The sequence below is a fragment of the Erwinia sp. INIA01 genome (assembly GCF_025947915.1).
GTDB classification, from domain to species: Bacteria; Pseudomonadota; Gammaproteobacteria; order Enterobacterales; family Enterobacteriaceae; genus Erwinia; species Erwinia coffeiphila.
In genome coordinates, this window is record NZ_JAPDNC010000021.1 from 2960 (window position 1) to 58413 (window position 55454).

Here is a 55454-nt window from a genome sequence, read left to right on the forward strand (position 1 = left end):
GGCGCTGCTGGCGCTGCTGGCGCTGCTGGCGCTGCTGGCGCTGCTGGCGCTGCTGGCGCTGCTGGCGCTGCTGGCGCTGCTGGCGCAGACATTTGCTTGTAGGAATAACCGATGCGGGCGCTGGCGGTTACGATGTTGTCCGGATCTAACTCGATGCCGATGAAAGAAAATCCCTCTTCAATCGCCGCGCGGCCGGTACTGCCGCTGCCTGTAAATGGGTCGAGAACAATTCCGCCTGGTGGAGTGATAAGGCGGCAGAGGTATTTCATCAGCGCAATCGGCTTCACGGTCGGGTGCGGGTTCTTCGCACCGTTGTTGCGTCCGGCACCGGCGCGAGGATCGTTAAGGCCCGCGCTACCCTCTTTGCGGCCACCAGTCATTTCCGATGCGGAGAAAGCGATAAAGCGTTCCATGCCTTCGTCGCGCTCTGCTGGCGTCATCTTCGCGCAGTAGAAGAAGCGCGCGGCGCTACCGCTGTCACCATGATGATGTGTCGCGACACGCTTTCTCATACCGAGAATGTTTCCTGTCCCGGCGGCTGATGGCTCAGTACCTCTTACCGGTGATGCTGCGCCAGCGTTTGCCGGGAATATGGCGATCGCTTCATCGCTGCCGTCGTGGATCAGGTTTGCTGGCCAGCGCCCCTCAGGTGTCTGCTGGTAGTTGCTGGCGGGTTCAGTGCTGTCCCGCTGATGCGATAGTAGTGCGCCTTTACCGCCAGTCAGCTCGTCATCGGTTAAAATACGGCAGGCGGTGATGTTCAGCGCTCCGGTACGATACTGCTCCATGTTATTAGCCACCGTCGTCTTGAACGGCTTACGGGCCATAACGATTGGCTCATGGGCGGGCTTAAGGCCCGTTCCCCAGCCGTCAAACTCTCCATCGAGATTGTGAGATTTCGGGAAGCCGGTGCCGTATAACCACTCGATCATGTCACGGATTTCAAAGCCTGCGTCTTCGACGTTTACGACCAAGCGGTGATAGGTTCGGGAACCACCAGACGCCAACAGATGCCCGCCTGGCTTAAGCACGCGTAGACATTCTGCCCATTGCTCAACCGTCGGTACCTGATAATCCCATTTGTGCCCCATAAAGCTCAGGCCGTAGGGTGGATCGGTGACAATCGCATCCACTGAGTTATCCGGCATCGTCTTCAGAACGGCTTCGCAACGACCAACATGTAATTGATAGGAGTTCACTTTAGAAATAGCTCCGCAGTTAACGCCGCGATAAGCAGCAGGATCAGCACAGCCGCCGGGCGGATGCTGGCATAGAAAATATGGTGGCGCGCGAGGTGGCGCCGGATTGTGTTTTTCATGGTAACAGGGCGTAAAAAAACCGCCGGGTGGCGGTTATTGTCTCGATATCTTAAAGGGAGTGGCTATAAACTATTTAAGACAGAGAGTGGGATAATATATTGGTTAATCGGTGTCTATTAAACAATTTAATTAACATGGTATTCATATGGTGGCATCGTTGTCCGGGATTCTGCGAACCAGCAACTTATTGCCATCAATGATCCGAGACCTGTATCTGTGCTCTCCTAGATACGTGAAATTATGAATATACGCCTGCGCTTTTTTTAAAGGTATACCAAGCAAGGCTTTTTCAAAAATAATATACTCATTAACTTTTAGAATTAAAACCCAGTAGCCCATTGTCCTATATGTGAATTTTTTCTTATCATTGATGTAATCGACTTTCACGATCACCTCCTAGCCATCAATTCATAAAAAAAACTGTACATTCATTGCTTTCTCAATAAAAGATTTAAAGCTTAGTATTATCAAAACCTCAAAGTGAATTTTGGTGCAATAGCGAAAAGAAAAATTAGGAAAAAGCTTAGTGTTTTACGTCGGTATTTTTTGAATCTGGTCTGGTATTAACCAGATGTCAGAAAGATAAACTTTTGCTGTGCAATTATTGCTCTTTGAAGGGTTTTAATGTGGTTAATAATTAGTCCGAAAAAATTTCATAAAAACTCATGAAGTTAAAGGATTATGATGTCTTTTTGCGAAACCCTGCAGTTGAGTCACGAAAGTTCAACTAAGAACATACAATGTTCGAAATTCCCAGCCTTTACTTTCGACGTCGGCATAAAATTCTTCAGCGCTGACCTCCGACCATTGTTCCCACTCAGGGCTCCCGTTGTTCTGTCGGATTTGGTAAATCACCCCTGATGGTTCATTAACCATGAGAGCTAACCTAGCTAATGCTACTCTTTCCTCCAGAGATAATTTGCAAATAGTATTTTCGTCGGCCATTTGCATTAGTCTCTCGCGAGTGAACATCTCAATTAGTTTCTTCACTGTTTGACCTCTTTACAGTGAGCGCCGTCTGGCACGGCGGGGAAATCGTCGGCCCAGCCGCCATGAGTACGAACATCAGTCAGCACCTGCTCGCAGACGGCCATGGATGGCATCGGCGTGATGCTCCAGGCGCTGCCGTCGCGCACCGGGGATGCGAGAATCAGGAACACGAAGGTGAGGGTGGTCATGCAATGTTCTCCACAATGAATTTCCCGTTCTTGATTACGGCAACGAGCCTCTGCGCCGCAGCCTTTTGTGCGGAAACGCTAGCAATGACTGTTGGTCTTTCCTTTCCTGTGCTTGCGCACACACCTCCCCAGGAAGAAATCAGGAAAAAGTTCTCTAGGTCCATGATTGTGGATTTTGTGGCGACCTCTTCGATCATCAGCACAACATCACGAACGGAATGGTGCTTTAAAAGATCGTGTACGGCGAAGCCGAAGGCGTTAATCATCACTGCGTGGAACTGGATGTAATCTCGCTTATACTCAGATGGAACGACCCCGTTACGGATATCCTCAGCTGCGGTTAGACTCAGCCAAGCCTCCCAGATGTCATAAACATCTCCCTCTGAAAGAGCTTTACCCCCGGTACCCACGAATTTAGCTGTGGCGTCGCTTAGTGCCTTGAAACTGACCCACAGGCTGCTTTTTGCGGGCACTACGTTGTGCTCAAAATCTGTTATTTCACTGAAAACATTATGCTGAGTGAGAAAGCTAACCATGCCCTGCGCAGTACTATTGCGACCGTCATAAGCCATGTTGATCGCTGCTGATGGCTTGGATACGTTATTATTAATATCTGAGAAGAACTGTTGTCGTGTTTTAAGTGGAAGCTGATGAGTCAGCATCAGCGGAATATGAATAGGCTCGCTAATCGTGCGGCAGAACTCAGCAATACCAGCAGCTCGATGCTGCCCATCGAACAACTTAATTTCCGCATCCATCGGAAATCTCACTACGCCGACGTTTGTATTGCCAAACTCCTCGAACTCAATATCCGAGTTACAGTTTCCAACCAGTGGAGGGATAATAAATGGCTCTTTTTTCTCGTATGCCGCCACCAGATATTCGTAAAACTTTTTCGCGCGAGCGGGGTTTAGTTCACGCTGTGAGCGCTCAAGCGTACTTCCATGGTTATCTGATGCCAGCACTCGTGATAAAGAACGAGCTGGGATGGTCATCATCAGCACAAGCGTACTGCCCTGAAGCCCTCGAGATGCCGGGAATTCGAAGAAATAATCTCCCACTTTGCTCATTGCTGCACCTCCCCGGCGCGGATGCTGGCGGCTTTCTGACGAATTACGTATGCAATTGCACCGGTACTGCCCACGGTGTCCAGAGCCACTAATTCAGCGGCGATGACATCCAGTTCATCAGCGCGAACTTCACGCAGGATGGTATCAGTAACTGAGTCGTCCAGGGCTTTCTGTGCGTCAAAGAAAAGCGCCTCGGCGGGATTCAATGAGTCTTTCACGGCCGTATAACCAGACATGCTCAGCATTCCGATCAGCCGAAAAACAACTCCCTGATAGGTTTTCCCCTCCGCCGCCAGCGCCCGCATTTGCTCATTCAACCGCGCAACCTCTGCGGCGTGTTCACGACAGATCGCATTCAGCACACCACTCACCCTGGTAGCCGTGCTGTAGTCTTCAGAGCCAAAATATTTGGCACCACTATCCGAATCGACGACATCCCACGAATCAACTCTTTCATCATCGTCTTCGCATGAATAGCCGCTTCCGTCTGGACCAGTGCGAACACCTTCTGTAATAAATACTCTTCCCATATCTCTCTCCCGCCGACCGCAGTCAGCCAAAAAATTGCCATAGCCAGCAGCGTGTAAATGCAGCCCATGAGCATGCCAAAAAGGTAAATTCCCAGTGAATTCATCATTGTTGTGGCCTTAGATCCGCAGCTGGTGGCCGCACGCAGGCGCACCGCACCGAATGCGGCGGCGTTGGCTGGCGGTCAGGAGGCGGAAAGGGTGGTTAAATGGTTTTCTTCAGCTCGTTATAACGTTGAAGAAACTGGACGCGAGCCTGTCGTGGCGTAAGCGGGTAGATCATGAAGTCGGCGCACTCGATGCCCTCAAGCACCAGCCACGGCGTTCCGTCATCCATATCGAAATCGCGGCGCTCGGTAGCCAGCATAATCAGGTCCGCACGCTTAACCTGCGCAGACATTGCAGCTGGCAGATTGAACTTGTCCCGGATGAACTGATCGACACGGTGCTCAATCACCTGATAGTCAGGTAGAAACGCTTTAAGTGGCGAACTGACATCACCGCAGTAAGCTTCTGCTGCGTCGTGCAACAGCGCCTCTAACGCCATTTCTGGCGGCACCAGGCGGCTGACGTACACCGAATGCTGCGCCACGCTGTAGAAATCCTGCAAGTGGCCGGTAAAGCGGCAAAGATTCGACAGAGCACCGGCAATATCCTCGATGCTAATCGTTGCCGGGTCGGTTTCGGAGAAACTGAAGTGCTTGCCGGAGAGGGTGTTAATCCAGGTCATTGCTGCTGATCCTTAATTGCTGCGCGGCGGGCCATGCCAGCGCAGAACTCTGCGCGCAGCTGGTACCAGGTGATATTGTTGCCAGTTGCATGGCGTGAGGCTTGCAACCAGTGATGAGCGGCATCAGCGAAAAGACCGTCGCGCTCTTTCTGCGCTGCTTGCTGTGCTGAGCTATTTGGCAGTGGCATAGATACTCCAGAAAGCCCCGGGCGGGGCTGATTGGGTGGCGTCAAAAGGGAATGTCGTCGTCGAACTCAGTCTCCGGTGACGGTTGCTGACCAACGTTTCGCGAGCCTGCGTTTTGCTGCAGGCGTGATTGCTGCTGATTGCCTGTCGCCTGGTTCGCATAACGATTTGAAGTCGGACCGCCACGCGCGCCCGGCGCTGCACCGTTAGGCGCAACTGGTTGACGCTTGTCCACGTCTTTTAACGACAGCAATAACTTATCAATCGCCTCTGCCGGCACTTTGTCAGCCAGCTCGGCATATGTCAGGCGTGTTTTAACCTGGAAAACATGGCGTATGTTCATCTGGTAGGTATCCGATCCGTCGGTACTCTTCGTGCGCAGCTCCTTCTGCAGTACCAATCCAACAGATTTACCTTCGATGGCAGGCAGTGCCCACACCATGCCATCTGGGGTTTGCCGCTGCTGAGGTTGTGCATCACGAACTCCGGCCGCCCACAGCAGCGCGGATACTGTATCCATGCCGAAAGTCTGTTCACCTTCGCGGTTGATAAAGTTGATGCGCAGGTAATTTGCCTTGAGGCCATTCGATTCGAAACCCAGCTCCAGCGTTTGCGACTGGCTGTCGGTCCCGAAGTTGTAGTGAGCGTGCAGGATCACACCCTCATAAGCCCCGGTTTCGTTGAGCATGGCTGAGGTTCCGGCTTTTTTCGCTGATTCCGGGTTGAAAACAAAGCCCATTGGCTGTTGTGGTTGCTGCATCAGATGTCTCCTTCAGACATGAAGTTACAGATGGCCTGGTCTACAGCGAACAGGTCATTGTCCATTTCGGTTTGATCGGGAAATAGGTCGGGTGGCGCTTTGGCGGTGTCGTTGTCATCGCCTTTGATCAGAAATACGTGCTTACCGTCTTTTTTGATGGCGCGCAGCACGATGGAGAAATAGCCCTCCGGCGTCAGCTTTTCGTTGAGCATTTTGCCAGCGGTCTTCATGCGCACTTTGCCTTCTGATTCTTCTGTGTGCGCCAGGAAGTAAACGCGAACGTCATCAGGCAGGTGTGTGGCCGCGGTAATGATGCGCCAAACATGATCCGCCATTTCGGTAAATTTGGTGTAACCGGTCTGGTAAGCACGGATCATGTTTTCGTGCTGCATGACAACCTGAAAATCATCGATAATCAGGATTTTTCGTGTTTTGGACATCACCATCCGCTGGATCTTATCTTCAACATCGGCCCAGTCATCAGTGCGGAACACGTTACCGCGCTGCGGCTCTCCGTTCGCGTCAGGTTTACCGTGAACTTTCCATGTGCCTTTATGGCGAAACGGCAGCAGCTTGGGGATGCACTGAATTAGCAGGCAGTCGTCGGGGTTGAAGTTGCGCAGGCTGTAAGATTTTCCCGCGCCAGAGTCACCGAGGATTAACACGGGAGTACCCATATCAACCTCCCTGCAGGTAATGCTGCATCGTGAATTTCTGGTCCTCGTCGAGGTCCATGTTTGCCAGGCACCATTTCAGATAACCGCGGTCAGTCGCGCCAATTTTCTCGAACGTCGTGCCCTTGTGCTTACCGAAACGCATGGTGTGAAGCAGGGAAGGCAGGGAGGTGATTTCGCGCATCTGCGCGATGGTGAAGCGGGCGTGACGGTTAATTTCGATCAGCACCGCTGCCGTCACGTAGCAGTCATACAGGGCGCGGTGGGCGTGCAGGCCCTCCGGCACGTTGGCGTTAACGCCGAGGTGGTAGCGCATGAACTGGTTGCCGTGGCTCTCCAGCTCCGGCCAGAGCTTGCGGGACAGCTTCATTGTGCAGATCCACGGCGCGGTGATCTGCGGCAGCTTGCTGCGGTCGAATTTGGCGTTGTGCGCAACGTAAACGTCAGCGCCGAGATAGCGATCAATTACAGCATCAATCGGCGGTGAGTCAGCCACGTCCGCTTCGGTTATATGGTGAAGCGCCATCGCAGCAATGCTGATTGGCTCCGGCGGCTTCACGTAGTCGCTCATCGGGTTGCAGATAACGCCATCGACAATGTCGACGCTGGCGATTTCACACACACCACCCTCGAGGCTGGTGGTCTCCGTATCAATTACACGCAAAATGGTCATCAGGTTGTTCCGTAAGGGCATCAGCAGCGGCTTCGCGCTGCGCCAGCTTGTGGGCGATTTGAATCAGGTCAGCCGGGCCGAACTGATTCTGTTGGCAGAGCTGCAGGATTGCGTCGACAGTGGCCTGGCGCATCCATTCGTTTATTGCCAGCGGCGTGGGGATCGGCGTTACATCCATCCGATATACATCCCCGCAGCAATCAGCGCAGCGCCGATAACCGGCAATAACCAGCTGCGGCGCCGCGGGTGGAAGTCGGCACCGGTCAGGCGGTGCAGGAACTGAGATTTGTAGAGCTGGCTCATCAGCGATTACCTCGAATGCGCAATCCTGCAGCGCGTTTATGTGACGGCACCCGGATGCTTTGCTGGTAACGCAGGGCGCACTCCCTGTCAGCGCAGAAGTCATCCCGCTCGCTACGATCCCAGTGTTTAACGGTGCTCTTCACCACATCTTCAGGATGGCGGAACCGGCCGCAGTAGCGGCATCGCACTGATTCCAGGTGCTCGGTACCGGCATCCAGCACCGTGTACTCGAAATGCGAACCGGGAGTGCCGTCTGGCAGCGTGTAATCAACGAACGTTTGCTCTTCGCCCTTAAAGTTCGGGCGTATGCTGCAGCCGTTGAATGTGACCAGCTGAGCGCCGATGCGGATCGGCGTTCCCGGCGGCAACTCGGCCAGGCGCTGGGCGGTTAATTTGGGGATTGGGTGCATGCTTACCTCCGTTTTGAGGGCGAAAAAAAGCCCCCGGAGAAGGGGGCAAACGACTACACACAGCGATGATGGGGTTGTGGCGGCCGGTGCTCCTCGCAGTTCACATGCGCTGGTTTGGCTACCGTTCTCGCTGTAACTGGCGTAAGGGCTAAAAAACAACAAAAAGTAGGTAATAAACTGCGACGGCAATTACTGACGCCAACATGATGGCAGTAAAGACACGCACAACGATCCCCATGATTTGTGACCATGGCAGACGATGCTTATCAAATAAATTGATGCCTGCTGCTACCGCAAGCATCGTCACGAAAATTAGAAAAGCAGACTTAACTGCATAAATGGCCAAATCCACGCTCACTCCTTACTTCGTTGCCCCTGATTTTCTTTGATGCTGCGCAAGCTACGATATCAGCCTAAGTCCCGGTCAACCGGACCGGCTATGACTGCCTCGCTGGAGCTGGCGCAGCTCGAAGAAAACTTCGCCACACTCTCGCAGTGGCCAGCGCCGGTTTCCCGGTCATCATTTGAAGCTGCTTAGTGCGTTAAACCGGGCGCCAACCGTAAACTCAGTGATGCTTTCGCCTCCTCTCCCTCACTACGTCGCCGTGGGAGCCAGACCGTACACGCCGTCTTCGCGATGCCTTTAATGCTTCATTGGCTTATCTCCTGTTGTTAATGGGGCCGACATATGTCGCTGGCCCATGCACCGATCCGTCGCTCGCATTGCTCCTCTTTGGCTCAGCCCAGGTCAGTTAGGGGTGGCCGCTATTTCAGTTTGCCAGGGATGCGATTGAGTACCCGGTGCGCGACTGCCAGATTGTTAAAGAGCGGGTCAGCGCTTGGCGGTGGGCTGCGTTGTGCTGATGAGAGAAAATCACAACAAAGTTTGTAATGGGTAAACAATAAATATTGTAATTTCATTGGTTTTTTACTCATTTATTTGTTTTTTAAAGTAATTTATTTTCTTGAATTGATCGTTTAAACAAAGCGCTCAGGCCTTTTGAGCGAAGTTTGAGTTTTGCCGGAATCGAGGTGTGGATAGTGAACAGCAATCATGGCTGAAGTGATTGGCAACATGGTTTTCGAACATAAATTAAACGACGAGAGTCAAAAGTATCTTGGTTGAAGGTTTATCAAATTAGTTGTGAACGGGAAGGGCACTTTAAGGGAGGCAATTCTGATTAGATAAGAGGGATTGACTGTCCACAAAAAGCCCGCGTTAAGCGGGCTCTTGTTGTTTTTCAAAAAAAAGGGTGAAGAGCAAGAGGTAGATTTCTTTGACCTCTAACCGTGCATTAACCGCCAGGCATCCAAGCACCACTCGCGATAAACCAAACCAGAAGCACTACGCCTGCTATGCCGCAGGCAGCTGGGAACAGATAGCCGATCTTCATTTTTACCGCCTGAGTTTTTATTATGAGGGCATCCCTGCCTGTCTTCTCCAGCCCTAACCAGCCCTGATGCTGATCTGTGTTTAAAAATTGCAATACGTAACAGCGCCGTTTTATTTGTTATCGCGCCTGTAAAGAGTCCACTCTTCAATCCGTTCGCCGCCTGGGAGGGTGCAGTAGCCTACCTCTCCAGCGGGTTCCTTAACGATGTCTAGCTTGCCGCCGATTTTCTGGCAGTACACCGAGGCCGGGTTAGCCATGCCAATCATCTTCGGCTGCTCGTTGTGCGCTGCACACGAGGCGATAAGCACTGGTAGTGCGGTAATCAGTATTTTTTTCATGGTTATCCCTTTTAACTGAAGGCCTCTTCCGACCACTAACCCAGAGTCAGACCTAGCAATAAGTTAACGAAGCCAGCCAAAAGCAATGCCAGTCCCGGTATCAGGAAGTTTTTGTCGCGCTTCTTGCGAGCCAGGTAGAACATGGCGAACGCTACGCAAAACATAGGTACTGCTATCTTTATGTAAACTGACATCTACTTCCTTAGATAAACGTCTCTTCCGTCTGAGGGGGATTATACCAGCCGAAGCTTAGTTTCAATCGCTACACCGATAATCCGGCAGTTACCGTTGATCGGCACCATTGGCCACTGAGGGTTAAGCCCTTTCAGGTACTTTTGGCTACCGTCGATCACCAGCTTTTTGAACGTGGCTTCGTTATCGTCGATCAGCTTTGCAACTACCAGGCTGCCATTCACCGCCTCACGCCCAGTATCGAAAAGCACGAAAGTACCTTCTGGAATACTCAGGCCCATCGGCGCTGTCATCGAATCTCCGTCCACTTCCAACCAGAATGACTCACCCTGCACATGTGCGTCTGACTCTAGCCAGAGATCGATATCCTTTACCGTATAGGCCTCAATGGCCTCTCCCCAGGCACCTGCCTGGACCTTGCTCAGGACAGGATATTTTCGGCCAGGAGAGTATGGGCGAAAACCAGAAACATTATCGCCCGTCACAACGTCTTTACCATCAAGGAGCCATTCGATCTCGCAGCCGAGAGCTTTCGCCAGCTCAGGGAGGTAGCGGGGACGTTTAGTTTTACCACTCTCCAACTGAACAATCGCTTGTTGAGTTGTGCCGGCTCTTTCTGCCAGTTCTGTTTGCGTTAATCCAAGCTCATTTCTTTTCGCAAGGACACGCGCCGCGATCGTCATTAAGTCACCTCTCAATCCAATCAAGAGATGTTTACAAGAAAAGCTGTAATTGACAAACAAGCTATATTGTAATTAATATACAAGAAAGTTTGTCAAAGGAGGCTTTATGCAAACTATCTCGGACCGCCTCAAACAAAAACGGGCGGAGCTCAACCTGACGCAGGCTGAATTAGCCAGTAAGGCTGGAGTTAAACAGCAGTCCATCCAACAGATCGAAGCTGGTTTGACGAAGCGCCCGCGGTTTTTGATTGAGATTGCCCATGCACTGCAGTGTGACCCAGCCTGGCTCCAACATGGAGTCAAGCAAGGTAATGCTGCCTAAACACTATTTTGAAAACGGAAATTATCAATGGAATCAGTAGCAACAACCAGCAATTCAGTAAATATCACCTGCAAAGCAGAAGCGCTGGAGAGTTATTTTCACAGGGAAGCTATCGCTCGCGGTAACAAACCTCTGGCGCTGGATATGGGTATTCATCCTTCGGGACTAAGCCGCAAAAAGGTCGGGCTGGTTGGCCTGGCCTGCAAGCTGATTTTGCAGCTGGGACTGCCTGCTGGCTGCATCGCGGCGCCAGGGTGTGAGCAGAACGTGGTGCTGACCGGTGAAGAGGCGCGGAAGTTGCTTTCGCTGCTGGAGCACATACGGCAACCGGCAGGGGGAACTGGTGGATGACGAGCGTTTCGTTGATACCGATCAGCAATACCACGATCGACGCGGCGTTGTCGTGCGGGTTACCCGGTATGACCGGCAGGAGCGAAGAATCATTTTTATGCGGCCAGATTACCCGCATCCATGCTGCGTGCCGAAATGGTATTTCGAGAAGTATTTCAGGAAGTTTGAAGGGTAAAGCGAAGGCTGAACAGCTGCACCTGAACAGCCGGGTACTGCATTGCTTTGGTCAAGCGAGGTCAATTATGCGACAGAAACGCCGGAAGATGCAACCAAAAAACACTGTACATAAAGACATGTCCCGGGAGCAGTTAGCCCGGGAGTTTACCCCTGACGCGGCGCACAAGTTGCGCCAGCTACTCGAGCAGAATAAGCGTGTGAGGGAAGGGGATGAGTAACACCGCCGAGATCATCAATTTCCGCGCTCGTACAGAGCGTGAGGAGCAGCGCGTGGCCGATACCGATGATGGGTATACCCGGCTGGCTAACATGCTGCTGGAGGAATATGCAGGCGCGGATCTGACGAAGCGCCAATTCAAGGTGCTGCTTGCCGTGTTGCGGCTCACTTACGGCTGGAACAAAACTATGGACCGAATCAGTGATTCACAGATTTCGGAGATCGCTCGACTGCCGGTGAAGCGCTGCAATGAGGCGAAGTTGCAACTGGTTGAAATGAATATTCTTATCCAGCAGGGACGTCAGTTTGGCCCCAATAAAAATGTCTCAGAATGGCGTATCCCTCAAAACGAGGGATTATCCCTCAAATCAGGGGAGAAATTATCCCTCAAATTAGGGGATGGCTATCCCTCAAAACAGGGGGACACCAAAGACATTATTCCAAAGACAATAAAAACAGATCCCCCTAAAGCCCCCAAGGGGGAATTTTCGGAGGAGGTAATTTCACAGGCAAAACAGGTTCTGGAGTATTACAACGAACTCACAGGGACCACCTGCCGCTCTGCAGAAGCCTTTGCCGTTCTGCTTACGCCACGTTCGGCCCGTGCCGCCTACACCGTGGACGACCTGCAGCTGGTGGTGCGCTGGGTGGTGCTGACCTGGAAGCGCCGCAATGGCACGGTTGCTAAGCCGGCGAACATCTGCCGGGTGAGCCGTTTCGACGGTTACCTTGCTGACGCTGCGGTCTGGGCTTCCAGCTACGTTGAGATCGACTGCGCAGCTGTTGTTGAGGCTTACAACGAGATTGCCGGTGAACGCATGCCTGCGGCAGAACTGGACGAAGAGAGAGCCGCTGCAATCCGTGATCTGGTTTCGCACCTGAACCACAAGGATATCAATGCGCTTCGGGCATATTTCAAGGCGTTTGTGACTGAAGCAAGGCCGCATTACTTCGGCGAGAATCCGTCTGGCTGGCGTGCCAACTTCGATTTCCTGATGAAGCCCGACACGCTTCGCAAAGTGCGGGAGCGTGCGCTATGAGCGACCTGTATCTCGAAGCCAGCGTGCTGGGCGCGCTGCTGAACGCCGGTCTGACACCTGACGCCAGCGACGTGCTGAACACGCTGGACCCTGCAGCGTTCACCAACCCGTTTTACTTCAAGCTCTACGGAGAGATTAAGCGTCAGGCCATTCAGCGCAAGATGATCGACGCGCTGTTGGTTGCGGATGCGATGGGTGATGGTCCCGGCGTATTCGCCGACGTGATGGAAACGGCGAAGGTCGTGCCGAGTTCAGCCAACCTGAAGGGCTACGCCAAGAGTCTGGGCGAGAAGTTCATGATCAGCAGTTTCGTGAAGCTCATGGAAGCCAACTACGACAGCATAACCCTGGCGAACAACCACGATCAGGCACTGGAGAACATTCGGGCGTTTACCAGCCAGGTCATGGCCGTTGGTCGCCCCTCTGATGAGGTCGTGCCGGTTCATATCGATGAACTGATGGGTCCTTACGTTGATGTGCTGGAGCGGCGGGTAACCAACGGTGAGGAGTCTGACACGCTGAAAACAGGGATCTCCGAACTGGACGAAATTACTGGCGGCATGAACGATGAAGATTTCGTTGTTGTGGCTGCTCGCCCGGGTATGGGGAAAACCGAGTTTGCGCTGAAGGTTGCTGAGGGTGTTGCCTCGAGTGAGCGGGTGATGGGGGATCACAAGGTCCGCCGCGGTGTGCTGATTTTCACCATGGAAATGAGCAATCAGCAAGTGATTGAGCGCCAGATTGCCGGCGCGTCGAACATGCCGGTATCCAGCCTGCGCAAGCCATCCCGTATGCACGATGAGGACTGGGGCCGGGTTTCAATGGGAATTCAGCGCCTGACTGGCCTTGATGTCTGGCTCGTCGACGCGGCAAACCTGACCATCGAGCAGATCCGCGCCATCGCTGAGCGGCATAAACGCAAGTTCCCCGGCCTGTCGCTGATCCTTGTCGATTATCTGGGCCTGATTAAAAAGCCTCGAGCAGAACGTAACGACCTGGCGATCGCTGTTATCTCCGGTGGCCTGAAGAACATGGCTAAGGAACTGAAAACGCCGGTTCTGTCGCTCAGCCAGCTGTCACGCGACGTTGAGAAACGCCCGAACAAACGTCCGGTAAATGCGGATCTGCGCGACGGCGGCAGCATTGAGCAGGATGCAGACAGCATCATCATGCTGTACCGCGATGCCGTCTACAACGAGAACAGCCTGGCGGCGCGCTTCGCCGAAATCATCGTAACGAAGAACCGTTTCGGCGAGCTGGGGACCGTGTACCAGGAGTTCCGCAACGGCCATTTCCACGACACCAACCAGGATGAGGCGCGGCGCATCTGCACCGAGAAGGCTTCAGCCGGACAGCGACAGAGGGAGTTCTGATGCAGGTCTATGACATCTGTCCGTTGCCGAAACCCCGCATGACGCAGAGAGACCGTTGGGCTAAACGCCCGGTGGTTCTCCGGTACCGCGCTTACTGCGACGAGGTGCGATTAAAGCGCCTGCAGCTGCCGGTCAGCGGCTGCCACGTTACTTTCGTGCTGCCAATGCCAGCCAGCTGGAGCAAGAAAAAGCGCAGCGCCAGTATTGGTCAGCCGCATCAGCAAAAACCGGACGTGGACAACCTGATGAAAGCGCTGATGGATGCCTTGTTTGCCGATGACAGCAGCGTGTGGGATTTCCGCGTATCAAAAATATGGGGCGAAACCGGCAGTATCCGGATCGCCAGCATCGCGCCGTCGGCGCACCAGTCAGGAGAATAAAACGTGAAAGGACTGACCGAGATCCAGAAAAACATGTGCCGCTTTATCCGGCAGTACGCTGCTGAGAATGGCTGCGCGCCAACACGTGTGGAGATAGCCACTCACTTTGGCTGGAAGTCCGCTAACGCCGCTGAAGCGCACATTAAAGCGCTGGTGAAAAAGGGCGCGCTCTACAGTAAGCCGCGCTGCTCGCGTGCGCTGAAAGTGCTGGTGGACGTTTAGAAACCGGCCGCTGGCCAACTGCAGTATCGGATGATAAGAACAGACCAGAGGGGATACACGTGAGAATCGAAGCCGCACTTAAACATTTCAGCCCGAAAACGATGATGATCACCGACAGCCCCGGCGCTACCAGCTCGGAGAATATCGACGGCACACACGTCATGGCCGCGATCGGCATGTGCCAGGCTAAAGCTGCTTTCGGCATGAGTGCGTATCTGGGAAAAGCAGGTATCAGTCAGCAGGATCGGGATAAGGCAGTGCAGCACCTGCTGGCGTATGCCCGCAAAACCGCGCCTGCGCTTCTCAGGAAGGCCGCAGCAGGAAAATTGAGTCAGTGTCTTTTTGTACTGGCTAAATTCGCCTATGACGATTACGCGCGTTCTGCTGCCGATACGCATGATTGTCCTGACTGCGCAGGCAGGGGAGTGACTAACACGCTGGCCAGAGTGATGACGCATCCCGGTTGTGGAGAAAAAACGGCTCCAACGTTTCAGATGCAACTGGTGGAAAATCAGTGTGTGACATGTCACGGAAAGGGAAAGTTGTCAGCGCGCTGCCGTTGCGGCGGTTCCGGCAAGGTCCGGGATCTGAAGCGGTCGAAACTGCTCGGCGTGCCAGTTGAGAAGGATTGCGATCGATGTGATGGGCTGGGCTTCAGGCGGCAGCCTTCGACGGTAGCGTTTAAAGCGATTCGGGCGTTGGTGCCTGAACTGACGCAATCGTCATGGTCGCGTAACTGGAAGCCATTCTATGACGGGCTGATCGTTAAATGCGAAGCTGAGGAAAGCCAGGCTGATTCGATTTTCAATAAAGTGACGCGATAATACGAATTTATGCATCGAAAGTGGTTGCATTTTGCATAACTTTGGCCAATTATATCTCTCATCGTGGGATTTCAATGCCCACAGGTACTTAAACGAATTCAGAGGCTGCGCAAATGCGGGGCATTTTTATTAGCTTTTTTCTGTCAATCTACTATCTTCAAATTGATGACAACTCTATGCGCCTCCCGTCCGAAGGAGTGACATTTAATCAGTGATGATATACAGGCGCACCAAATCTTAGGCTCTGCTAATGCAGGGCCTTTTTTTAGTCCTAAATTTTGAGTCGCTCCTACCGGAATGGCGATTCATCTCTGATTAATCTGAATCTATACAGGATACATACCCAGAACAGAGCTCGGCTTTGACTCTGCTTTTATCTTGTTTAGAATCGCGGAGGTTACGGTGAATCCCCCTAAGCGGAGGGGCTAAGACAGGTCAACATATCCTGTTGCCAGGAAGCGAATCAGGTTCTGTCTTTTCTGATTTACCGGGAGGCACCCGGCACCGAAACTTCATGATGTCACAATTTTCAGCAACTAAATCAAGGCTCACTTCGGTGGGCCTTTCTTGCATCTTGCAAGAATGATTAGTGCAAGAAGTAATGATTTTCGTAAGCAGTAACGGTTTGAAATTCCTATGGTAAAGGCTTAATAGTTCTTCGTGGGCTGTATAATTTTCCACCAAACATTATGAAACCTCCATTAATCCATTGTGTAACTTGTTGGGGGCGTACTCCCACATATCGAGCGAATTCTGCCTGGTTACCAGAAAAATAAATGTCGATGTATTGTTGTAAGTTCATTTTTATATTTCCTCTTAATTGATCTCTAAGAATCATTAATAATAATTTTAATTAAAAATATCATTGTCTCTTTGGGTTATTTGAAAATCCATTCATAAACAACTACATCAACCTTAGAACAGCATAGCTATAACGTAAAGTTTTTCACTTTATGTCATTCCTTTTTCATCCTCCTAATTGAACAGCGCCACGGCATTGCCGGGGGTGAGAGTATGTATCGCATGGACAAACTAACAACAGGCGTTGCCTATGGCGCTTCAGTCGGCAATGCCGGTTACTGGGGCCTGCAATTACTCGACAAAGTTAGCCCGTCACAGTGGGCGGCTATCGGTGTTATCGGAAGTCTGGTCTTTGGCTTTCTGACGTTTCTGGCAAACCTTTATTTCAAGGTGAAAGAGGACCGCCGAAAAATAGCACGGGGTGATTGATGGCTAATCTGAAGTCAAAGCTCAGCGCCGCAGTGGTTGGCCTGATTCTGGCTGGCGCGTCCGCCTCTGCCATTCTGGATGCTTTCCTTAATGAGAAAGAAGGTAATCGGCTTGTTGCCTATCTCGATGGTTCCGGTATCTGGACTATTTGCTGCGGGGTGACCCGTATTGATGGCAAGCCGGTTGTGAAGGGCATGAGATTAACCGCTGAGAAATGCGCTGAGGTGAACGCTATCGAGGAACGCAAGGCGCTGGCCTGGGTGGCGACCAATATCAAGGTGCCACTGACTGAGCCACAGAAAGCCGGAATCGCTTCGTTCTGCCCGTACAACATCGGCCCCGGTAATTGCCTCCCTTCTACGTTCTACAAACGACTGAATGCTGGTGACCGTAAAGGTGCGTGTGAGGCGATACGCTGGTGGGTGCATGACAAAGGTCGTGACTGCCGTTTAACGAAAGGGGAGGCAACTGGCTGCTACGGTCAGGTTGAGCGGCGGGATCAGGAATCTGCTCTGGCGTGCTGGGGGCTGGAGCAATGAAAGACACCAAAATAACTCTGGTTCTGGTCGCGTTGTTCCTGCTTATGCTGATTGGGTTGGGCGGCGCTGCGGTCTACTATCACGGTGAATACAGCGATCAGCAGACTGCTAACCAGCAATTGAAGATGGATAACGAGCGGCAGAGCAGTGTTATTGCTACACAGTCCCTGCAGTTCAACCGTTTTAACCAAATAGCCGCTGCTGTCCAGCAGTACGACGCACGAATCACGGCATCATCCCAGGAGAAGCAGATTGAATACCGGACGTTCCTCAAAACTGAGCCGACCTGTGCTCTCGCTGTGCCTGCTGGCGTTTCTGGCCGGTTGCTCGAGTACGCGAACAGTTTACGTGCCAGCGCAATGCACGCCAATTCCGGCATCACTGACAGCACCGGTGCTTACACCGCTGCCACCGGCACACTGACATATTGTCAGGCCGTACTGTGGATAGACCCGCTACTGACAGCGATAGATCAGGCTAACAGCCAGCTTGATGGCATCCGAAAGATTGAGAGAGCCCGGGAAACTGGCACACATTAAACCAAAAGATTTATCGTTGTCTGATGTGAATGCGTTAAAAAGAGCTCATTTTTGATTCAAAACTATGAGATTAACGAGTTAGCGATTTTTTCGGTTAGACGGAAATTTACTCGATTTCCGTTCCCGAAGATAAGAAATTAAGCAATAAATGGAAATTGCTAATAATAAAATTGCAAAAGTGAGAAGCAGCCACTCTTTCATACGACACCTCAAAAGCCATTATGAAAAATATGGATAGATAATGTTGTTGGTTTTTTAATCTACTTCAGAGGTGGTAATAATTAAAGCCCATGTACTGTAATTTACATTAGGCATCAATTGATTAGTTAAAGTGTATGGTTGAGGTCCGAAAAGTCTTAAATAAAATTTACGACCCAGGAAGAATTATGAAGGGTTGCGCGTTTATTTCTTGCTCATCTTTTGTATCGGAGCGAGCGATAACATAGTTTTCTTTATAAGATACAACATCATTTATATCTACCGCGCAATTGCAACGCTTACATTGCATCTGAGTAATTTGATCTCCTCTATCTGCGATGGCAACAATATGGAATCTATCATGTCCGCAAGATCTACAAAATAAATTAATAATTGACATGGTATTTCCTTGGATTTCAGTATTTGATATCAATAAGAATAGTCTCAAAGGTCCGATGAGTTAAGCGTTTTTTCGAAATCTTGATGTTTATCACACTTATTTTTTATGACCCAGTGCTTACCAACATATCAAAATCATAATTTCAAACTTGAAAAGAGGATTACCATGCCTGAAATCACTACTGAACAGAGCAACCAACTGGAACTACTGGCCACGCTGGGTTATGACACCGCAGCAACAAAGGTGGCTGTTGCTTTCATCCAGAACGACCCGTTCAAGCATCGCCTGTTTATCCAGCAGTACAGTCGTGTCTATAGCGAAACTGATATCGTTGCGCGCGCAACAAAAGCTGTGCAGGAATCGGTGGAAGCGATCACCGTGCTGAGCGAGATTACTGCAGCTACCGAATAACCTCACCGCCCGGGCGCAGGCCGTCGCCGTCTCCCCGCGTCAGCGTTGATCGGTAACTCCTGACCGTTAGCGCGCAGAGAGAATCAAAAACGCCAATACCGTGCTACCCCTGAATTCACGCAGGGTCGTTCACTCATGGTCGCTATCCGGTGCGATGGTAGACGAAACCGGGATTTTCTATGTCGAATGAAGAGTGCGAGTATTCCCGACCCATGCCGCCCGGCAGCCTGCCTAATGAGTTTCACGCATACACCAGGCTGATCCCCGCACCAGAAATCGGGGAGTGGGTGCAGAGCCAGATACTGTCTGTAGACGGCAATCTGCATAACCCAGACCACGGTCACCTGATTGACGCTGATCTGCGATTTATGTGGGCCTCCAGCGCGTTTGCGAAACAGGGGCGTACCGTGCTCGGCCAAGCGGAATCAGTGATGATGCGTGCCGGTGGCTGGCAGAAAGCGCGGATGGAGCAACAGATGTATGAGTGGTTCGGCGAGGTGCCGAAGTTCATCATCACCCTGGCTGCTGACTTTTGCGCTCAGTGCACGGATCTGGAGTTCTGCGCACTGGTTGAACATGAGCTGTACCACATCGCGCAGCAGGTTGATGAGTTCGGCGCGCCAGCATTTACCCGTGAGGGCCAGCCGAAGCTGACGATGCGCGGGCATGATGTGGAAGAGTTTGTGGGCGTGGTGCGGCGCTACGGTGCCAGCGACGACGTGCAACAGCTGATCGACGCCGCAGCGGAGCGGCCGGAGGTAGCGAAATTAGACATAGCCAGGGCGTGCGGCACTTGCCTCATGAAACTGGCGTGATTACCTGGACTGACCTGGACGGATGGTGAATTATGGCGGCGCTTAAAAATGACGTAAAAGCGTACATAGTTCAATCGCTTGCGTGCTTCGACAGCCCCTCTCAGGTGGTAGAGTCTGTCCAGGTGGAATTTCGGGTGAAAGTGACCCGGCAGCAGGTCGAATCCTACGACCCGACGAAGGCCAGCGGCAAAGCGCTCGCGGCGCGCTGGGTCGACATGTTCAACGCCACCCGCGCCCGTTTCCAGAACGAAATCGCCGATATCCCGATCGCCAACAAAGCCTACCGGCTGCGCGTGCTCGACCGCATGGCAACGCGTGCGGAGGGCATGAAGAACCTCGCGATGACCGCCCAACTGATGGAACAGGCGGCTAAAGAGGTGGGGGACGCGTACAGCAATAAACAGAAGGTGGAGCATACCAGCCCTGACGGCACCATGACCCCGAGGCCGACAACAATTCGACTGATAGGGGTAGAGCCAAAAGATGGAAAGCCAGGTTGATCTGCCTATCCCCGCAAAGCTGGTACCGGTATTTGCGACCGAAGGCGTGCGCTATCGCGGCGCATTTGGTGGACGTGGCTCGGCGAAGACCCGCACCTTTGCCCTGATGAGTGCGGTCAAAGCGTATCAGGCCGCAGAGAGCGGGCTGAGCGGCGTGATCCTCTGCGCCCGCGAGTATATGAACTCGCTGGAAGAATCCTCGATGGAGGAAATAAAGCAGGCGATCCGTTCGGTCCCCTGGCTCGATGACTATTTCGACATCGGCGAGAAGTACATCAGAACCAAAAATCGTCGGGTTGGTTATGTGTTCTGTGGCCTGCGGCATAACCTCGACAGCATCAAATCCAAAGCGCGGATTCTCGTCGCATGGGTTGATGAGGCCGAATCCGTTTCCGCCACGGCATGGAAGAAGCTACGCCCAACCGTGCGTGAGAAAGGCTCAGAAATCTGGGTAACCTGGAACCCGGAAAAAGATGGCAGTGCCACCGACAAGCTATTCAGGAAGAACCCGCCGCAAAGCTCGATGATTGTCGAGATGAACTACGGTGATAATCCATGGTTCCCTGACGTGCTCGAAGAAGAGCGACAGGAAGACCTGAGAAACCTCGATTACGCCGATTACGCGTGGATCTGGGAAGGGGCTTATCTCGAAAACTCCGATAAGCAGGTGCTGGCCAATCGCTACGTGGTTCAGGACTTTGCTTCCGACCTCTGGCAAAAAGCAGATCGCCTGCTGTTTGGCGCTGACTTCGGTTTCGCCAAAGAACCCAGCACACTGTTGCGCATGTTCATCCTCGATAACAGCCTGTACATCGAGTACGAGGCCTACGGGACTGGCGTTGAGCTGGATGATATGTGGAAGTTTTACGCTGGCAAGGAAGAGGCCAGGCCTAAGCAACTGGAGGAATGGAAGGTCACTGACGAAGCGAAATACCCCGGCATTCCTCAGTCCCGCAAATGGCCTATTAAGGCTGACAACTCGCGGCCAGAGACGATAAGCCACATTAAGAGTCAAGGGTTCAATATTGCTTCCGCTCAGAAGTGGCAGGGAAGCGTCGAAGACGGTATTACCTGCCTGCGCGGCTTTAAGCAGATCGTCATCCACACCCGCTGCAAAGAGACAGCCAAAGAGGCCCGGCTCTATTCGTACAAAACTGACCGCATCACCGGTGAGGTGCTCCCTGTCATTGAGGATAAGCACAACCACTGCTGGGACGCCGCTCGTTATGGCCTCGATGGCTATATCAAGCACAAGCCACAGTCAGCAGGGATGATGATTCCAAAGCGCCTGCGTGGCAGGTAAAACAAATTCACTGGAAACAGCATGAACAAAAACCTTCAACTGGCCGTCAACCATGCGTTGAACGACGCCCGGATGGCTCGCGCCCGCTTGGGAATGCTGTCACCGACCATGGGTCTGGATTCGAAGCGCAGCAGTGCCTGGTGTGAGTACGGATTTAAAGAGGATATCTGCTTCGATGATCTGTACAGCCTGTTCCGGCGTGGTGGTATTGCGCATGGTGCTGTGCGGAAGCTGGCCGGTGCATGCTGGCAGACCAACCCGGAGATTATCGAAGGAGAGGAGAAGGATGAAACCAGCGCAGTGACGGCCTGGGAGCGTAAGGCCAAAGCCGTATTTACTCACCGATTCTGGCGTGCCTTCGCTGAGGCTGATATGCGCAGGCTGGTCGGTCGCTACTCCGGCATTCTGCTGCATATTCGAGACAACAAAGACTGGAACCAGGCTGCCACACGTGGCGCAGGTCTGGAGAAAATCACTGTAGCCTGGGCTGGCGCATTAACCGTCAAGGAGTGGGACAACGGGCTTAACTCGCGAACGTACGGCCAGCCTAAAATCTGGGAGTACGTGGAGCACTCGCCTGGCGGCCAGCAGCGCAGGGTAGATGTTCATCCAGACCGTGTATTTATCCTCGGTGATTATACCGACGATGCGATCGGCTTCCTGGAGCCAGCCTATAACGCCTTCGTCAGCCTGGAAAAGGTTGAGGGCGGGTCCGGGGAATCCTTCCTGAAGAACGCAGCGCGCCAGCTCAATATCAACTTTGAGAAAGAGATCGACTTCGGCAACCTCGCGTCACTTTATGGCGTGAGCGTTGAGGAACTGCAGGACAAGTTCAACGAAACCGCCGTGGAGGTGAACCGGGGTAACGACGTCACGCTGACAACTCAGGGAGCAACGGTAACACCGCTGGTAACTTCCGTTGCCGATCCAGGGCCGACCTATAACGTGAACCTGCAGACTGCTGCCGCCGCGCTGGACATCCCGACAAAGATACTGGTCGGCATGCAGACGGGTGAGCGCGCGAGCACCGAAGACCAGCGTTATTTTAATGCGCGCTGCCAGTCTCGCCGCGGTGACCTGTCGTTTGATATCGAGGACTTCTGCGACAAGCTGGCCGATCTGAAAATTATCGATGCAGTGGCTCATAAGGCCGTGGTTTGGGATGACCTTAACGCGCAGACAGCATCGGAAAAGCTTGATAGCGCCCTGAAGATGGCACAGATCAACACGGCACTGGTCGCAACCGGAGAGCAGGCATTTAGTGGTGAAGAGATTCGGGTGGCAGCTGGTTATGAAGGTTCGCCGGAGCCGTTAGGAGAAACGGATGACGAAGAAGACACCGAAACCACCAATACTACCGGGAAACAATAAAGACCCGACCGGAGTAGATCGGCTGGAGCGGGGGGCAATGAAAGAGTTTGCCCGACGCATGAAGAAAATCGGCTCCGCATACGCCGAAGCACTCGAACGATTCCCTGCAACACTCGCAGTAAACGCCCGCTACGAATACCAGCTCGATCCCATTCTACTGACGATGGTCCTTAATGACGCCAGCCTGTTGGTCGATTCTGTGCTGCTGGACGGTGACCAGAACAATCTCTGGTTCACTGAAGCCTATGTTGAACCAGCAGCAACGCGTGGCACTGCGCAGGCATGGACAAACCTGAGTCAGCAATCAGCAGTGTATGCGGCCAGCACAGAGTCATTCCAGGCTCTCCTTCTTACTACAGCCTATCAGCGCCGCATGTCTCTGGTTTATGCCCGGGCGTTTGAAGAAATGAAAGGCCTGGCGGCAGACACTAAGCGCAACATGGCGCGCGTACTGACCGATGGGATCGGGAGGGGCCTGAATCCTCGCGAAGTGGCTCGCAACCTGCGCAACCAGTTGGGGATAGAAACTCGCCGGGCTAACACCATTGCCCGTACTGAAATTACCGGCACACTGCGCCGTGCCCGATGGGATGAAGCTACCGATGCACGCGATGTGCTCGGCCTGCGGATCATGCTCCTGCATTACTCAGCACTAAGCCCCACAACCCGTCAGAGCCATGCCATCCGCCATGCTCATCTCTACACCGTCGAAGCGGTGCGGGAGTGGTACTCAACAGGTGCAAACGCCATTAACTGCAAATGCTCGCAGGTGGAGACGCTGGTTGACGAGAAAGGGAATCCGCTCAATCCGAAGGTGATCGAGCTGTCCCGTAAAGAGTTCGAAACCCAGTGGCAAAAACTGGCCGCCAACAAATCACTATGTCATTGCTGCGCAAAGGCAGCCTGAGGTTAACCCATGCCAATGCAAGTCAACGTCACCACGCGGGTGAATAGTCAGTCTATTCGCCGTGAGGTTTATAACGGTCGCGATCACATCGTTATCCCAAGCTATACGCTGCCGGCTAACGTCATCATGAACAACGAACTTTATCCGGACTCGGAGATAGACGCCCATTATCAGGGGCTGGAAGGCACGCTTGCGCCACTTGGACATCCGACGGTGAACGGGCAGTTTGTTTCTGCCTTCTCTCCGGAGGGTATCAACGTTGGCTATGCCGGTGCCTGGAACCGCAACGTGAAGAAGTCGGGCAACCGTATTTATGTTGAGAAGTGGGTGGATGTACTAAAAGCCAATGAAAGCGCTGGAGGCAGGGAGCTTATCGAGCGAGTGGAAGCTATTGAGCGTGGTGAAGATGTTCCGCCGATCCATACCAGTGTTGCTGTGTTCCGTGATCAGCTTCCGGCCAGCGCCGAACAGAAAGCAATGGGAGCTGAGTTCGTAGTGAAGATCCACGCGATGGATCATGACGCAATTCTGTTGCACGAGGTAGGCGCTGCGACACCTGAGCAGGGAGTGGGCCTGATGGTGAATGCCGATCTGGCCAGGCCGTTGCAGGTTAACTCTGGCGTGCTGGTGGGTGAGTCCTACCGCGAGCGTGAAAGACGCCTCGAAAAAGCAGCGCGCGACCAGTTTGCGACCGGACCGGTCGATTATGCCTGGGTGGCTGATTTCACCGACTCGCAGGCGATCATTATTCGTAACGGGGGAGATGCACAGGTCTTCGGCTACACCTCTGATGGCGGAAAAATTACGTTTGAAGCCGATGGCACAAAGGTTACCCGTCAGGAGTCCTGGGTGGCGATTGCTGCTAACAAGTTCAAATCCTTTTTTACTCTGCAGGATGCCCCTGCAACAAACCACCGAACGGAGGGCGAGATGCCTTTAACTACTGAAGAGAAACAAGAGCTGATCACGGAAATCGGTAAAGGCCTGGCCGCCAATCTCGCTGACGCGCTGAAACCGGTAACCGAGCAAATCCAGCAACTGCAGACTAATCAGACGCAGATCACCGACGCGCTCACAGCCAATACTCGCGCTGAAGAGACAACCAAGCGTACTGCCGTTGCTGCTGTTCATGGTGAGATCGTGGCGAACGCGCTGTCCGGTGAAGCGCTAGATGCCATGTTTAAGTCACTGGGCGCTGCCGCACCGCTGGGGGCTAATTCCGCAACCAACCAGGCACCTACTGGCGCACCTGACTACAAAACCTACTTTAACGGAGGTGCCGCATAATGGCCCATTATCGCCGAGTAAATATTGACGGTCAGTCACTCTATAAGACTGAAACCCGTGTGGCCGTCGCTGCAATTCTTCCTGGTACAGCAGCTGTGATTAACAGCAGTGACCAGTTCGCGCAGGCCACAGGGGCAACTGGTCGCCTGTACATCATCGATGTCGCTTATCACCAGGGGCTTAAAATCACCGAACCGGTGCCAGCGGGTGATTCTGCTGTTGGGAATTATGTCGAAGAGGGACGCGAATTGGCGCTCCTCTGCGTGCCCGGCACCTACAAGAAGGACAGCCCGATCAAGCTCGGCTCAAATGGCCAGTTCACGCTGGCTACCTCTGACACCGACACGGTGATTGGTTACAGCCAGGATGAAGCGACGATCGCTGCCAGCACCACCGACTTTATCCGCGTGCGTATGCGCGTCGGTACCGTAGCCTCAGGCGCGTAATCAGGAGAATACAATGTACTTTACCGCTGAAACACTGGCTGCAAACAGCCGCCTGCGTGCCCACTGGGGTGAACTGTGGGCCAACCGCGATATCTTCAACACCCAGCACAATCTGATGGTGAATGCCTACCGTAGTGGCATGACGCCTGAAATGCTGGCGGCTAATGCTGTGGGTGGCTTTACTCGCGAGTTCTGGGCCGAGATTGACCGCCAGGTCATCCAGATGCGCGATCAGGAAGTCGGGATGGAAATCATCAATGACCTGATGGCGGTGCAAACCGTGCTGTCGATCGGCAAAACGGCAAAGCTCTACACCGTAGCCGGCGATATCGCCGATGATGTTTCGGTGAGCATTGACGGTCAGGCGCCGTACTCCTTCGACCACACCGACTATGACAGCGACGGTGATCCGATTCCGGTTTACACCGCGGGATACGGTGTGAACTGGCGTCATGCAGCAGGACTCAGTTCTGTGGGCATTGATGCCGCGCTCGACGCGCAATCCGCGAAGATGCGCAAATTCCACAAACGCCGCGTAAAAGGCTATCTGGACGGTAATGCCACAGTGTCAGTTGATGGCCTCAAGTCTCAGGGTATCCGCACACACCGCAACACGGCCAAGATCAACCTCGGTTCAGGTGCCGGTGGCGTTAACATCAACCTGACTACTGCCACCCCGGCTCAGTTACTGGCTTTCTTTGGCCCGACCGGCGCTTTCGGCCTGACTGCGCGCGCGAACAAAGTCACGGTCTACGATGTGCTTTGGGTCAGCGACGAAATCTGGGCAAATATGGCTAAGCCATACCTGATTGAAGTCGGCGGTGGTACAAATGCGATGGTGAGCGGCACTGTGCTGGATGCTATTTCGAAGTTCATTCCGGCAAAAGAAATCAAGCCGACCTACGCGCTAACCGGTAATGAATTCTTCGCTTACCAGCGCCGACAGGACGTGATCACCCCGCTGGTTGGTATGGCCGTTGGCGTTGTTCCGCTGCCTCGCCTGATGCCGCAGAGCAACTACAATTTCCAGATCATGTCTGCTGAAGGTCTGCAGATCAAGAAGGACGGCGAAGGTCTGTCCGGCGTGGTCTACGGCGCTAACCTGGCATAAGGGGAAAATCATGACTGAAAAATACCAGGTAACCAAGGCGTGGCATGGTGTGGCTGTTGGAGATGTTGTGGAACTGGAGAAGCTCCACCCGTCACTCATGTCCCACGTGCTTAAGCTGTCCGATAACGCTGCATCCGGTTTTGCTCCTGCCACGCCGGACGGGACGAGCGAGAAGCAGGCCCGTAAACTGGCCATCGCCAATCACCTGACTGAACTCGGGATTGAGTTCAAAGGCAACTTGGGAGCTGAGAAGCTCGCGGAGCTGCTGCCGGATGGTGAGCTGGAAAAGCTTTTCCCCACTGAATAATGACCGCCGCCCTGGCGGTTTTTTATGCCCTGTTTCGGCAGGGCTGCGAGGTTTTCATGGTCACCCAGGAACAGGCAAAACAGTATCTGGAGAGCCAGGGCATTACTTTGCCTGACTTCATTCTTGGCGCGCTGGTTGAGCAGGCAAACGGTATTCAGGAGTGTCTGGATGCTCACTATTCGCCAGCTACAGCGCTACTTATCCAGATGTACCTGCTCGGTCTCATGGGGCTGGGGCAGGGAGATAAGTACATAAGCTCGCAGTCAGCACCTTCCGGCGCATCCCGTTCATTTCGTTATGGCTCGTTTGCCGATCGCTGGAAAGGCTCGCTGGGGTTGTTGCGTGGCCTGGATAAAAAGGGGTGTGCAACAAGCCTCATCCCTGCGGACCCGACTCAACAGGCTTTTGCTGGCATCTGGATCGGCAAAGGAGGCTGCATGTGTGGAGGTAAGTAATGTCCGAACCGAAAGACGAGCCGGAAGAAAATCCGGACCGCGAGAAGTGCCCGGACTGCCCCGGCTGCCCGGATCAGCATCTGGAGTATCTATTGTGAGCAGCGCAGCCAACTGGAGCTACACCGCGACCGCGACAATCTGGCGGCGCATACGCGATGCTGACGGTAGCGATACCGACGGCGGAGGTCAGCCGTACGGATGGGAAACGCCGATCGCTATTCTCTGTGACTACCAGGGCGGGCTCTCTGCGAAGATCGGTGATATTGGCCGGGAAATTGTGGTCAAGAATACGATTTGGACGGAGTACGCCGAGGCCAGGCAGAGTGATTACATTCTGATCGGGGCATCATCAGCATCAGTACCGCCTGAAGAGGCCGATGAGATACGGCAGGTGATTCGCTTCGCTGATACGTTCGAGCGACTGGCGGACGATTTTGCACTGATTACCGGAGTCTGATTATGGGCGCTAAAGTTCGCGGCATTCGCGAGGCTAAAGCTAACCTCGATCGCATTATCAAGGGCGTTCAGGGGCGAAAGGTTGTTCGTGCGTTGCAGTCGGCAATGCTCATTGGCAGCTCACAGGCGGCGCTTTATACGCCGATTGACACATCAACGCTCATCAACAGCCAGTTCCGGGAAATCACTGCTAACGGCGTCAGAGTGACCGGTCGTGTTGGTTATACGGCGTCTTATGCAGTCTTTGTTCACGATCCGGAAGTGAAACAGAACTTCAGGCGCTCGACCGCGCAGAAAGAGTTCTTAAAGAAAGGCTTCGAAGACACCCGCAGCCTGATCGACGCGGCGGTTAAGAAGGAGCTGAAGCTATGACACCGGCGATGTATATGCGCCTGAAAGACCTGTTTGTCGCCGAAGGGCTCACTGCCGGCTTTAAGGTGCAATGGCGACAATGGCGGGACTCAGGCAAAGATGCCGATCAGTTCATCGTATTCCGGCCATCGGGCGGTACCAATCTCGAGTACGACCGCGGCGGCGACTGGTATGTGATGGTCGATGTTATCGCGTCCAAATCGAATCCTGATGCCGCAGATACAGCGGTCAACGCCATTGTTTCCTATATCAGCGCGCAGATCGATGCTGACGACTGTGTTGGTGCGCTCAGCCTTGTTGGCAGCATTCCGTCAGCCATACCCACTGAGGAGGGCCGGTTAGTTACCCGGCTGCTCGTCTCATGCACATACGGCGAATAATCGCCAGAATCAACCATCAGGCTGCCATCTGGCGGCCTTTTTTATTTGAGAGGTACACATGCAGGGCTGCCAGAATGACACCGGTAAGCTGATCGGGAAAACAGCGGTACTCCGCATGGCTTATGGCTGTGCTGATACTGTTCCGGCTCTTTCCGAATGGAAGCGCCTGGGCGCGCTAACCACGAAAGGTTTTGACTACTCCATGAATACCGTCACCTCTGAGGCTGACGATACGAAAGGTCTGGTTGAGAACCTGGTCAACAATATGGACTTCACTATTTCTGGTGAAGGTGAGTTCCGCAAGAAGGACAAAGGAACCGAAGTTGGTGCCATCGCTATCTCGAAATACATTTTCGATGAAGTGCAGGCTGGCCGACAGCCGACCCTCTGGGTCCGTTTCGACTTTGTCGGTGAAGATGCCGGCACCTACATCATGGGGTATTTCAACACCACATCATGGTCTGGCGACTTCGGAACATCCGACATTTCTACTTTCTCCGGCGAGTGGAAAGTTGCCGACGCAGACACCGTCGTCTTTGAGGTGGCAGGCCCGTCGCTGGCGTTCAACACGAATCTGACGGCAACCAAAAGCGTTGCGGCCGGATCGGCTCTGAATATGCCAGTGGCGGTGGCGGGAGGTACGGCGCCTTATACCTACGTCTGGAAGAAAGACGGAGCGGTTATCAGCGGACAAACGACGGCCACGTTTAACAAGGCCAGTGCTGTGGCTGGTGATGCCGGCGTTTACACCTGCGAAGTCACCGACTCTTCAGCTTCAACGGTAAAAATCACTTCAGCTGCGTGCACTGTCACCATCAGCTAACGGCCCGATACCGCGTGAGCAGTACAAAGGGCGTTCCGGCGCCCTTGATACTGTTTATGGAGCAACTATGAATCCGATTAAAGAGTTAGGCGAATGCGTGATCGGTACCGATGACCGGGATTACTTTTTTCGTCCGTCATTTCGCAATATGGCGCGTATTGGTGAGCCGGCTGAAATCGTCCAGGCTTTCTATGACCTGTGCAACGATGAGGTCACGCCATTACTTCATCGTGCCGCCCAGGCCTATATCCGCGACGATTACAGCAGCCTGCCTGACTGTGTACAGCGCTTTATCCAGAGTGGATTATTAAATCGCAGGGCTATCATGGCCGCTCATACCGTTCTGACCGCGTGCTGCGACGATGATATCGGGGAGTTGGTCGGATGGATGAGGCCAGGGAAGACGGGAAAGCGCGGATTTGTCTGGCGGCCCGGTAGCATGCCGCCAGAAAACATGGTTATCGTCGCGCAAAACCTGATGATGCACGGCATCGTCGGCAAAGCGAAGGTGCGCAAACTGCAGCGCTATGAGTCAAATGATACCACTGCTGAGTTTCGTGGTGCCGAGTACATCATGGCGGCGCGTAATCACTTTGGCATCAGTCGGGGCGAGGCTGAGAATCTCACGATGACTGAGTTTGCCATGATGATTAACGTCAAATACCCGAACCAGAAAGGCTTTACCCGGGAAGAGTACGACGAAGTCATGGATGAAGACGATCGCCGCTGGCAGGCAATGATGGCGCAGGAACAGGGCTGACGTCGGATGATATTTTGCTCGCAAATCGAAAATGAGAGCGAAAACAAGTGAAAAAAATACAGCTAGCTAATAGTGATGACGTCAGTTAATCTCCAATGGTTCCTAAAGGGTTCCAAAAAAAAATCACATTTAGATATGATTTAATTGAGAATTATAAGGAGTTGGTTGCTTTTTCTTTGGTTTTTCTGATCATTTTCGGAGATTTTTTTGAAAATAACCAATAAACACTACGGGAACCTGATGCTCTCAACCGATCTTGAGATGGCCGGTCTACTATCGGGTGATCTTATAGTCTCTTATGGTTGTACAGCACTTGTTAGTGGCATTGTAGCCGGAAGAATCTTTGTTGAGTCTGGAGGAAGACTTTTACTTAATGGCTCAGCTTTGAACGGGATTACTAACAGAGGTGGTATTGTAGAAATATATGGTGTTGTGGATGGTGGAATCGAAGAAATTTCTGGTGAAACAGTGATTAGTTCGCGAGCTGTTGTACGCTAGCAATTTGATGATTTGTTCAGGTGCTCGGAAATGAGCATGCTTCCCATTGCGCCGCTTCCCCGCTACGATCTGGTGACTTGTTACTAATGGGGATAGGGATGTGAAAAAAATCTTGCTGGTAATTTCTTTTTTGTTGGCGTGTAACACTGCAACAGCATCAGATAAAATGACTGAAAAGAACAAAAAATGGCTATTAACTCAACCCGGAGTATCTGAGATAGGGTGCAACTCTTTTGAAGATAGCACATACTCTTTCACTAAGAGAGATGGATTCTATATAAAAGAATCATCCTTCAAGAAGCCAAAGCTTTTTGAAGATAGTAAACTTGTGTGTGATCTATGGGCTGATATGGATGATCGGGAAAAGCCCACGCTTTATGTCATTGAAGAAGCAAAAATAGATGATGTTAAAGTTAAATTATTTCAAAGTGGCGGCTCTGGTACAGTAGGAAGAGAGTATAGTGACAAGGCATCATGGCAATTTGGTTGTAAGACTGACTCTATGACCGATGAGTATAATTGCCATATTTATCAGAAGCACCTTTATATAGTAAAAGATAAGGATGGCTATCATGTCATCGTCGGTTCTGAACATTTCCCGAAAACTCACTCCTTCATCAGAATTGGCAATGAAAAACCTATAGAGTCAGGTGATGATGGTGTTTTCCCTGCAGAACAGTCTGGTGAAATTATCGAAGCGCTATCATCAGGAAGCAAAGTAAAGACACGATACACAAAGTGGCCATATGAAAATCCAGTGGATGAAAATATTGATATGAAATATTTTGATGTATCCAAAAAGGTGTTGGATGTTATTTTTGAAAGCCATAATTGATCAGTAAAGTCATAAAAACCTCGCTGCGGCGGGGTTTTTTTATGTCCGGAGAAAATTAAATGTCAGAGAACGCAGGTGGAATTTATTACGATATCGAAATGGATGTGCGCGGATTACTGACTGCACAGCAACGTGTCAATCAGCGCCTCGATCTGATGGAGCGTGGTTTCGACAGCACAACACGGTCTATTAATAACACTGAACGCTCGATGTCCAGCCTCTCAGGTGTTGCTGTAGCGCTTGCCGCTGCGCTCTCTGTGAAGCAGGTTTCTGAATACGCTGATGCCTGGGCTACCGTAAATAATAAATTAGCCAACTCGCTGCGTCCGAATGAACAGCTCGCGGAAGTGACTGAGCGCGTATTTAACATTACTCAGCAGACGCGCGGCAGTTTAGATGCCACTGCTTCGCTTTATGCGCGCCTGGAAAGGGCGACCCGGCAGTATGGGACAAGCGCTGGCGATCTGAGCAAGCTGACGACGATCATAAACCAAGGCTTTGTGGTTTCAGGTGCGACAGCGCAAGAAGCGGAAAACGCAATAATTCAGCTGTCCCAAGGCCTTGCGTCCGGCGCTCTGCGTGGTGAGGAATTTAACTCAGTAAATGAGCAGGGTAACCGCCTGATCGTCGCGCTGGCTGACTCCATGGGAGTCAGTATCGGTCAGATGCGGAACATGGCCGCACAGGGCAAACTAACGACAGATGTGGTGGTAAATGGCCTGCTTTCTCAGGGGGCGGTGATTGGTGCTGAGTTTGCCAATACGACCACGACGATTAGCCAGGCTCTTCAGGTTGCCGGGAACAACATCACAAAGTTCTTTGGTGAAAATTCCACCGTAAAGACGGCGGCGGGAATTTTTAATGATGCAGTCGTTAGCGTAAGTGAAAATATCAGCGGACTGAGTGCTGCATTGACGGCTGTCGTAGCAGTAATGGGTAGCCGGTATATTGGCGCACTAACAATGGCTGCAACTGGAAAAGTAAAACTGGCAATAGCTACACGTGAAGAAATAGTCGCAGAGAATCAAGCGGCACAGGCTGCGGCCAACAAGGCAACTGCAGATCTTCGAGCTGCCGCTGTAGCAAAGGAACGTGCGCTGGATGAGGTACGTGTTGCACAGGTAATGCGTAACTCTTCTATTACTGCAGCGAACCTTGCTGCTGCAGAGGTGAGGCTTTCTGCCGCCAGACTTGAAGCTGCGACGCTAACTGATAATTACAATCGGGCGCTTGTAGCAAACACCGCTGCGCAGTCGGCTGCAACAGTAGCCGCAGAACGGGCGAGTCTGAGTGTCACAACCCTGGCATCAAAGGCGCTGGGTCTTATCGGTGGGCCTGCAGGAGCAGCAATGCTGGCAGGTGCCGCAATTTATTACTTTTATCAGAAGGCGAAGCAAGCCAAACAAGAGGCTATTGATTTCAGCGATACGCTGACTGGTTTAGTCAGTAAAATGAAGGATATGTCTCAAACTCAGATCGCTGCTGAGATTGCAAAAGCGACGCAGGCAATAAGCGTCCAATCAGATATGATTGATGATCAGCGGCAACGAGTTGATGGATTAATTGGTGTAATTGAGAGTTATAAGCGCTCACAGCGTATTTATGGCGAATCTACCCGTCAGATGGAGAATATGCAGGAGGCTCAGAGGAAGCTCGCTATCGAGCAAGGGCGGCTTGAGGAAATGGAGCTTCGTTATAGCAGAACCAAAAATCTGACCAGCATGCTTCAGGCTCAATATAACGGGTTGCTTGTACAGGGGATCGATTTGTTGAGCCGGGACGGGCATGAAGCAGGCGTGGCAACTGGAATAATGAACCAACTCGGCAAAGCAATGAATTTTGCTGCAGGGGCGAAAGAGAGATTCAATGCGACAAGCCTGGTTGTTACACGCCCTAAAGATATTCAGGACTATCTGGATGGGCAGCAGGAACAGATTGACCTTCAAAGCGAGTTTAATGAGCGTAAGCGTGAGCAATTGAAAGCGGAGATGGATATTCGCAATCTGGCTAAAAAGGGTACCGATGCCAACCCTGAGCAATTGGAGCGCGATGTTTCTTTGGCCAGAGAAAGGGCTGGCGTTAGCTTCGACCAGAAAAAGGCAGAGGAACAAAGGCGCAAAGAGCAGCAGAAAAGCGAGCAGCAGGATAAAAAATCCGCATCGTCCGCTGAATCGGTGGCGCAGAAACTGGCCAGCCTGCAGCAGCAAGCAGCGCTGACCGCTGATTCAACGCAGGAGCTTACCCGTGCACAGGCCATCCAGCGCGCCGAGCAGTCGCTGGGTAAGGGCGCAACAGCATCTCAGATTCAGCAGGCCCATGATTATGCTGCCGCCATCTGGGATACAGCAGCTGCCATCAAGGCGCGCAATGCCATTCCTGAGCTGAAAGAAAACGCTGACTACACTGCGCAGAAATCGCAGCTGGAGATGCTGAAGAGTGCAACGGATGCCAACGGCAAACTGCTCATCAGTCAGGAGCAGTACAACGCTGCTTCCGAGCAACTGGAGCAGGGCCATCAGGTTCGGCTTTCGAAAATCCGGGCTCAGCAGGTGAGTGCCAACCCGATAGCAGAGGCACGGGGTGAGATTGATCCGGTTCAGGCGCTGGCGAACCAGAACAACCAGAAACTGGCCCTCATGCAGCAGTATCAGCAGCAGGAGCAGGCGATACTCAAGCAGAGCTACCAGTCTGGCAGCATCACCTACGACCAGTATGTTGCTGCACGGCAGGATACCGATGCTCAGTATCTGGCGCTGCGCACAGCGCAGGAGAACCAGTTTAATCAGCAGATGACCGCAGCGCAGTGGGAGCTGCTCAGCCAGCAGGGCTTGGGCTACAACATGCTGACGAGCGCGGTGGACTCTTTCGCCGGCAACGCATCGAATGCACTGACGGGCCTGCTAACCGGCACCATGTCTGCACAGGAAGCCATGCGCTCTCTCGGCAACACCATTCTCAACAGCGTGCTCAACTCTATCGTGCAAACCGGCGTTGAAATGCTGAAGAACTTCATCGTTTCCCAAACGCTTGGTGCCGCTACACAAACGGCTAATGCTGCCGCAGCAACGGCTGGCGGTGCTGCAGCGCTTGCGGCCTGGACTCCTGCAGCGATTGCCGCATCTATCGCGACTGCAGGCACGGCATCGGCAACCGGTTTAAGCGCTTATCAGACGGCGCAGACTGCCGGGCTGGCAATGAGCGTTTTGGGTGCGCGCAAAAACGGCGGTCCGGTATCAGCTGGTGGTCTGTATCAGGTAGGCGAAGGCCGCAGGCCTGAAATCTACCAGGCCAGCAACGGCAGCCAGTACATGATCCCCGGCGATAACGGGAAGGTGATCAGTAATAAGGATATCAGCGGTGGCGGGGGGATCACCATCATCAACCAGATTGAGAACTACTCCAGCGGTGCGATGGTGGATACCCAGGCCAGCAGCGACGGTAACGGCAACGTGACCATCCAGACTATTGTCACCGACATCGCAAACGGCGGCCAGATAGGCCAGGCCATCTCTAACTATCACAACGCCCCTCGCAGGGCACGAGGATGATATGGCTATCCCATACCCCGACTGGCTGCCGCTGGCGCAGAAGTCCAACAAAAATCCGAAGACGGACACTGGATTTCGCACCGATCAGCCGCAGATCGGCGCGCCAATCTTCCAGAAACTCACCGACGACCTGAAAACTTCGTTCTCTCTGACGTGGATTTTCACCGAGTACCAGCACCGGGTGTTTATGCAGTGGCTGCGCCGCCCGGACTACCTCGACAATGGCAACCAGTGGTTCACCATGCAGATCGGGACAGGGACTGGCGATAACGGGTTAGAGCTGCTGGAGCTGCATTTCACCGCATACCCGACGTGGAGCCAGTCCGGGAGCGTGTTTACCTGGACCGGTGATGTAATCTGCCGCCAGCTGCCGAATTCCGACGACGACTACGGCGACCTGATGATCGAGCTGCCGCCGCCGTGGGGCAGCATCTTGGACGAAGTCATTACCGAGATAATTCCGGAGGCATAATGCCAACACTGCGCGAAATCAGAGCGCAGAGGCCCAATCGCATTCAGTACGAAACAATCACCTTTCATCACTCAACTTTCGGGTATGTGCGCCTGGTCAACAACCAGATTTTCGCCAAGCAGCTGGCCGGAACCGCTTTCGAGCCTTGCCGGTTTGAGCTGACGGAAAGCCAGCAGAGCAATACCCCCGTAATCGACAGCACCCTGAAATTCAGCCGACTGGCCAGCGACTTTAAGCAGAAGCTCAAAGCGTGGCGCGGCTATTCCCGCATCACGCCGATAACCGCCACGTTTGCGCTGTACGACGCGGATCAGGTGACGCTGCTGAAATCTTGGGTGCTTTACGTGAGTGACTGCAATCTTGATGAGTCTGATGTGAACGTGTCTCTGTCGATGACCAACCCACTCAACAAAAACGTAGGGCTCCTCTATGACCCAGCTGAATGGCCCGGATTGGTTAACGGGTAGTGACTTCGCCCGGTCGATGATCGGCGTGCCCTGGGCGAACCGGGCGTGCTCGATGCAGGCCTGTGACTGCTGGGGACTCGTGGTGCTGTATTACCGACATGTGGTCGGTGTGGAAATTCACCACTCGCCGGGCTACGAAGCGGCCAACGACTTTATCAGCTGTTTCGCTGAAGAGGTGGTGTTCTGGCAGCCGGTACCGGTACCGCAGGAGGGCGGCATCTTTATTGGGTACGACGGCAATCAGCAGGCGCACGTCGGTTTAATCATCGATGGCCGTGCACTGCACAGCCGCGGCGAAAATGGAGCAGTGCGCAGCGATCGCCTGTCAGCGGTCGAGAAGGTTTTCACCAGAGTGGAGTACATGATTTATGCCGGTAATTGAACTGCAGCGGGTACCCGGCGCGCCAAAGGAGCGGATTAGCGTTCCGACCGGTACCGTGCTGGCCGACTGGCTGCTGAGCGCCGACATTCACTCGGATGTGGTTGTCGTGATGAATGGCCGCGAACTGGGGCTGGATGAAGAGGTAGGGTTTGCGCTGGAGAATGGCGATCGGGTGCAGGTGTTCGATCAGCCGAAAGGCGTGATCGGCAAGGTGCTCAGCCCGGTATTTAAAGTCATCTCTAAAATCTTCTCCTTCCTCGCGCCGAAGTCGTCGTTTTCGGTCGCTGATAACAACAGCAAGGAGAGCCCGAACAACAAGCTGACCGGGCAGACAAACGTGGCGCGCACGTACCAGGCCCGGCCCGATGTGTACGGCCAGGTGCGTTCGTATCCGGACCTGATTCAGGAGTCCATGTTCGAGTTTGTCGACAACGTGAAATACGTCACCGAGTGGATGAATTTCGGGATCGGGCGCTACACCGTTGACAGCGTGCGCTACTCAGAATCGAACCTCGGCTCACTGGCCGGTGCCAGTTATCAGGTGTTCGAGCCGGGGCAGGTAATACCGGTAATTTACGAAGGGTTCGAGTTCGACGACGTGGACGGGCAGGAGCTTCCCGGACCGAATGAAAGTGAAGACTTCCCGGCTTACACCGCCACCGCCACGACCGTTATTTCCGGTGAGCTGGCGGGCGGTCAGATAGCGATGAAGATCCTCAAACAGGATGAGTTCGATTACTTCTACAGCCTGGCATTCCCGCACGCCGTGACGTTCGTTATCAACGTGACTTACAACACGGCCAGCGGCAGCGTGACACGTGACGTAACGCTGAACGCCAATCTGTTTAATGCGACGCTTACCGATGACGGTGAACTTGTAGATCCGGAACGGTATTACACGTTCTACTTTGATGAGCTGAGCGGCGGCGATGCGCAGGAAATCCCGACTGATGCGACGATCAACACCACCAAATTTGTGCTGAACGACAACCAGCCGCTGGTTATCGGCCCGTTCTTCGCGCCGCTCGAGGGCGATCAGTTGTGGGTGCATTTTCAGGCCCAGCTCGGCAATGACAACTGGGCGAACTACACCGGGACCATCTGGAAAATTGACGATGACAATAATCAGATCCCCGACACCGTTCAGACCTTCAGCGGCGGCCTGTCGAACAGCAGCGGCGGCAGCGACACGTTGTACCGCACCGACAAGATAACGCCGGTAGCGGGTTATGGACGCTATGCGGTGCAGATTGTCCGCACAAACAACAGCAACGATACAAGCGTGCTGCAGCTGACAGAAATTCACTCTGTACGCATCCGCACTAACGAGGTCCATCCGGACGATACGCTGGTACGTGTCACCATCCGCGCGACAGAGCAGGCAACCGGCGTTCGTGAGCGCAAATACAACGCGCTAATCACCCGGCACACCATCAGCTACAACATGGCCACGCGGCAGGTTGATTACACGTTGCGTCCGTCCCGCTCGTTCGCTGACGCGCTGGCTCATGAATGGCTGGTGATCGGCAAAGAGGCAACCGGCACCATCGATCTTTACGGGCTGTATGAGATAGCCGCCAGCCTCACTGGTCCGCGCCTGGGATATTTCGATTACACGTTTGACGACGAGGATATATCGTTAGGCAGCAGGGCGCAGAGCATCTGCGATGCGGCCAGAGTCATCGCGTTCTGGGAAGATGGCGTGTTGTCGTTCGTGCGCGATGAGCGCGTGCTTTATCCGGCCACGACGTTCAACCGGTCGAACATGACCGCCGACGAATACAAAATCACGTACGAAATGACCATGCCCGGCGGTTATGACGGGGTAGAGATTGAGTATGTCAGCCCGGTAACGAACAAAAAGACCTACATTCGCTACCGGATCACCGCCACCGGCATCGTTGAGCAGGCCGCTGAATCGCCGCTGAAGATTAAGCTTCTCGGCTGCCGCAACGAGTATCAGGCGCGCGACAGGGCGCTGCTGGAAGTGAACCGGCTCGTTTACTCACGCGGGAAGATGACGTGCACAACGCTTGCCGACGGGCAGTACGTATCTGTCGGTGATGTGGTACAGGTGCCTGACACATACGACGTCAATCAGCAGTCCGGATACATCGTGAAGCGCACCGGCAATAACTTCGACACCAGCGAGGCTATCGCTTTCGCCGGCGCGATGTTTGTCACGGTCACTGACAGCCTTGGCAGAACGTCGGCGCGCTACCCGGCAACGGTTCGGGCGGATACGCGTTTCGGCTTCACTGCGCCGCTGCCGGCCATCGCACTGAACATCTGGGACGGCTATGAGGTTCAGTCGCCGTCACGCTACGTCATCGCCACTCAGGAGGAAATGGACGCCACTCTCTGGCGTGTCGATGAGAAGAAGCCAAACAGTGACGGAACGACTGCTTTCACACTGTCCGAGTACAGTGACCTGATTTACCCCTGACAGCTTTTTATCTACCAACAACCCGGCCACCGCGCCGGGTTTTTTATTGGAATAATTATGGCGACCATCCCGACTAATAACCCGGTTCCAAGCGAATCACCTGCTGATCTTAAGTTCAATGCCGGAAAGTTAGATGAATTTAATACGTCAGATGCCGAGACGTATGTAGATCGAAAAGGGCGAGTGAGAAAAACCCAAGCGGGTATTCAGAAAGAGAATGATCGGATCGTTGAAAGTACCCGGCAGAACCTTATACCCCTGAGTCGTCAGTACATGTCCCTGGCTGCAGCACAGGCTGACATTGCCAATATCCCCGTCAACTCAACTACGTACGTGCGTAGCCTGGACGGCAGTTCGCTCGCTGATGAATACGTCAATAACGGCGGGACGCTGGTGCAAACTGGTCGGAGAATGCCTTCGCAGACATTCGTTGAGCAGGTCAATGAAATTGCCGTTCTCTTAAAAGGTTTAATTGATAATCAGGGGGATAATCCCTATTCGGTCGTTTTCAAAAATGGCCTGTCGCCTTTCGGCTACAAAAATGGCCGCCTCTACGCCGATGAGTTCGAGAAGCTTTATTCGACAGACTCCGGGCTGGAGTTCGGTGGCAGCATTATCGATAACAATCCTCCCGAGGGCTGGCGATTTGTTATTTATTACCGTAACGGCCTCGTTATGTGTGGTCAGAAAAATGACGGCACAATGGTTGGTTTTGGGGAGGGTAGTGGCGGTGGTGGCTCAGTAGAACCCGGCGATACGGCAGCTGATTATGATTCCATCCGTAACTATACCGGCGCCGCAACGGTCCGTGATGTGGTAGGGCAAAATATCGGCGGCCGGTTTGTCGTCAACGCGGACGACACCACATCTGCTGAAATACCTGGCGGCATTCTCGTTGATTTACTGGGTCGTCGCTGGTATCGCCAGGCTGATTACGTTAATTACGATCAGTTCCTGGCCTTCCGGGTGCCGGGTGCAACGCTGCTGGCCATTCAGGTGGCGCTGGGTGTGGGAAATACATCTTCAGCCATCGCCTATTTATCGGCGGTATCTCCATCCGATCGGGCTATTCAGAATGCACATCGCTATGCAAACCTGTTGAAAATCCCGGTACGCCAGAACGACGGGGCATTTCTGCTGCTGGTCGATCACGAAGCTGAAGTGCGCACGAATACCGATCTGTCAGGGGCGATTATTTTCACCTCAACTGAATCCGGGGTGAGCGAAATTCAGTGGGGGCCGCTGCGTATACTCGATCCTGATGCACCAGAGCCGCCGCGCATGTTCAATATCAAAGGGAAAGACCGTGTTGAACTGACGGCAGCAGAGCTGGTGACATTCAATGCGAATTACTCGCAGTATCTGAAAAAAGGCTCACAGTATCTGCCTTATCCGAAACTTTACCCTTATTACGGCGGCATGTTTTATGCGCTTTCAACCGCCGCTGAAATTTACCGTAATGGGGACCGGGTCAACCCGCGTAATCGCGTTCTTTACCGTGAATTTTCCCGCATTGGCCGTCAGGGCGCACTGACCGAGCGCATTGTAAAGAATATCCCTGACGGGACAATTGGTTATGCAGCCATCATTCAGAAGGAAGATAACTTCCTTAAATTCCGCTGCCCTCACTTCATTGAGCTGGGTGACAGCAGGCGCTTTGTGAATATTGAGATTTCCCGCCCCATGGTCCACGTGAAAGACCTGGTACATTCATCGCTTCAGACCGCAGCGGTCAGCCTTGAAAGCCGTGTTGTATTGTCCGGGCGTGAAGTATTCGACGTGTTCTGCGATGTGGGTGAAGCAACCTGCCACCCGGCGGAAAATGGCTCTTATGGCATCTGTATTCGCGATACCTGCAACGTGCATATCAACCGCTATTACGGCCTGCATGGCTGGGGCTTCCAGGGGCATCACGGCATCAAGGGGTTGTATGTCAAAGACAGTATGTTCAACCGTATGGATTTTCACTCCTTCGGTTATGACTGCTATTTCGACAATATGACCCTGAAAGGCAGGCAGGCTAACCTTCAGGGAGGTAATGACTGGAAATTCAGAAATCTTAAACATATTGTCACCCGGTCCAGTGGTGGCGCTGTGGAGCCTTTCCTCAACTTTGTGATCGCCATGCGCCAGGACTATGCCAGCGACTGCGAGTGCAATCTGGTGGTCGATGGTCTGACTGTCATGTGGGATAAGGGGTTGCCAGCCTGGTACAACGGTTCCCGGTCTTATGACGTCGTGCGCATCATCGACACGGCAAACTCGCTCGATCAAGGCATCGACAGCAAACTGCCTTACACCATCGACATACGCAACGTGGTGTTTGACCTCGCCGGGATTCAGGAAGGAAAGCCCAACTCAAACTTCGAATTCAGCGCGGTAACTGCGCTGCGCTCACAGTTTACTGACTATGTTACAACAGGTCGGAAAACTCTGCTGCCGGACAATATTAACGTTGATGGCATGACTGCAATTAATGTCCAGCCCACTCAGAACGCAGTAATGTGCGGCATCAAAATGTCTGAAGACCTGTATCAGAACTACATGGGTTCACGTAATAAAAAGGGCAGCGACGGCACGAATGCCCGCGTCACACTGCGAAACCTGCACAGCGTCATCAATAACCCGGTTATTGAGCTGGCAGCGGCGCAGACAGTAGATATGCCGGGTGATGCGGCAGCATGGACCGAAAACTATCTGAACAGTGATTACAGCTGGATACCGCGCATTACCCTGGAAAACTGCATTCCGGCAATCGTTCACGTGCCGGGGGCGAAAGCAGTCGTTGATATTCACGGCGGCAAGCTGGCGCGCTTATACACCAACGGTAACGGCAACCGCTGCCGCGTGACGGGGGCCGACATTGAACTGGTGCCGGATGCAGCAGGCGCGACCTATCTCGCCGCAGATAAAACCCTGGTGACCGGTTGTTCGTGGCTGAATCCGGCCAGTGCTGCGATTTACACCGGCGGACTTCGTGGTTCGGGTAATGAAATGATTGGGGACAGTGCCAGAGCGCCAAATCTCCCGGCAAAAACATTTATAGAGGAATAAAGATGGCTGAAGGAACTCGCATTTTACTGAACTCAGACGGGGTTATAACAAACTGGTCAAAGCAGCATTTTGAGCCGGTAGCCTCACCACTGGCCGCGATCGCTAATCCAAAGGTCGCGTTTGATCTGCTCACGCCACTGGATAACTCACGTCACGGTTTTTCGGTCCAGCAGGGCGTTCAGACGCTGCAGGCGGCAGGGCTGCATTTTCCCGGCACGGCGGGAAGTCAGACCACCTACGCGGAAGCGGGACTGACGGGTATATCGTGTCTGATTGCCTTTCGTTTTACGACACTGGATGCGTTTCACTTCGTGATGGATAACCGCGACCTGACGCCGGGAAGTGGCCACGGCTTTGCCATCTGTTACAACCCGACAGGGACGCGGCTTGAGCTGCGCGTCGGCTGGGCTGATGGCTCCCAGGGTATCTACTTCCAGTCAGGTAAAACGATCGTCGCCAACAAGTGGTATGTAGCCTGTGTTGTTATTTCGCCGAACCGTAACCACAAGCTGACTGTTTCTGATGGTACTGCTATCGCGGCGTCGCCAACCGGTTATCTGGCGAACGTTGCCGGAACGCCTCTGATGCTGGGGGCCAGCGTTGCCGGGTCATCAATGATGAAAGGTGATATCGGCTTCTTTGGTGCGTGGGGCAACGAATTTACAGCGGGTGATATCACAACAGCGATCGCGCTGGGAACCAGCATTATGACAGCCAGAGGGCAGAGCGTATGAAGACAGTAAAAGTGAATATTGAGACGCTAGCCGGGGCGAAGGTCACGTTTACCCGGCAGTCTGATGACTGGGACGATCTCAATCAGTATGAACGGGACGATACCATCAGCCAGTGGGTAAATGAAAACCCAGATGTTCAGGCAGCCATCTCAGGCAGTAACGGATACACGCTCAGCTGGACCAGTAATTAAAATCCCCTTCATTTCACACTGTTAAGATTTACCTTCCTATCACCCCTTGAGCCCTCCCCAAAAATGACAATACTGTATGCATGCGCAGCTGTTTTTTGACGGGAGGTCATCATGCTCCGCTACAACGAAATCCCCATCGCATTCAGAAACAGCATCGTTCACGAGACTAGCCGCCGCCGCATAGCTCGCACTACTCTTTTTTTCATTGGCAGGTAGTGCTCAAGTATTACTGATCCCTTAAAGGGATCTGCCGTTGGTGGTTGCATTATCAATTCATCCTTACTGTAAAAACGTTAGCAATCAATTAAACAAGGTTATCTATACCAAGGTTTTATGATTTGAAAATCCGACCAAAATTTGAGAATTGAAGTCACCATGTAGAGTATTAACTTTAAATGCACAGCGCTGTTTGTATTTATAATTCATATGATTAGTTAATGGATCTGAATTTTATTGGATTGTTTATTGGATTTTATTGGAAGTTATCAAGCTAAATCGTCTGAGTAGCTCTTGTTGATTATTTGTAAAGACTGCTTGTGAAGGCTGGCAAAACTTTGGTAAGAAAAAATATTCACGTATATAATGCCATTTAAATCAGTGGCTTTTCGACAGGGGGTTATCTGGCGTGTTTCGTTAGATTCAATTGCAAACCCTACGACACTATTATTTTTATCAACCCCCTCCTAAATGATATTGAAATAAAAAATTCATATGCTAAATTATCTTTGCACTTTCCTGGATGGAATGTTTGGTCTTTAAGTATTGAGTAATTGAGAGGCAGATTCATGAAGGCAAAAATTGCAGTATTTTTGGTACTGTCTTCACTTGCTGCTGGTGTGCAAGCTGCACCGGTAGAAGGTGGGGCAGCTGGTGAGGGGGCTTTCGGACTCTCACAAGGTGCTACTGATGCGATCGGTGTTGGTGCGGTAGCTGCGCTGGCTGGTATTGCTATTGGCGCTGCTGGTAGCGGTGGTAATGGTTCTAATACCGGTACTTCCACAACTACCACCACATCAACTTCTCGTTGATATTCTTGGCCTGAGACGTGTTGTACAGGCCATTTTCCTAGGTCGAGAATTAACTTAAGATGTTTTTGCATAAGTTGTCGTGAACCTGGGATTCTGCATATTATTTTCAATAAACTCCTTGATTGCATTCAGTTCCCCTTTGAATTCTCCCCCTGCGTTCTTTGATTCACTCTTTACTGACCCTACTAATTTCCATAAAAAAAAGCCCGCATTAGTACGGGCAGTAAAAGGCTAATAAAGCAAAAGAATTAGAGGAGAGTGACGCATGGCGTCAAATTAAAGAATAGTATAAATCAATAAATGTGTAATAATCTGGCAAGAAAAAATTAAATCGATAACATCAATTATTTCAATCAATTTTTTTACAAAAAAGCCCGCGTTACTCGGGCATAAATTTGAACAATAAAAAACAAGGGGTCCATATCAGCTAAAAGCTGAGATGGCATCATACATCCACATCAGCCTGATGGCACAGTGGATTTATAAAAATATTTAATGAAATTCAATTTAGTCTTTGGCTGTCTTTCACTAAGCACCAGGCATCCAGGCTCCGCTGGCTATAAACCAAATAAGAAGAATTATCCCGGCAATCCCACAAGCAGCAGGAAATAAGTATCCAATTTTCATAGCTATCTCTTTTTAGATTTACCCTTGTAAAAAACTCTATCAAATCTTGCATAAATTCCTATGCAACAGATACTTAACAAAGTCACACCTATCGCGTAAAGCCAGTCATAAAGATCCATTTTTTCACCAACTATGCATATGAATTGAACATCCCTGTTGTGAATGCTCCAGTTTTATCAGCCCTGATGCTGATTTGTTTGCTTTCCTTAACTACATGAAAATACTGATTTTGTTGTTTTTTTGTAAGCGTAGCTAAGTGCCAGAAATAACTGGTATTAATGTTTTACAATTTACCAAACCCCTGTGTCAACCGTGGAAATCGTGCCGAGCTCGATCCGACAATCTCTTATGATGGTTGATATGCTCATGATGGCCGGCTTGAGACAGCAAATGGCGCATACTTGCGGTTCATTTCAAAACTATATGACCTGCTAGCAGGTATGCATGAACAACTTCAGTCCTTGGTGTCAAAGTTCAATACAAAGCCTGGCCCCAAGGTTCAGCACTTTGAGCACCTACACAAGGCAGCAGAAATTTTAGAGGTCGTGAGCTTTTTCGTTCAACGATGTGACTACCTTCGAGTTTCAAAAGCATTAACTAACATGAAGTGTGAGTTGGGCCGAGGTGTGACAAATTTGTGCCAGAGGGCTGACACAAAACGTCATAAAATGGTTGAAGGAGTGGCGCTTACATTTCGCAGGCTGGCTATTGTAGCGGGTTGACGGGTTGTTAAGGTGTGCTCATTTTTATCATTAATCAGACTAGAGATCTGTCTGTGAATAAACAACCAGCCAGCAGTAATTAACAGGAGAATGGAATGCAAAAACTGGAAGTATGCTGCTATGGGGTGGATTGCGCACGGGTGGCGGAGCAAGCCGGTGCCGATCGAATTGAGCTTTGCGCCTCACCTGCTGAAGGCGGATTAACGCCATCTGCGGGAACACTGATGGCCGCCAGAGAGCACGTATCCATACCGGTTCATCCGATCGTCCGTCCGCGCAGTGGGGATTTTTGTTACAGTGTCACCGAATTTGAGCAAATCAAGTCGGATATCGCTTTTGTTCGTGAGCTGGGATTCCCCGGCGTAGTGGTTGGCCTTTTAGACCTGGATGGCCATATCGATCTGCCGCGTATGTTGCAATTAATGCCTTTATGCGCCGGCATGGAGGTGACCTTCCATAGGGCATTCGATCTCTGCCACAGCCCGCTGATGGCGCTGGAACAGCTAACGGATTTGGGTGTGGCGAGGATACTGACTTCTGGTCAGCAGCAGAGTGCCGAAAGTGGATTACCGTTATTAAGGGAACTAACTCGTATTACTCGCGGTCCAAAAATTATGGCGGGTGCGGGGGTGCGCTTAAGCAATCTCCAGAAGTTTATTGATGCGGGTATTACGGAATTGCACAGCTCCGCAAGCCAGCGAATTTCATCTCCAATGCGCTACCGTAAGGCCGGAGTCTCCATGTGTTCCGAGGCTGAAAACGATGAGTTTAGCCGTAGCGTGGTTGACGGGGACGTGGTGGAAGCCATGAAAAGCGTTATTACTCTGGGTTCACCAATACGAGTCGCCTGATGAGAAAAGATTTTGCCGCGCAGCACGCCGAACCCTGACGTGATGTTTGCAAGTACCAGACCCCAGCATGATTTGTTGGGGTTTTTTTTGCCGTTTAAGCATCATGGCAATGCCGACATAAGGCGGTTGCTTATACACTTATCCCTATGGATTTTCAGACTGTTGCGAGAGTCGTGATGAGAACGAGGAAGACGAGCTGTGTCCTGGTCTTAATGTCAGGTTTACTGGTTATTCAAACGGCCGCTGCGGCGACAAACAAAGCGAAAGTTCAGCCTCCCCGCTGCGCGGTTAATCAGCAGCAGATCAACGATAACAATAATCTGCTGCTGCTGGGCGGTACTGCAAAAGGGCCGATGAAGCAGTTTATTGTTGGTGAGTTCGGTAAAGATGTCGATCAGCAAAAGCGCATGCTGGGAAAGTTTGATCGCTGCGGCGTGCTGACTCAGGCCGATATCAGCTACGACAAGCAGGACGCCAAGACCCGATTTAAGCTCGACATGAAAATTGAACGGGTCAGCGTTGGCTGGCAGGCGCGCTACGAAATTACCGTTTTCGCACTGCGTGATGATGCCGAAGCGGTACTGCACCATAAACAGGGCACCACGCTCTATTTTGCCGGGCGTAACGGCAGTATTACCAGCGCATCCGAGCAGTTTGTTATGCAGGGGGAGGAGGGCTTCACGGAGACCGTGAACGATTACGACCGCCGCAATCGGCTGATCCGCAGCGTTGCCCGTGGCTCAGACAACACCAGCAACGGCGAATATCTCTATCGCTGGAATGATAAAAACCAACTGCTGTCCTCTGGGTCGGAGCGCAGCACTATTCAGTGGAATTATGATAAGCAGGGCCGTGAGCTGGGGGTGAATATCCGCGAATATAACCCGTTCAGCGCTACCACGACGCAGGACGAATGCCAGCTGTGGGACGAACGTGGAAACTGCACGTTGAGCTATTCACGGGAGATGGAAGTGTCGGCGGTGGGCATGTTCCGGCGCAATATCGCCGCCGCCAGCCGTTATGAATACTGGGACCAGCCGTAGGGCCGGTCCCGGGCGGGATTATTTCACCGACTGGCTGAACGTATCAACGGCAAGGATGGCGTTGGCGATATCTTCGGCGCTCAGATTCGGGCTAAGATTTTTCAGCGTATCGCCGTCGCTGTTGGCCAGCTCACCAATTTTTAACAGGCTTTCCCAGCTGGCATTTTCCAGATGCAGCTCTTTTAGCGTGGTCGGCATTTTAATGGCGCGATAGAAGCGCACGTAGCGCGCAATCTCTTCATCAGGGCGCTGTTCCAGTACCATCTGGGTCAGCGTGCCGTAGGCGACTTTCTCACCGTGCGTCAGATGGTGAATATCACCGTCAACGGCGGTGAAGCCGTTGTGAATGGCATGCGCCCCCGCCAGACCCGCATTTTCAAAGCCCAGACCGGACAGCAGGGTGTTGGCTTCTACCACCGCTTCCACGGCAGGCGTCACCAGCTGTTTCGCTACCGCTTCATAGGCGCTCAGGCCGTAGGTCAGCAGCGTTTTCTCACAGGCTTCCGCAATCGCCAGGCCGGCAATAGTCGGGTCGCCGTTCACCATGGATTTGCTGTGCGAGCGTTTTACCGCCTGTGCTTCAACCCAGGTGGCCAGACCATCCGCAATACCGGATGCGAACAGGCGCACTGGCGCACGTGCGCACACCTGGGTATCTATCAGCACCAGATCCGGGTTTTTACTGTAAAAACGGTAGCTTTCGAATACTCCGCTATCGGAGTAGATGACCGACAGCGCGCTGCACGGGGCATCGGTAGAGGCGACGGTGGGCACAATGGCGACGGGCTGTTTCAACTCATCAGCGACGGCTTTCACGGTATCGAGGGTTTTACCACCGCCAAGACCGACGACCACGGCGGTGCCGCTGCTTTTCGCTAGTTTGGCGAGACGGGTGATTTCGTTGCTGGAGGCTTCGCCGTTGAACTCTTCATAGTGAAACTCCACATGGCTGGCGGTCAGGGATTCCCGAACCTGCTTGCCAATCAGCCCCCAGACAATCTTGTCGGCGACGATAAACGCGCTGCTGCCGAGGTCGGCGAGGTTCTCACCCAGCTGGGTAATCATGCCTGCGCCCTGGATATATTTACGCGGGGAAGAAAAAACAAATTTACTCATACCAGATACTCCGTTCAGGTGAATGAAATTGTTTCTGTCCACTACCGTAACGTTTTGGCAATTAGAATGTTATTGAAAAATGTGCTTTCCGAGAAAGTTCTCATTCGCATTGAGCCAGATCAGAGTAAATGCGGGAAGGGATTGCCGGAAACGATGCTGCGTGCTGAGACAGGCCCGAGGGCCTGTCTGCTAACCGCTAATCAGGGCTTAGTCGCCACCAGCACCGCGCGCAGCGGAGCCGGATAGCCTTCAACGGTTTTGGTGGGATCGTTGGGGTCGAGGAACTCGGCCAGCGATTCGCTGGTCATCCAGCTGGTGCGGCGCTGTTCGTCAGTGCTGGTTACCGAATAATCGGCAATCCGCACGTCAGTAAAACCGCACTTTTCCAGCCAGTTTTTCAACGCGCCGGTGGTCGGAATGAAGTAGACGTTACGCATCTGAGCATAGCGTTCACCGGGAACCAGAACCTGCTGGTCATCGCCTTCAATTACCAGTGTTTCCAGCACCAGTTCGCCGCCGCTGACCAGCTGGTTTTTAAGCTGATAGAGATGATCGAGTGGAGATCGGCGGTGGTAGAGCACGCCCATCGAAAACACGGTATCAAACGCTTTAAGCTCGGGGAGCTGCTCAATCCCCAGCGGCAGCAGGTGGGCGCGCTGATCGCCGCCAAGCAGTTTGCGCACCGCCTCGAACTGGCACAGGAACAGCTGCATTGGATCAATGCCGACCACCAGATGTGCGCCAGCACCAATCATGCGCCACATGTGGTAGCCGCTGCCGCAGCCGACATCGAGCACCGTGCGCCCGGCCAGTGGGGAAATATGCGGCAATACGCGCTCCCACTTCCAGTCCGAACGCCACTCGGTGTCAATATTCACGCCGTACAGCGAGTACGGGCCTTTGCGCCACGGCATCAGATTGCGCAGCAGCTTTTCAATTCCACCGCGCTGGCGCTCGGTCAGCTGACTGCTGTCGGCGGTGACGCTGTGCAACAGATCCAGCGTTTCCGGCGTCAGCGATGGCAGATACTCAACCGAGCGATCCCAGTTTTTAAAGTGGCCGTGCAGCGACTCGCGTTGCCAGGCGGCGATCTGCGCGGGCAGGGTTTCCAGCCACGGTGCCAGTGGGCCTTTGGCGATAAGCTGATAAAAATTTCCGAAATCCATCAGGCATCACCCGCCTTCAGTGCGACCAGCGAGCCAAAGTTAAAGCACTGGAACCAGACTTCGGCGTGCTGGAAACCGGCCTGACGCAGGCGCGCTTTGTGGGTTTCCACGCTGTCGGTCAGCATGACGTTTTCCAGCATGCTGCGCTTCTGGCTGATTTCCAGTTCGCTGTAGCCGTTGGCGCGTTTGAAGTCGTGATGCATGTTGAACAGCAGTTCGCCGACGTCGGCATCTTCAAAGCTGAACTTCTCCGACAGCACCAGCGCACCGCCGGGTTTCAGCCCCTGATAAATGGTATTTAACAGATGCTGGCGCTCTTCCGGTGCCAGGAACTGCAGGGTGAAATTCAGCACCACCAGCGAGGCATTTTCTAACGGGATCTGGCGGATATCGGCTTCAATCACCTCAACCGGCGTATCGGCGCGGAAAGCATCGATATGGCGGCGGCAGCGCTCAACCATCGCCGGGGAGTTGTCGACGGCAATAATTTTGCAGCCGGGAACCTGAATATTACGCCGTACGGACAGCGTGGCAGCGCCCAGCGAGCAGCCCAGATCGTAGACGTGGGAGTCGGGCTGAACAAATCGCTCGGCCAACATGCCAATCATCGAAATAATGTTGGAGTAGCCGGGAACGGAACGCTGAATCATGTCTGGAAAGACTTCAGCAACGCGTTCGTCAAAGGTCCAGTCGCCGAGTTTGGCAACGGGCGCTGAGAACAGCGTATCGCGGTTAGTCATAGTGGTAAGTCCGGAGGAAGCTAACGGAAAGCGCATATTCTGGCAGAAAGCGATGCGGGCTGCATCTTTTCTGCCAGCGGCGTGTTAAATCGTTAATGCAGAGTCAGTACCAGATCCCATGGCAGGAAGATCAGATTGACGATAATCATCCCCAGTAGAGTCAGCAAGGTCAGGATCATGCCGTTGCGGCGCCACAGCATCGTACGGCTGCGTAGTCCCCAGGCATGCAGCAGGCGGCCAAAGAAGAAAAACAGTCCCAGCAGATGGATCAACCAGATATCAGCGCCGTTCATCTCCATCACGACCAGCAGCAGCGTCGCCAGCGGAATATATTCAACGGCATTACCGTGGATGCGAATAGCCAGCTGTAAATCCGAGACTCCGCCGTCGCCAATCGAAATGCGGTATTGCCTGCGCAATCGCACCACATCCAGTGAAAATTTAATAATCAACAACGCGCCAAAAACGACGTAGAGAGCGCTGACCATGACTCACTCCATGATGTAAGAATTATCTTGCGGCTATCATAGCGGGCAATCTTAAGACTGTCTTCTCGTCCGCTATCCGATTGCTCAGAATAACGTTTCCTGCTGCGGCCAGTCGGGAACATCCCCCAGCTGCGGCAGCGCTTTTTGTAGATCGGGCCAGAGATAGCGCACCAGTTCCGGGGCGAAGGCAATATCCGGAGTGTGAATAAACAGCCACGGACGGGTGGTTTGGCACCATTCGGGCAGGCGGGAAAGCCAGGCGCGGAAGTCGTGCAGATTCGCCTCCGGATTGTCGCCGCCGATAAAGCGGATCATGGGCTCGCTGGCGGTGATCACCGCGTGAACCGGGAGCTTCGGTTTTTTCCGCTGTGCGTCAACGATAGCTGGGGTTGTAGGCTTCGCCGCATGCACCGCACGAGTATCCAGAATCACCCGGTTGACGCCGCGCTGATGCAGCCCCCGATTTAGCGCACGTTCAGCTTCACCTTTGGCAAAAAATTCCGCATGCCGCACCTCAACGCCGTAATGAAACTCCGTAGGCAGCGAATCCAGGAAGGCCCACAGTGCGGGCAAATCGGCAGGCGAGAAGGCGGCGGGCAGCTGTAGCCAGTACTGGCCCAGGCGGCCGGCCAGCGGTTCCATCAGCGCAAAGAATTCCGCGGTCAGGTCACCGCACTGCCTGAGCGCCGCCTGATGGCTGATGGTGGCGGGAAACTTAAAACAGAAGCGGAAATCATCATGGGTCATTGCGCGCCAGCGTTGAACCACCTCCGGGCGCGGCAGGGCGTACAGCGTGGTGTTTCCCTCCACGCAGTTAAAATAGCGGGCGTAATCTTCCAGCGTAGACATACCCAGCTTTTTCCACTGCGGATGCTGCCACTGCGGCAGCCCAAGATAGAGCGGCGTCATCATAAATCCTGTTACATTTTGATTGAGCGACTGTAGCGGTGCGGCGGGCGGAGTGCAAATCTGGCAGGACCGGGTCCCTCCGGTCTTGATTTTTTTACAGTGCGGCGATCACTTCATCAGACTGGCGTACGCAGGCGATGCGCGGGAAGATCCACTCAACGCTGCTGCGGTGCTGCTCGCTGCTGCCTGCGCTACAAATGTCTTCAGCGATCACCAGATTGAAGCCCAGCTCCCAGGCGTTACGCGCGGTAGATTCCACGCCGATATTGGTGGAAATACCGCCCAGCACGATGGTGTCGATACCGCGACGACGCAGCTGGAGTTCAAGATCGGTGCCGTAGAATGCGCCCCACTGGCGTTTGGTCACCTGGATGTCATCAGGCTGTGCGCCCAGCTCAGACGGGAAGGTCCACCAGTTTTCCGGCAGCGCACCGCCTGGGTGAGCGGCATCCACCGGCTGCTTCAGCGCTTCGGCAAAATCGGCCGACCAGCCAACGCGCACCAGCACGACCGGTGCGTTCAGCGCGCGGAACTTTTCAGCCAGCACGGCGGCTTTTTTCACCACATTACCGGCAGTATGCGGGCCTCCGGCGAAGGGCAGAATGCCTTCCTGAAGATCGATAAGTACCAGCGCGGTAGTCTGTGGGTTAAGTTTAAACATCGTAATTCTCCGGAAGAGTGGGGGAAACCAGAGAGAATACAAAGCAATGTCCCTGTGACGCGACTATAACTGTGTGGGGTGCGCGGGGGAATTTGTTAACGTGTATGTCATCGACTGAGGCGACTGCCGATATTTCAGCACGAAGATTCTTCGTCTAAACACGGTGACCGTTGTTTTGTTGACCGCTAAAGCCGGGATGAACGCATCTTGCCGATTTTCTGCCGCTTTGCCCTCTCGACAGCACTTATCCTGTGCGCCGTTTTCCATTATAATGGCCGCCATTTTTCGCGGCAGCAGCCCCCTCCGGGCCGGGTTTTCTTTAAAATGCCGCGCCCGCAGCGGTGAAGTTAAAAGGATATCGTTATGCGTACTAAGTATTGTGGACAGATCAACCTGTCTCATGTAGGGCAGCAGGTGACACTGTGCGGTTGGGTTAATCGCCGCCGCGATCTGGGTAGCCTGATCTTTATTGATATGCGTGACCGTGAAGGCATCGTGCAGGTGTTCTTCGACCCGGATCGTCAGGACGCGTTCCGCCAGGCTTCCGAGCTGCGTAATGAATTCTGTATTCAGATCACCGGCACCGTGCGTGCGCGTGACGAAAAAAACAAAAACAGCGATATGGCTACCGGTGAGATCGAAGTCTTCGCCACCGATCTGACCATCATCAACCGTTCTGAGCCGCTGCCGCTGGATTCCAACCAGACTAACAGCGAAGAAGCGCGCCTGAAGTATCGCTATCTGGATCTCCGCCGCCCGGATATGGCAAACCGCCTGAAAACCCGCGCGAAGATCACCAGCTTCGTTCGCCGCTTTATGGACGACCACGGCTTCCTGGATATTGAAACGCCGATGCTGACCAAAGCCACGCCGGAAGGCGCGCGTGACTATCTGGTGCCGAGCCGCGTGCATAAAGGTAAATTCTACGCGCTGCCGCAGTCCCCGCAGCTGTTTAAACAGCTGCTGATGATGTCCGGTTTCGACCGCTACTATCAGATCGTGAAATGCTTCCGTGATGAAGACCTGCGCGCTGACCGTCAGCCGGAATTTACCCAGATCGACGTCGAAACCTCCTTTATGACCGCGCCGCAGGTGCGTGAGATCATGGAGCGTCTGGTTCGTGATATGTGGCAGGACGTGAAGTCCGTTGATTTGGGTGAATTCCCGCAGATGACCTTCGCGGAAGCGATGCGTCGCTACGGTTCCGATAAGCCCGATCTGCGCAACCCAATGGAGCTGGTGGACGTTGCTGACCTGCTGAAAGACGTGGAGTTCAAAGTCTTCTCCGGCCCGGCTAACGATGCCAAAGGCCGCGTTGCCGCACTGCGCGTGCCGGGCGGCGCTCAGCTGAGCCGCAAACAGATTGATGAATACGGCAAGTTTATTGAAATCTACGGCGCGAAAGGCCTGGCCTACTTCAAGGTCAACGAACGTGCTAAAGGTCTGGAAGGTATTACCAGCCCGGTTGCTAAGTTCCTGACCGCTGAGATCGTTGAAGCCATTCTGGATCGTACTCAGGCCGCCGACGGCGATATGATCTTCTTCGGTGCCGACAGTGCCAAAGTGGTCACTGATGCGCTGGGTGCGCTGCGCCTGAAGCTGGGCCGCGACCTGAACATTACCGATGAAGCCGCGTGGAAACCGCTGTGGGTTATTGACTTCCCGATGTTCGAAGAGGACGGCGAGGGCGGCCTGAGCGCGATGCACCATCCGTTCACCGCGCCGAAAGAGATGACCCCGGACGAGCTGAAAGCGGCACCGGAAACGGCCATCGCTAACGCCTACGATATGGTGATCAACGGTTACGAAGTGGGCGGCGGTTCCGTGCGTATCCACAATGGTCAGATGCAGCAGACCGTGTTTGGCATTCTGGGTATTGCCGAGCAGGAACAGCGCGAGAAGTTTGGCTTCCTGCTGGACGCCCTGAAGTTCGGTACGCCACCGCATGCCGGTCTGGCTTTCGGCCTCGATCGCCTGACTATGCTGCTGACCGGCACCGAAAATATCCGTGATGTTATCGCCTTCCCGAAAACCACCGCAGCGGCCTGTCTGATGACCGAAGCGCCAAGCTTCGCTAACCCGGCGTCACTCGCCGAGTTGGGCATTGACGTGGTGAAAAAAGAAAAACCGGCTGAGAGCGAATAATGACGTTTAAGCATCCGGTTTCGGTGCTGGTGGTGATTTATGCGCAGGACACCGGACGGGTGCTGATGCTGCAGCGGCGCGATGATGTGGATTTCTGGCAGTCGGTCACCGGCAGCCAGGATCCGGGCGAAAGCCTGGCAGACACCGCGAGGCGGGAAGTGTGGGAAGAGACGGGAATTGATATTAACGCCGGGCAGTTCACATTAGTGGATTGCCAGCGTCATATAGAATTCGAAATCTTTGCGCACTTTCGCCACCGCTACGCGCCGGGGACCACCCATAACCGGGAACACTGGTTTACCCTGGCGCTGCCGACGGAAAGAGACATTGTGTTGAGCGAGCATCTGGCCTTCCGCTGGCTGGATGCGGCCGAAGCGGCTGCGCTCACTAAGTCCTGGAGTAATCGCCAGGCAATTGAAGAATTTGTAGTCTAATTTTTTTTATATTTTGAACTTAACCAAACGTTCAGGCGTTATCGGCGCAGCGAGTTTCTTCACCGCCAGCGCGCAGAAAGCGGAGCGTACTGATGTACGTGAGCATTGCGAGCACTGCCGGGGGAGAAAATCGCCAGCAAGATAGCCTGTCCGGTGTTAATTTGGAGACACGAGTAAAATGGCAGGACATAGTAAGTGGGCGAATACCAAGCACCGCAAGGCTGCTCAGGATGCTAAACGCGGTAAAATCTTCACCAAAATTATTCGTGAGCTGGTGACGGCTGCCAAACTGGGCGGCGGTGATGCAGGCTCTAACCCGCGTCTGCGTGCTGCGATGGATAAGGCGCTGGCAAACAACATGACGCGCGACACCATGAACCGTGCGATTGCCCGTGGCGTGGGCGGCGATGACGACAGCAACATGGAAACCATCATTTATGAAGGTTACGGTCCTGGCGGCAGCGCGGTGATGGTTGAGTGCCTGAGTGATAACCGTAACCGTACCGTTTCAGAAGTGCGTCACGCCTTCACCAAAACCGGCGGTAACCTGGGGACCGATGGCTCCGTAGCCTATCTGTTCACCAAGAAAGGGGTGATCTCTTACGCTCCGGGCCTGGAAGAAGATGCGGTAATGGACGCGGCGCTGGAAGCCGGTGCTGACGACGTAGTGACCTACGATGACGGCGCAATTGACGTCTTCACCGCGTGGGAAGTGCTGGGTCAGGTGAAAGATGCGCTGGATGCTACCGGCCTGAAGTCGGAAGGTGCGGAAGTCACCATGATCCCATCGACCAAGGCCGAGCTGGATGCAGAAACCGCACCGAAGCTGCTGCGCCTGATCGATATGCTGGAAGACTGCGACGATGTTCAGGAAGTTTACCATAACGGTGAGATCTCTGATGAGGTTGCGGCGACCTTATGATTTCTCACCGCATCCTGTATGC

Annotated in this window: 69 protein-coding genes; 43 read left to right on the top strand and 26 right to left on the bottom strand. The window is 53.1% G+C overall.

Going from position 1 to position 55454, the window contains the following annotated elements:
• From OMR58_RS24555 to OMR58_RS24635, 17 genes are all read right to left on the bottom strand, one after another.
• Positions 1-1199, bottom strand: a 1199-nt coding sequence (locus OMR58_RS24555; RefSeq protein WP_264547196.1) for a DNA-methyltransferase, incomplete at its 3' end; no start/stop codon positions are given.
• Positions 1200-1460: 261 nt separating this feature from the next.
• The gene (locus tag OMR58_RS24560; protein WP_146114195.1) at positions 1461-1706 is read right to left on the bottom strand and encodes a hypothetical protein; all 246 of its coding nucleotides are present in this window, start codon (positions 1704-1706) and stop codon (positions 1461-1463) included.
• 599 nt (positions 1707-2305) lie between these two features.
• Entirely contained in the window at positions 2306-2497 is a 192-nt protein-coding gene (locus OMR58_RS24565) for a hypothetical protein (protein ID WP_264547197.1), read from the bottom strand.
• Complete coding sequence (locus OMR58_RS24570) at positions 2494-3567, bottom strand: DGQHR domain-containing protein (protein WP_264547198.1); 1074 nt, start codon at positions 3565-3567, stop codon at positions 2494-2496. The genes OMR58_RS24565 and OMR58_RS24570 overlap by 4 nt, the downstream gene beginning before the upstream one ends.
• Positions 3564-4097: a hypothetical protein gene (locus tag OMR58_RS24575; protein WP_264547199.1), complete on the bottom strand. Its 534-nt coding sequence runs from the start codon at positions 4095-4097 to the stop codon at positions 3564-3566. Before OMR58_RS24575 ends, OMR58_RS24570 begins: the two co-directional genes overlap by 4 nt.
• A 202-nt stretch (positions 4098-4299) precedes the next feature.
• Positions 4300-4824 (bottom strand): HD family hydrolase, encoded by a 525-nt coding sequence (locus OMR58_RS24580; protein ID WP_264547200.1) that lies wholly within the window; start codon positions 4822-4824, stop codon positions 4300-4302.
• The gene (locus tag OMR58_RS24585; RefSeq protein WP_105595055.1) at positions 4821-5012 is read right to left on the bottom strand and encodes an ANR family transcriptional regulator; all 192 of its coding nucleotides are present in this window, start codon (positions 5010-5012) and stop codon (positions 4821-4823) included. Before OMR58_RS24585 ends, OMR58_RS24580 begins: the two co-directional genes overlap by 4 nt.
• A 41-nt stretch (positions 5013-5053) precedes the next feature.
• Positions 5054-5770, bottom strand: a complete 717-nt coding sequence (locus tag OMR58_RS24590; protein WP_105595054.1) for a hypothetical protein — start codon at positions 5768-5770, stop codon at positions 5054-5056.
• Complete coding sequence (locus OMR58_RS24595) at positions 5770-6447, bottom strand: AAA family ATPase (RefSeq protein ID WP_105595053.1); 678 nt, start codon at positions 6445-6447, stop codon at positions 5770-5772. The genes OMR58_RS24590 and OMR58_RS24595 overlap by 1 nt, the downstream gene beginning before the upstream one ends.
• 1 nt (position 6448) lies before the next feature.
• Positions 6449-7117: an exodeoxyribonuclease X gene (gene exoX / locus OMR58_RS24600; protein WP_172606663.1), complete on the bottom strand. Its 669-nt coding sequence runs from the start codon at positions 7115-7117 to the stop codon at positions 6449-6451.
• On the bottom strand, positions 7095-7295 hold the full coding sequence (locus OMR58_RS24605) for a hypothetical protein (RefSeq protein ID WP_105595052.1): 201 nt from the start codon (positions 7293-7295) through the stop codon (positions 7095-7097). The genes exoX and OMR58_RS24605 overlap by 23 nt, the downstream gene beginning before the upstream one ends.
• The gene (locus OMR58_RS24610; protein WP_264547201.1) at positions 7286-7420 is read right to left on the bottom strand and encodes a hypothetical protein; all 135 of its coding nucleotides are present in this window, start codon (positions 7418-7420) and stop codon (positions 7286-7288) included. Before OMR58_RS24610 ends, OMR58_RS24605 begins: the two co-directional genes overlap by 10 nt.
• The gene (locus OMR58_RS24615) at positions 7420-7830 is read right to left on the bottom strand and encodes a hypothetical protein (RefSeq protein WP_200544120.1); all 411 of its coding nucleotides are present in this window, start codon (positions 7828-7830) and stop codon (positions 7420-7422) included. Before OMR58_RS24615 ends, OMR58_RS24610 begins: the two co-directional genes overlap by 1 nt.
• Positions 7831-7978: 148 nt before the next feature.
• On the bottom strand, positions 7979-8182 hold the full coding sequence (locus tag OMR58_RS24620; RefSeq protein ID WP_105595050.1) for a hypothetical protein: 204 nt from the start codon (positions 8180-8182) through the stop codon (positions 7979-7981).
• Between the two features lie 943 nt (positions 8183-9125).
• Positions 9126-9224 (bottom strand): YoaK family small membrane protein, encoded by a 99-nt coding sequence (locus tag OMR58_RS24625; RefSeq protein WP_146114196.1) that lies wholly within the window; start codon positions 9222-9224, stop codon positions 9126-9128.
• Positions 9225-9334: 110 nt separating this feature from the next.
• Positions 9335-9562 (bottom strand): putative hemolysin, encoded by a 228-nt coding sequence (locus OMR58_RS24630; protein ID WP_200559703.1) that lies wholly within the window; start codon positions 9560-9562, stop codon positions 9335-9337.
• Positions 9563-9795: 233 nt separating this feature from the next.
• A complete protein-coding gene (locus OMR58_RS24635; RefSeq protein WP_205067788.1) occupies positions 9796-10437 on the bottom strand; it encodes a LexA family protein in 642 nt (213 codons plus the stop codon).
• A gap of 106 nt (positions 10438-10543) precedes the next feature.
• On the opposite strand from OMR58_RS24635, the gene OMR58_RS24640 reads away from it, so the two are divergent.
• The 11 genes from OMR58_RS24640 (at position 10544) to OMR58_RS24695 (ending at position 17651) form a co-directional block, all read left to right on the top strand.
• Positions 10544-10759, top strand: coding sequence for a helix-turn-helix domain-containing protein (locus OMR58_RS24640; protein WP_105595046.1), 216 nt, complete (start codon positions 10544-10546; stop codon positions 10757-10759).
• A gap of 27 nt (positions 10760-10786) precedes the next feature.
• Positions 10787-11110 carry a hypothetical protein gene (locus OMR58_RS24645; RefSeq protein ID WP_105595045.1) on the top strand — a complete coding sequence of 108 codons (324 nt, stop codon included), beginning with the start codon at positions 10787-10789 and terminating at the stop codon, positions 11108-11110.
• Between the two features lie 52 nt (positions 11111-11162).
• Positions 11163-11285, top strand: a complete 123-nt coding sequence (locus OMR58_RS24650; RefSeq protein ID WP_264547233.1) for a DUF4222 domain-containing protein — start codon at positions 11163-11165, stop codon at positions 11283-11285.
• Between the two features lie 212 nt (positions 11286-11497).
• Positions 11498-12544, top strand: a complete 1047-nt coding sequence (locus OMR58_RS26015; protein ID WP_347710580.1) for a replication protein — start codon at positions 11498-11500, stop codon at positions 12542-12544.
• Positions 12541-13917, top strand: a complete 1377-nt coding sequence (locus OMR58_RS24660) for a replicative DNA helicase (protein WP_264547202.1) — start codon at positions 12541-12543, stop codon at positions 13915-13917. Before OMR58_RS26015 ends, OMR58_RS24660 begins: the two co-directional genes overlap by 4 nt.
• Positions 13917-14297: a RusA family crossover junction endodeoxyribonuclease gene (locus OMR58_RS24665; RefSeq protein WP_105595040.1), complete on the top strand. Its 381-nt coding sequence runs from the start codon at positions 13917-13919 to the stop codon at positions 14295-14297. The genes OMR58_RS24660 and OMR58_RS24665 overlap by 1 nt, the downstream gene beginning before the upstream one ends.
• A gap of 3 nt (positions 14298-14300) precedes the next feature.
• Entirely contained in the window at positions 14301-14519 is a 219-nt protein-coding gene (locus tag OMR58_RS24670) for a hypothetical protein (protein WP_105595039.1), read from the top strand.
• Positions 14520-14578: 59 nt separating this feature from the next.
• Complete coding sequence (locus OMR58_RS24675; protein WP_264547203.1) at positions 14579-15343, top strand: antitermination protein Q; 765 nt, start codon at positions 14579-14581, stop codon at positions 15341-15343.
• A gap of 1014 nt (positions 15344-16357) precedes the next feature.
• Positions 16358-16573: a class II holin family protein gene (locus OMR58_RS24685; protein ID WP_105595037.1), complete on the top strand. Its 216-nt coding sequence runs from the start codon at positions 16358-16360 to the stop codon at positions 16571-16573.
• The gene (locus tag OMR58_RS24690) at positions 16573-17112 is read left to right on the top strand and encodes a lysozyme (RefSeq protein WP_264547204.1); all 540 of its coding nucleotides are present in this window, start codon (positions 16573-16575) and stop codon (positions 17110-17112) included. The genes OMR58_RS24685 and OMR58_RS24690 overlap by 1 nt, the downstream gene beginning before the upstream one ends.
• Positions 17109-17651, top strand: a complete 543-nt coding sequence (locus OMR58_RS24695; protein WP_264547205.1) for a hypothetical protein — start codon at positions 17109-17111, stop codon at positions 17649-17651. Before OMR58_RS24690 ends, OMR58_RS24695 begins: the two co-directional genes overlap by 4 nt.
• A 78-nt stretch (positions 17652-17729) precedes the next feature.
• On the opposite strand, the gene OMR58_RS24700 is transcribed toward OMR58_RS24695, so the two are convergent.
• On the bottom strand, positions 17730-17852 hold the full coding sequence (locus tag OMR58_RS24700; RefSeq protein WP_146114193.1) for a small membrane protein: 123 nt from the start codon (positions 17850-17852) through the stop codon (positions 17730-17732).
• Between the two features lie 166 nt (positions 17853-18018).
• Positions 18019-18249 (bottom strand): hypothetical protein, encoded by a 231-nt coding sequence (locus OMR58_RS24705; RefSeq protein ID WP_146114192.1) that lies wholly within the window; start codon positions 18247-18249, stop codon positions 18019-18021.
• Between the two features lie 165 nt (positions 18250-18414).
• Between OMR58_RS24705 and OMR58_RS24710 the strand changes: the two genes are divergently transcribed.
• From OMR58_RS24710 to yjbE, 27 genes are all read left to right on the top strand, one after another.
• Positions 18415-18660, top strand: coding sequence for a DUF2560 family protein (locus OMR58_RS24710; RefSeq protein ID WP_105595034.1), 246 nt, complete (start codon positions 18415-18417; stop codon positions 18658-18660).
• A 179-nt stretch (positions 18661-18839) separates the two neighbouring features.
• Positions 18840-19475 carry a putative metallopeptidase gene (locus OMR58_RS24715; protein WP_264547206.1) on the top strand — a complete coding sequence of 212 codons (636 nt, stop codon included), beginning with the start codon at positions 18840-18842 and terminating at the stop codon, positions 19473-19475.
• A gap of 32 nt (positions 19476-19507) precedes the next feature.
• Positions 19508-19975, top strand: a complete 468-nt coding sequence (locus tag OMR58_RS24720; protein WP_200544095.1) for a DUF2280 domain-containing protein — start codon at positions 19508-19510, stop codon at positions 19973-19975.
• Entirely contained in the window at positions 19959-21278 is a 1320-nt protein-coding gene (locus OMR58_RS24725) for a PBSX family phage terminase large subunit (protein WP_264547207.1), read from the top strand. The genes OMR58_RS24720 and OMR58_RS24725 overlap by 17 nt, the downstream gene beginning before the upstream one ends.
• A gap of 21 nt (positions 21279-21299) precedes the next feature.
• Entirely contained in the window at positions 21300-22649 is a 1350-nt protein-coding gene (locus tag OMR58_RS24730) for an anti-CBASS protein Acb1 family protein (protein ID WP_264547208.1), read from the top strand.
• Positions 22603-23556 (top strand): phage head morphogenesis protein, encoded by a 954-nt coding sequence (locus OMR58_RS24735; RefSeq protein ID WP_264547209.1) that lies wholly within the window; start codon positions 22603-22605, stop codon positions 23554-23556. The genes OMR58_RS24730 and OMR58_RS24735 overlap by 47 nt, the downstream gene beginning before the upstream one ends.
• Positions 23557-23565: 9 nt before the next feature.
• A complete protein-coding gene (locus OMR58_RS24740) occupies positions 23566-24843 on the top strand; it encodes a hypothetical protein (RefSeq protein WP_264547210.1) in 1278 nt (425 codons plus the stop codon).
• Positions 24843-25289 (top strand): gp53 minor capsid family protein, encoded by a 447-nt coding sequence (locus OMR58_RS24745; RefSeq protein ID WP_264547211.1) that lies wholly within the window; start codon positions 24843-24845, stop codon positions 25287-25289. The genes OMR58_RS24740 and OMR58_RS24745 overlap by 1 nt, the downstream gene beginning before the upstream one ends.
• Before the next feature lie 13 nt (positions 25290-25302).
• Entirely contained in the window at positions 25303-26400 is a 1098-nt protein-coding gene (locus tag OMR58_RS24750) for a major capsid protein (protein ID WP_205067803.1), read from the top strand.
• Positions 26401-26410: 10 nt separating this feature from the next.
• A complete protein-coding gene (locus OMR58_RS24755; protein WP_264547212.1) occupies positions 26411-26707 on the top strand; it encodes a hypothetical protein in 297 nt (98 codons plus the stop codon).
• Between the two features lie 56 nt (positions 26708-26763).
• A complete protein-coding gene (locus OMR58_RS24760; protein ID WP_205067812.1) occupies positions 26764-27162 on the top strand; it encodes a DUF7370 family protein in 399 nt (132 codons plus the stop codon).
• A gap of 94 nt (positions 27163-27256) precedes the next feature.
• A complete protein-coding gene (locus OMR58_RS24765) occupies positions 27257-27619 on the top strand; it encodes a hypothetical protein (RefSeq protein ID WP_264547213.1) in 363 nt (120 codons plus the stop codon).
• Between the two features lie 2 nt (positions 27620-27621).
• Positions 27622-27990, top strand: coding sequence for an HK97 gp10 family phage protein (locus tag OMR58_RS24770; RefSeq protein ID WP_205067806.1), 369 nt, complete (start codon positions 27622-27624; stop codon positions 27988-27990).
• Positions 27987-28370 (top strand): phage tail termination protein, encoded by a 384-nt coding sequence (locus OMR58_RS24775; protein WP_205067807.1) that lies wholly within the window; start codon positions 27987-27989, stop codon positions 28368-28370. The genes OMR58_RS24770 and OMR58_RS24775 overlap by 4 nt, the downstream gene beginning before the upstream one ends.
• A gap of 58 nt (positions 28371-28428) precedes the next feature.
• On the top strand, positions 28429-29193 hold the full coding sequence (locus OMR58_RS24780) for an immunoglobulin domain-containing protein (protein ID WP_264547214.1): 765 nt from the start codon (positions 28429-28431) through the stop codon (positions 29191-29193).
• Positions 29194-29260: 67 nt separating this feature from the next.
• Complete coding sequence (locus tag OMR58_RS24785; protein WP_205067809.1) at positions 29261-29953, top strand: DUF6246 family protein; 693 nt, start codon at positions 29261-29263, stop codon at positions 29951-29953.
• 207 nt (positions 29954-30160) lie between these two features.
• Positions 30161-30451, top strand: a complete 291-nt coding sequence (locus OMR58_RS24790) for a hypothetical protein (protein ID WP_200559680.1) — start codon at positions 30161-30163, stop codon at positions 30449-30451.
• Between the two features lie 100 nt (positions 30452-30551).
• Positions 30552-31286 carry a hypothetical protein gene (locus OMR58_RS24795; protein ID WP_205067810.1) on the top strand — a complete coding sequence of 245 codons (735 nt, stop codon included), beginning with the start codon at positions 30552-30554 and terminating at the stop codon, positions 31284-31286.
• Positions 31287-31345: 59 nt separating this feature from the next.
• Positions 31346-34834, top strand: a complete 3489-nt coding sequence (locus tag OMR58_RS24800; RefSeq protein WP_264547215.1) for a tape measure protein — start codon at positions 31346-31348, stop codon at positions 34832-34834.
• A gap of 1 nt (position 34835) precedes the next feature.
• Positions 34836-35306, top strand: a complete 471-nt coding sequence (locus OMR58_RS24805; RefSeq protein ID WP_264547216.1) for a hypothetical protein — start codon at positions 34836-34838, stop codon at positions 35304-35306.
• Positions 35306-35773: a hypothetical protein gene (locus OMR58_RS24810; RefSeq protein WP_264547217.1), complete on the top strand. Its 468-nt coding sequence runs from the start codon at positions 35306-35308 to the stop codon at positions 35771-35773. The genes OMR58_RS24805 and OMR58_RS24810 overlap by 1 nt, the downstream gene beginning before the upstream one ends.
• Positions 35736-36155: a C40 family peptidase gene (locus OMR58_RS24815; protein WP_264547218.1), complete on the top strand. Its 420-nt coding sequence runs from the start codon at positions 35736-35738 to the stop codon at positions 36153-36155. Before OMR58_RS24810 ends, OMR58_RS24815 begins: the two co-directional genes overlap by 38 nt.
• The gene (locus tag OMR58_RS24820) at positions 36142-38601 is read left to right on the top strand and encodes a host specificity factor TipJ family phage tail protein (RefSeq protein ID WP_264547219.1); all 2460 of its coding nucleotides are present in this window, start codon (positions 36142-36144) and stop codon (positions 38599-38601) included. Before OMR58_RS24815 ends, OMR58_RS24820 begins: the two co-directional genes overlap by 14 nt.
• Before the next feature lie 273 nt (positions 38602-38874).
• The gene (locus tag OMR58_RS24825) at positions 38875-41655 is read left to right on the top strand and encodes a hypothetical protein (RefSeq protein ID WP_264547220.1); all 2781 of its coding nucleotides are present in this window, start codon (positions 38875-38877) and stop codon (positions 41653-41655) included.
• A gap of 2 nt (positions 41656-41657) precedes the next feature.
• The gene (locus OMR58_RS24830) at positions 41658-42389 is read left to right on the top strand and encodes a LamG domain-containing protein (protein ID WP_264547221.1); all 732 of its coding nucleotides are present in this window, start codon (positions 41658-41660) and stop codon (positions 42387-42389) included.
• On the top strand, positions 42386-42580 hold the full coding sequence (locus OMR58_RS24835) for a hypothetical protein (RefSeq protein ID WP_264547222.1): 195 nt from the start codon (positions 42386-42388) through the stop codon (positions 42578-42580). The genes OMR58_RS24830 and OMR58_RS24835 overlap by 4 nt, the downstream gene beginning before the upstream one ends.
• 785 nt (positions 42581-43365) lie before the next feature.
• On the top strand, positions 43366-43608 hold the full coding sequence (yjbE, locus tag OMR58_RS24840; RefSeq protein ID WP_105594275.1) for an exopolysaccharide production protein YjbE: 243 nt from the start codon (positions 43366-43368) through the stop codon (positions 43606-43608).
• 528 nt (positions 43609-44136) lie between these two features.
• Here yjbE and OMR58_RS24845 read toward each other — a convergent pair.
• Positions 44137-44235 (bottom strand): YoaK family small membrane protein, encoded by a 99-nt coding sequence (locus OMR58_RS24845; protein ID WP_146114171.1) that lies wholly within the window; start codon positions 44233-44235, stop codon positions 44137-44139.
• A gap of 817 nt (positions 44236-45052) precedes the next feature.
• Between OMR58_RS24845 and cutC the strand changes: the two genes are divergently transcribed.
• Together cutC and OMR58_RS24855 are read left to right on the top strand one after the other, a co-directional pair.
• Positions 45053-45808 (top strand): copper homeostasis protein CutC, encoded by a 756-nt coding sequence (gene cutC / locus OMR58_RS24850; protein ID WP_200559673.1) that lies wholly within the window; start codon positions 45053-45055, stop codon positions 45806-45808.
• Between the two features lie 212 nt (positions 45809-46020).
• Positions 46021-46851: a hypothetical protein gene (locus OMR58_RS24855; RefSeq protein WP_264547223.1), complete on the top strand. Its 831-nt coding sequence runs from the start codon at positions 46021-46023 to the stop codon at positions 46849-46851.
• Between the two features lie 18 nt (positions 46852-46869).
• Here the strand turns inward: OMR58_RS24855 and OMR58_RS24860 are convergent, their stop codons facing one another.
• From OMR58_RS24860 to OMR58_RS24885, 6 genes are all read right to left on the bottom strand, one after another.
• Positions 46870-47967: a glycerol dehydrogenase gene (locus OMR58_RS24860; RefSeq protein WP_264547224.1), complete on the bottom strand. Its 1098-nt coding sequence runs from the start codon at positions 47965-47967 to the stop codon at positions 46870-46872.
• A 200-nt stretch (positions 47968-48167) separates the two neighbouring features.
• On the bottom strand, positions 48168-49133 hold the full coding sequence (gene cmoB, locus OMR58_RS24865; RefSeq protein ID WP_264547225.1) for a tRNA 5-methoxyuridine(34)/uridine 5-oxyacetic acid(34) synthase CmoB: 966 nt from the start codon (positions 49131-49133) through the stop codon (positions 48168-48170).
• Positions 49133-49873, bottom strand: coding sequence for a carboxy-S-adenosyl-L-methionine synthase CmoA (gene cmoA, locus OMR58_RS24870; RefSeq protein ID WP_264547226.1), 741 nt, complete (start codon positions 49871-49873; stop codon positions 49133-49135). The genes cmoB and cmoA overlap by 1 nt, the downstream gene beginning before the upstream one ends.
• 92 nt (positions 49874-49965) lie before the next feature.
• Positions 49966-50361: an MAPEG family protein gene (locus OMR58_RS24875; protein ID WP_200559670.1), complete on the bottom strand. Its 396-nt coding sequence runs from the start codon at positions 50359-50361 to the stop codon at positions 49966-49968.
• 84 nt (positions 50362-50445) lie between these two features.
• On the bottom strand, positions 50446-51270 hold the full coding sequence (locus OMR58_RS24880) for a DUF72 domain-containing protein (protein ID WP_264547234.1): 825 nt from the start codon (positions 51268-51270) through the stop codon (positions 50446-50448).
• Positions 51271-51364: 94 nt separating this feature from the next.
• The gene (locus OMR58_RS24885) at positions 51365-51931 is read right to left on the bottom strand and encodes a hydrolase (RefSeq protein WP_264547227.1); all 567 of its coding nucleotides are present in this window, start codon (positions 51929-51931) and stop codon (positions 51365-51367) included.
• A 363-nt stretch (positions 51932-52294) separates the two neighbouring features.
• Here OMR58_RS24885 and aspS point away from each other — a divergent pair, with 363 nt between their 5' ends.
• The 3 genes from aspS (at position 52295) to OMR58_RS24900 (ending at position 55432) form a co-directional block, all read left to right on the top strand.
• Positions 52295-54076, top strand: coding sequence for an aspartate--tRNA ligase (gene aspS / locus OMR58_RS24890; RefSeq protein ID WP_264547228.1), 1782 nt, complete (start codon positions 52295-52297; stop codon positions 54074-54076).
• Positions 54076-54510 (top strand): dihydroneopterin triphosphate diphosphatase, encoded by a 435-nt coding sequence (nudB, locus tag OMR58_RS24895; protein WP_264547229.1) that lies wholly within the window; start codon positions 54076-54078, stop codon positions 54508-54510. The genes aspS and nudB overlap by 1 nt, the downstream gene beginning before the upstream one ends.
• A gap of 178 nt (positions 54511-54688) precedes the next feature.
• Positions 54689-55432, top strand: a complete 744-nt coding sequence (locus OMR58_RS24900) for a YebC/PmpR family DNA-binding transcriptional regulator (RefSeq protein WP_105594263.1) — start codon at positions 54689-54691, stop codon at positions 55430-55432.
• The last annotated feature ends 22 nt before the right edge of the window (positions 55433-55454 follow it).

Coding starts and splice junctions, on each gene's coding strand:
- cmoA (WP_264547226.1), bottom strand. CDS start 49,873: ATGACTAACCGCGATACGCTGTTCTCAGCGCCCGTTGCCAAACTCGGC.
- OMR58_RS24745 (WP_264547211.1), top strand. CDS start 24,843: ATGGCCCATTATCGCCGAGTAAATATTGACGGTCAGTCACTCTATAAG.
- OMR58_RS24810 (WP_264547217.1), top strand. CDS start 35,306: ATGCCAACACTGCGCGAAATCAGAGCGCAGAGGCCCAATCGCATTCAG.
- OMR58_RS24635 (WP_205067788.1), bottom strand. CDS start 10,437: ATGACGATCGCGGCGCGTGTCCTTGCGAAAAGAAATGAGCTTGGATTA.
- OMR58_RS24770 (WP_205067806.1), top strand. CDS start 27,622: ATGGGCGCTAAAGTTCGCGGCATTCGCGAGGCTAAAGCTAACCTCGAT.
- yjbE (WP_105594275.1), top strand. CDS start 43,366: ATGAAGGCAAAAATTGCAGTATTTTTGGTACTGTCTTCACTTGCTGCT.
- OMR58_RS24640 (WP_105595046.1), top strand. CDS start 10,544: ATGCAAACTATCTCGGACCGCCTCAAACAAAAACGGGCGGAGCTCAAC.
- cmoB (WP_264547225.1), bottom strand. CDS start 49,133: ATGGATTTCGGAAATTTTTATCAGCTTATCGCCAAAGGCCCACTGGCA.
- OMR58_RS24875 (WP_200559670.1), bottom strand. CDS start 50,361: ATGGTCAGCGCTCTCTACGTCGTTTTTGGCGCGTTGTTGATTATTAAA.
- OMR58_RS24590 (WP_105595054.1), bottom strand. CDS start 5,770: ATGCAGCAACCACAACAGCCAATGGGCTTTGTTTTCAACCCGGAATCA.
- OMR58_RS24705 (WP_146114192.1), bottom strand. CDS start 18,249: ATGTCAATTATTAATTTATTTTGTAGATCTTGCGGACATGATAGATTC.
- OMR58_RS24780 (WP_264547214.1), top strand. CDS start 28,429: ATGCAGGGCTGCCAGAATGACACCGGTAAGCTGATCGGGAAAACAGCG.
- OMR58_RS24880 (WP_264547234.1), bottom strand. CDS start 51,270: ATGACGCCGCTCTATCTTGGGCTGCCGCAGTGGCAGCATCCGCAGTGG.
- OMR58_RS24835 (WP_264547222.1), top strand. CDS start 42,386: ATGAAGACAGTAAAAGTGAATATTGAGACGCTAGCCGGGGCGAAGGTC.
- OMR58_RS24805 (WP_264547216.1), top strand. CDS start 34,836: ATGGCTATCCCATACCCCGACTGGCTGCCGCTGGCGCAGAAGTCCAAC.
- OMR58_RS24815 (WP_264547218.1), top strand. CDS start 35,736: ATGACCCAGCTGAATGGCCCGGATTGGTTAACGGGTAGTGACTTCGCC.
- OMR58_RS24585 (WP_105595055.1), bottom strand. CDS start 5,012: ATGCCACTGCCAAATAGCTCAGCACAGCAAGCAGCGCAGAAAGAGCGC.
- OMR58_RS24755 (WP_264547212.1), top strand. CDS start 26,411: ATGACTGAAAAATACCAGGTAACCAAGGCGTGGCATGGTGTGGCTGTT.
- OMR58_RS24595 (WP_105595053.1), bottom strand. CDS start 6,447: ATGGGTACTCCCGTGTTAATCCTCGGTGACTCTGGCGCGGGAAAATCT.
- OMR58_RS24775 (WP_205067807.1), top strand. CDS start 27,987: ATGACACCGGCGATGTATATGCGCCTGAAAGACCTGTTTGTCGCCGAA.
- OMR58_RS24750 (WP_205067803.1), top strand. CDS start 25,303: ATGTACTTTACCGCTGAAACACTGGCTGCAAACAGCCGCCTGCGTGCC.
- OMR58_RS24645 (WP_105595045.1), top strand. CDS start 10,787: ATGGAATCAGTAGCAACAACCAGCAATTCAGTAAATATCACCTGCAAA.
- OMR58_RS24730 (WP_264547208.1), top strand. CDS start 21,300: ATGAACAAAAACCTTCAACTGGCCGTCAACCATGCGTTGAACGACGCC.
- OMR58_RS24610 (WP_264547201.1), bottom strand. CDS start 7,420: ATGAGCCAGCTCTACAAATCTCAGTTCCTGCACCGCCTGACCGGTGCC.
- OMR58_RS24885 (WP_264547227.1), bottom strand. CDS start 51,931: ATGTTTAAACTTAACCCACAGACTACCGCGCTGGTACTTATCGATCTT.
- aspS (WP_264547228.1), top strand. CDS start 52,295: ATGCGTACTAAGTATTGTGGACAGATCAACCTGTCTCATGTAGGGCAG.
- OMR58_RS24565 (WP_264547197.1), bottom strand. CDS start 2,497: ATGACCACCCTCACCTTCGTGTTCCTGATTCTCGCATCCCCGGTGCGC.
- OMR58_RS24660 (WP_264547202.1), top strand. CDS start 12,541: ATGAGCGACCTGTATCTCGAAGCCAGCGTGCTGGGCGCGCTGCTGAAC.
- OMR58_RS24860 (WP_264547224.1), bottom strand. CDS start 47,967: ATGAGTAAATTTGTTTTTTCTTCCCCGCGTAAATATATCCAGGGCGCA.
- OMR58_RS24580 (WP_264547200.1), bottom strand. CDS start 4,824: ATGACCTGGATTAACACCCTCTCCGGCAAGCACTTCAGTTTCTCCGAA.
- OMR58_RS24625 (WP_146114196.1), bottom strand. CDS start 9,224: ATGAAGATCGGCTATCTGTTCCCAGCTGCCTGCGGCATAGCAGGCGTA.
- OMR58_RS24785 (WP_205067809.1), top strand. CDS start 29,261: ATGAATCCGATTAAAGAGTTAGGCGAATGCGTGATCGGTACCGATGAC.
- OMR58_RS24605 (WP_105595052.1), bottom strand. CDS start 7,295: ATGGATGTAACGCCGATCCCCACGCCGCTGGCAATAAACGAATGGATG.
- OMR58_RS24695 (WP_264547205.1), top strand. CDS start 17,109: ATGAAAGACACCAAAATAACTCTGGTTCTGGTCGCGTTGTTCCTGCTT.
- OMR58_RS24725 (WP_264547207.1), top strand. CDS start 19,959: ATGGAAAGCCAGGTTGATCTGCCTATCCCCGCAAAGCTGGTACCGGTA.
- OMR58_RS24685 (WP_105595037.1), top strand. CDS start 16,358: ATGTATCGCATGGACAAACTAACAACAGGCGTTGCCTATGGCGCTTCA.
- OMR58_RS26015 (WP_347710580.1), top strand. CDS start 11,498: ATGAGTAACACCGCCGAGATCATCAATTTCCGCGCTCGTACAGAGCGT.
- OMR58_RS24720 (WP_200544095.1), top strand. CDS start 19,508: ATGGCGGCGCTTAAAAATGACGTAAAAGCGTACATAGTTCAATCGCTT.
- OMR58_RS24735 (WP_264547209.1), top strand. CDS start 22,603: ATGACGAAGAAGACACCGAAACCACCAATACTACCGGGAAACAATAAA.
- OMR58_RS24800 (WP_264547215.1), top strand. CDS start 31,346: ATGTCAGAGAACGCAGGTGGAATTTATTACGATATCGAAATGGATGTG.
- OMR58_RS24825 (WP_264547220.1), top strand. CDS start 38,875: ATGTCCCTGGCTGCAGCACAGGCTGACATTGCCAATATCCCCGTCAAC.
- OMR58_RS24900 (WP_105594263.1), top strand. CDS start 54,689: ATGGCAGGACATAGTAAGTGGGCGAATACCAAGCACCGCAAGGCTGCT.
- OMR58_RS24690 (WP_264547204.1), top strand. CDS start 16,573: ATGGCTAATCTGAAGTCAAAGCTCAGCGCCGCAGTGGTTGGCCTGATT.
- OMR58_RS24740 (WP_264547210.1), top strand. CDS start 23,566: ATGCCAATGCAAGTCAACGTCACCACGCGGGTGAATAGTCAGTCTATT.
- nudB (WP_264547229.1), top strand. CDS start 54,076: ATGACGTTTAAGCATCCGGTTTCGGTGCTGGTGGTGATTTATGCGCAG.
- OMR58_RS24845 (WP_146114171.1), bottom strand. CDS start 44,235: ATGAAAATTGGATACTTATTTCCTGCTGCTTGTGGGATTGCCGGGATA.
- OMR58_RS24760 (WP_205067812.1), top strand. CDS start 26,764: ATGGTCACCCAGGAACAGGCAAAACAGTATCTGGAGAGCCAGGGCATT.
- OMR58_RS24575 (WP_264547199.1), bottom strand. CDS start 4,097: ATGGGAAGAGTATTTATTACAGAAGGTGTTCGCACTGGTCCAGACGGA.
- OMR58_RS24715 (WP_264547206.1), top strand. CDS start 18,840: ATGTCGAATGAAGAGTGCGAGTATTCCCGACCCATGCCGCCCGGCAGC.
- exoX (WP_172606663.1), bottom strand. CDS start 7,117: ATGACCATTTTGCGTGTAATTGATACGGAGACCACCAGCCTCGAGGGT.
- OMR58_RS24570 (WP_264547198.1), bottom strand. CDS start 3,567: ATGAGCAAAGTGGGAGATTATTTCTTCGAATTCCCGGCATCTCGAGGG.
- OMR58_RS24710 (WP_105595034.1), top strand. CDS start 18,415: ATGCCTGAAATCACTACTGAACAGAGCAACCAACTGGAACTACTGGCC.
- OMR58_RS24630 (WP_200559703.1), bottom strand. CDS start 9,562: ATGAAAAAAATACTGATTACCGCACTACCAGTGCTTATCGCCTCGTGT.
- OMR58_RS24820 (WP_264547219.1), top strand. CDS start 36,142: ATGCCGGTAATTGAACTGCAGCGGGTACCCGGCGCGCCAAAGGAGCGG.
- OMR58_RS24830 (WP_264547221.1), top strand. CDS start 41,658: ATGGCTGAAGGAACTCGCATTTTACTGAACTCAGACGGGGTTATAACA.
- OMR58_RS24665 (WP_105595040.1), top strand. CDS start 13,917: ATGCAGGTCTATGACATCTGTCCGTTGCCGAAACCCCGCATGACGCAG.
- cutC (WP_200559673.1), top strand. CDS start 45,053: ATGCAAAAACTGGAAGTATGCTGCTATGGGGTGGATTGCGCACGGGTG.
- OMR58_RS24855 (WP_264547223.1), top strand. CDS start 46,021: ATGTCAGGTTTACTGGTTATTCAAACGGCCGCTGCGGCGACAAACAAA.
- OMR58_RS24615 (WP_200544120.1), bottom strand. CDS start 7,830: ATGCACCCAATCCCCAAATTAACCGCCCAGCGCCTGGCCGAGTTGCCG.
- OMR58_RS24700 (WP_146114193.1), bottom strand. CDS start 17,852: ATGAAAGAGTGGCTGCTTCTCACTTTTGCAATTTTATTATTAGCAATT.